The sequence below is a fragment of the Pseudomonas sp. Ost2 genome, assembly GCF_018326065.1.
Taxonomy (GTDB): domain Bacteria; phylum Pseudomonadota; class Gammaproteobacteria; order Pseudomonadales; family Pseudomonadaceae; genus Aquipseudomonas; species Aquipseudomonas gingeri.
Genome location: NZ_AP021904.1, coordinates 5063167 through 5120837 on the forward strand (window position 1 = coordinate 5063167; position 57671 = coordinate 5120837).

A 57671-nucleotide genomic window follows, 5' to 3' on the forward strand; every position below is an offset into this window, starting at 1 on the left:
CGTGGTGCTGGCGTTCTGTGACACGGTGCGGGAAAACCATGACCACAGCCCTTTCCCGCTCCCACCGGCAGCACGGGATCTGCTGCGTAAACCCCATCAACTCCAGGCCACCGCCACGGCGGCGGACCGGGTGCTGGTGGAATGCTACCAGGCAGGTCAGCCGGCCCCCCGTGGCGTGTTGCAGTTTCGCGTCGAGGGCGAACAGATCGTCGCCGTGACGCTCTTCACCCCCGACTAGCGCACCAGGCACGGACGCTTGTTGTCGAACGACCAGCCCGGGATCAGGAACTGCATCGCCACGCTGTCATCCCGGGCGCCAAGGCCCATGTTCCGGTAGCACTCATGGGCCCTGGCTACCGCGTCCAGATCCAGCTCGATGCCCAGGCCCGGCTTTTGCGGGACCTGGATAAAACCGTCGACGATCTGCAACGGCTCGCGGGTCAGGCCCTGGCCGTCCTGCCAGATCCAATGGGTGTCGATGGCGGTGATCTCACCCGGTGCCGCGGCCGCGACATGGGTAAACATCGCCAGGGAGATGTCGAAGTGATTGTTGGAGTGCGAACCCCAGGTCAGGCCCCATTCATGGCACATCTGGGCAACCCGGACCGAGCCCTGCATCGTCCAGAAATGCGGATCGGCCAGGGGGATATCGACCGCGTGCAACTGGATCGCATGGCCCATTTCCCGCCAGTCGGTGGCGATCATGTTGGTCGCCGTCGGCAGCCCCGTGGCGCGGCGGAACTCGGCCATCACCTCGCGCCCCGAGTAACCGTGTTCCGCACCGCAGGGATCCTCGGCATAGGCCAGCACATCATGCTTGTCGCGGCACAGGGCAATCGCTTCCTTGAGCGACCAGGCACCGTTGGGGTCGAGGGTGATCCGCGCCTGGGGGAAACGTTCGGCCAGGGCCGTCACCGCCTCCATCTCCCGGGCACCGTCGAGCACGCCGCCCTTGAGCTTGAAATCATTGAAACCGTAACGTGCCTGGGCAGCCTCGGCCAGACGGACAATGGCTTCGGGGGTCATCGCCTGCTCATGCCGCAGGCGCAACCAGGCGTCGTCGGCCTCGGCTTCATTGCGATAGGCCAGGTCGGTCCGGGCCCGGTCGCCGATATAGAACAGGTAACCGAGAACCTTGACCGCCTCCCGCTGCTGGCCCTCTCCGAGCAACGCCGCCACCGGCACGCCGAGGAACTGGCCGAGCAGATCGAGCAACGCCGCCTCCAGCGCCGTCACCGCATGAATGGTGATACGCAGGTCGAAGGTCTGTTGCCCGCGCCCGCCCGAGTCCCGTTCGGCGAAAGTCTGGCGGACCTGGTTGAGCAGCTTCTGGTAATTGCCGATGGACTGGCCCAGCAGCAGCGAGCGGGCATCCTCCAGGGTGGCGCGAATCCGCTCGCCGCCGGGGACTTCGCCGACGCCCGTGCGCCCGCTGCTATCGGTAATGATCACGATATTGCGGGTGAAGAAGGGGCCGTGGGCACCGCTGAGGTTCAGCAACATGCTGTCGTGGCCGGCCACCGGGATAACCTGGAAACCGCTGATCACCGGCGTCTGGCCGGCGGCATTGAGGGGCTGTGTAGTCATGGTTCGTACCTGTCGGCAAAAGCGTCGTTCAATGGGGTTTGTTCAGGGCCGGGCTGACGATCCCCGGCAGCGCGTGGGAAGTCTTGGGCCGGGTGCGGGCATAGAACACCAGGATCGCCGCCAGCACCGAGGTCGCGGCCAGGCCGTAGAGGCCGCCCTGGATCGAACCGGTGCGCTCCTCCAGCAAGCCGAAGGTGGCCGGCGCGACAAATCCGCCAAGGTTGCCGGTGGAGTTGATCAGGGCAATGACCCCGGCTGCGATCCGCGCATCCAGGTAGGCCTGGGGAATCGGCCAGAACAGCGACGAGGCGGACTTGAAGCCGATGGCGGCGAAACACACGGCGACAAAGGCGAACACCGGACCGCCGGTGGTGGACATGAACATCCCCGCCGCCGCCACCAGCAGCGCCGTGGCGACCCAGGCCTGCTGGTGCTTCCACTTGCCCGAGGCCGCCGCGAAGGCGTACATGGCAATGATCGAGATCAGCCAGGGAATGGAGTTGAAGAAGCCCACCTGCAGGTCGCTCAGATCGCCCATTTTCTTGATGATGCTGGGTAGCCAGAAGGTCGCGGCATAGATGGTCAGTTGAATGCAGAAATACAACAGGCAGAACAGCACGATCTGGCGGTCCTTGAGCAGGGTCCAGATCGACGGCTTGACCGGCATCGCCGCCTCGCGGGCACGCTGTTCATCCTCGATCACCTGCACCAGCACGTCCTGCTCGGCGGCGCTCAGCCACTTGGCGTCGCGGGGCGTGGAGTCGAGCCAGAACCAGGTGAAACCGCAGAGCACCACCGAGGCCAGGCCTTCGATGATGAACATCCATTGCCAGCCGTGCCAGCCGAAACCCTCGATCTGTAGCAAGGCCCCCGACAACGGGCCGGAGATCAGTGACGCCACGGCCGAACCGCTGAGGAAGATGGCAATCGCCTTGCCCCGCTCCACACCGGGCAACCAGCGGGTGAAGTAGTAGATCACTCCGGGAAAGAACCCGGCCTCGGCCACACCGAGCAGGAAACGCAGGATATAGAAGTGGGTTTCGTTCTGGACAAAGGCCATCGCCGTGGCGACCAGGCCCCAGGTGAACATGATGCGGGTCAGCCAGAGCCGCGCCCCGACCTTCTGCAGGAACATGTTGGAAGGCACTTCGAACAAGGCATAACCGATGAAGAACAGTCCGGCGCCAAAGCCGTAGGCCGCGGCGCCGATGCCCAGGTCATGCTCCAGGTGCGTGCGCACGAAGCCGATATTCACCCGGTCGATGTAGTTGACGATAAACATGATGACGAACAGCGGCAGTACATGGCGCTTGACCTTCGCCACGGCGACGGCCAGCAGTGAATCACGCTCCGGTATTCCGGACGGATCGAGGGTGTTGTTCACGACGGTCTCCCACGGGTTATTTTTGTGTGCGGGGTGCTGGTTCAGCCGAACCAGTCGACAGTCATCATACGAGTAGAAAAATCTGCTAACAAGTCCCTTCGGATTGCCTGGTGCTTGGCGATTTTTCAAAGCGATGACAGAATAACAATCAACCTATTGTTTTTATTATAAATTTATCAAATAAACCGATTAGATCATGGCACCATGCAACTTATCATCGTTTGAAAATCATCAGAAAATCATCAGAAAATCACCAGGAAACGGCTGCGAAAACCAAGCTTGTCATACATGTTTAACGGCCCTGTGCACAGCTTGTCTGACGAGTGTTAAGCTCATGCTTCACTCCTGCGCGACACGACCATGAGCCTTGATACCGACCTCCCTGCACCACGCCGCAAGCGCACGCCCAACCTGGCTACCGACCTGGTCAATCACCTGACCCAGCAGATCCGCCTGGGCCAGTTGAAACCGGGGGAAAAGCTGCCTTCGGAAAGCACCATCGTGCGTGAACACAAGGTCAGCCGCACGGTGGTCCGCGAGGCGATCTCCAAGCTGCAGGCCTCGGGCTGGGTGGAAACCCATCACGGGGTCGGCAGTTTCGTGCTGGAACGCGAGGAAGCCCATGGCCTGCGCCTGAGCGCCGACACCGCGCTGAGCGTGCGCGACATCCTCGAACTGCGCCTGGGCCTGGAGACCCAGGCCGTCGCCCTGGCGGCACGGCGGCGCGGCGCCGAACACCTGCGGCAGATGCGCGAAGCCCTCGACGAATACCAGAGCCTGCTGGCCAACAACGACAGTTGCGTGGCCGCCGACCAACGCTTCCACCTGTTGATCGCCGAGGCCACCGGCAATCCGTATTTCGCCGAGATCCTGTTGCACCTGGGGCAGTCGATGATCCCGCGGACCCGGGTGCAGGGGGCCGAGCGCGGCGACGCCGACCTTGCGCAACTGGGGCAGTTGGCCAATCAGGAGCATGAAGCGATTCTGAACGCGATCCAGCGCCAGGATGCCGATGCGGCACGGGCGGCGATGTGGACCCACCTGAGCAACAGTCGGGAACGGTTCTCCCGGGAATAACACGCCGATCGTTCCCACGCCCTGCATGGGAATGCCTCACTGGACACGCTGCGTCCGCTTTTGTGATGCAAAACGCTCAGACCGGAATCCGTCGACAGTCCTCCGGCCCCAGCAGTCGCCCGTCTGCAGCCCGCAGCTCCAGCGGCCTGAGGGGCAAGCCCTGTTCGCGGTCGACCATCCGCGAATGCTGTTCCTGTGGGCCGTAGAAATAGGTCTCGCCCCACTGGCGCAAGCCGATGATCAGATTGAACAACCCCCTGCCCTTTTCCGTCAGCACATATTCCTGGTAGGCACTGCCATCCGAGGCCGGAACGACCGTCAACACGCCGTGCCCCACCAGGTTTTTCAAACGGGCGGCAAGGATGTTCTTGGCCAGACCGAGGTTGCGCTGAAACTCGCCAAAACGCCGGATGCCGTCGAAGGCGTCGCGGATGATCAGCAGCGACCAACCGTCGCCTATGGCATCCAGTGAACGGGCTACCGGGCATTCGGCGGCTTCCAGGCTGGAACGCTTGACCATGGCTCGGGCTCCTGCGGAAAAATGTGGTTGCAATATAAAACCACTCCCTCTAGGGTACAACTGGTTTTAAAAAGCAACCAGATCACCAGGAGTCTATCATGGCATTGGAAGTCCCGCTCACCACCGATACACAAGCCCCGGCCACGGGGCTTGGCACGGCAGTCGTGCTGCTGTTCGCCGTCGCCTGCGGGCTCTCGGTGGGCAATGTCTATTTCGCCCAGCCGCTGCTGGACGCCATGGCCGAGACCTTTGCCATGGACCACGCCCTCGTGGGCGGCGTGATAACCCTGACCCAGGTCGGCTACGGCCTGGGACTGCTGTTGCTGGTGCCCCTCGGCGACCTGCTCGACCGCCGGCGGCTGATCGTCGGGCAGATGCTGGTGTCGGTGCTGGCGTTGCTGCTCAGCGCCCTGGCTCCCGACAGCTTCTGGCTGCTGCTGGGCATGGGCCTGGTCGGACTGCTGGCGGTGGTGACCCAGACCCTGGTGGCCTATGCCGCCCAACTGGCAGCGGCGGGTGAACGGGGCAAGGTGGTCGGCACGGTGACCAGCGGCATCGTGGTCGGCCTGTTGCTGGCGCGCAGCGTTTCCGGCGGCATGGCCGACCTGGCCGGCTGGCGTTCGGTCTATCTGCTCTCGTCGGGACTGACGCTGGTCATGGCGCTGGCGCTCTGGCGGGTGTTGCCCAGGCACGAACCGGCCAAGGCGCGGCAGGCGTACGGAGCGCTGATCCTGTCGGTGTTCAGTCTGTTCCGGGAGGAAAAGATCCTGCGTGACCGGGCCGTGCTGGCGATGCTGATCTTCGCCGCCGGGACGGTGCTGTGGACACCGCTGGTCCTGCCCCTGAGCGCCCCGCCGCTGTCGCTGTCGCATACCGAGATCGGCCTGTTCGGCCTCGCCGGGGCAGCCAGCGCCCTGGCCGCCGCCCGCGCCGGACACTGGGCGGATCGCGGCCGGGCGCAATGGACCAGCGGCCTGTCGCTGCTGCTGATGCTGTTGTCATGGCTGCCGATCGCCTTTACCCAATCGTCGCTCTGGGCCTTGCTGCTGGGGTGATCACCCTCGACCTGGGCTTGCAGGCGGTGCACGTCACCAGCCAGGCCCTGATCTACAGCGTCAGGCCACAGGCGCAAAGCCGGTTGGCGGCGGGCTACATGCTGTTCTATTCGATCGGCAGCGCAGCCGGGGCCCTCGGGGCCACGGCGATGTACGCGTGGGCGGGCTGGCTGGGCGTGTGCCTGCTGGGGGCGGGAATCAATGCCGTGGCGCTGGGGTACTGGGGGTGGTCACTGCAGGTGGTGAAAAATCCTTGAATAAGGGCCGCCTGGACTGGCCTCTTCGCGGGCCAGCCCACTCCCACAAGGGGTCGGGCCAACCACAAATGCCGCACACCCCGCCGTCCCTGTGGGAGCGAGCTGGCCCGCGAAGGCGCCAGCCCTGGCGCCCAAGGGTTTCAATCCTTGCCGCGCACCATGCTTTCCAGCACGCCATCCCGACGAATCCAGCCATGGAACAAGGCTGCCGCCAGGTGCATCAGCACCGTCAGGAACAACAGGTACGCCAGGTAGCCGTGGGCCTTGCGCAGGAAGGCAAAGGTCGTGGCATTGGCCGAGAGCAGTGGCGGCAGTTCAATCGAACTGCTGAGCATCACCGGATCACCGGCCGCCGAAATCATCGCCCAGCCCAGCAGCGGCAATACCAGCATCAAGGCGTACAGCAACACGTGGGACAGCTTTGCCGCCAGCACCTGCCAGCCCGGTAGATCCTCTGGCAAGGGCGGTTGCCGGGTGCTGAAGCGTACGACCAGACGCACGATCACCAACGCCAGGATCGCGATGCCCAGCGGCTTGTGCAGATGGATCAGCCACTCATGCCGGGCCGACACCGACGCCACCATCCCGGCACCGATAAACAGCATCGCCAGGATCATCAGCGCCATCAGCCAGTGCAGCAGGCGCGCCAGGGGGGCGAAATGCTTCGAAGGGGCGCTCATGGGCGGGACTCCTGTTTGGCGTGACCGGCAGGCAGTTGGCCGACTTCACTGGTACGACGCAGATAGGAACTGGCATAGGCCGCCGAGCGCGCCGCCAGCAACGGATCGGCCGAGGCCTCGATGCCACTGGGCAGTACCAGCGGGTCGTAGTTGATGTCGCGGCAATCGCCGCTGTCTTGCGGTTGCGTGCTCTCCAGCACCAGGGTCCCGGCGTTGAGTACCTTGTGCTCGCCGCTCCAGGCCTTGCTCGCGTCATCGGTCGGATCGCCGGGATTGGCCAGGGTAATGCGCAATTGCCATTTCAACGGGCCGGCCGCCAGCCGCTGTTCCAGGTCCTGGTTCAGGAAATCGGCACCTGCCGGGGCCACGGCACCCGGGGCATCCTGGCTCAACGGTACATACCCCCAACGGACCGCCTGGCGCTGGCCGGCGGCGTTCACCAGGTAGAAGGCGTTCAGCCCGTTGTAGCTTTCGGTGGCATAGCTGGCCGATGGCCTGGCGGTCTTGACCCACTGCAGGAACGGCGCGGTTTCCGGGTGACCGGCAAAAAACGCCGCCATTGCCGCCGGGTTCGGCTTGCCGGTAGTCGGGTCCGGCGCGGAAGCCTTGAGCTGCTCGAAGAAGGCTTCCGGCGTGCCCACCGGGAATACCGGCATGCTGTTCATCCCGGTGCGCCATTGCTGGCCGTTGGCGAGGATGAAACGCAGGCCCAGGCTGCGGATCGGCACACTGCTGTCCGGCGCGTAGGGGTTGCCGCTGGGCAGGGCAAAACGTCCTTCCACCGGCACGCTGCCCGCGGCGAACACCTTGGCAATCGAATACGGCCGCGCTTCATCGCTGCTTTCGAAATAACCGGCGACGCACACACCCTTGGCATGGTTGCGCCGGAACCCCGGATGCAGGCCATTGTTTTTCTCGAAGGTATCGACAATACGCGTCGGTGTCAGGCGCTGCGGGTCGAGCCGGCCGCTGACGTAGGCAAAGGCCCCGGCCAGGGCCGCGACCACCACGGCGATAGCGGCCAGGCGCAGGGCCTTGCTCGAACCGCTGAGGGGCGGCGGGGTGTGATCTACCATGAAAAAACTCCAGGGCCTCAGGCGGCCACACGGTGAAGGAGCTATAAGACGAAGGTCGCGATGGTTTATTCCAGGCGCCCAGATTTATTTTTCGAATATTTATTTTCCGGCCATTGGAATAACCTTCGAGTCCAGACGTCTTGCTAGTCCAAGATGACAGGTGAAGAACCTGCAGGATTCCATGAACGATCTCGACGAACAGCTACGTGAACTGATTCCCCGCATGCGGCGCTTCGCCGTGTCGCTGACCCGTAATCCTAGCAGCGCCGACGATCTGGTCCAGGCCAGCCTGGAGCGGGCGCTGTCCAGTTGGGGCGAAAAACGTCCCGAGGGCGATCTGCGGGCCTGGCTGTTCTCGATCCTCTACCGGCAATTCCTCGACGCCCACCGCCGCAACCGGCGGTATGCGCGGATGCTCGAGTTCTTCACCGGGCGCGACGATGCCCAGCCGTCGGTGGAGCGCACGGTAGTGGCGCAATCGACCCTGGAAGCCTTCGAGCAACTGCCCACCGAGCAACGGGCCCTGCTGCTCTGGGTTTCGGTGGAAGGCTTGAGCTACAAGGAGGTCGCCGAGATCCTCGACGTCCCCACCGGCACCGTGATGTCCCGCCTGTCCCGCGCCCGCCAGGCCTTGCGCCAGATCAGCGACGGCGAAATCACCAGCCCTTCCCTGCGGATACTGAAATGATCACGATTCCTCCCAGCGAACGCGATTTGCACGCCTATGTCGACCATCAGCTCAGCGATGCCGACCGGCAAATGATGGACACCTACCTGGCCACCCACCCGGAACTGGCCCGGCAGGTCCGCGACTGGCAGCGCGATGCCCAGCACCTGCGTGCCGCCCTCGGCGGGGCGCTGCAGATGCCGGCCAATCCGCAATTGGACCCGGCGATGATCCGCCAACGCCTGCGCGGCCAGTCGCGCCGTCACCTGGCGAGCGCGGCCGTGCTGCTGATCGCCGTGAGCGTCGGTGGCCTCGGCGGCTGGCAGGCGCGGCAGATGAGCTACCCGACCCCGGCACCGATGGCCGACGCGGTGCAGGCCTACCGCATGTTCGCCACCCAGGACATCCTGCCGGCGGACTTCAAGGTCGAACAGAACGGCGACCTGCAAGGCTGGCTCGACCGCTACTTCACCCGCGCCAACCGCCTGCCGAACCTGCAGGGCGCCGGATTCAAGCCGGTCAGCGCGCGCTTGCTGAGCACCGAGCAGGGCGCGGCGGCGATGGTCCTCTACGAAGACCCACAGGGGCGGCGGATCACCTACTACATGCGTCCGCCAGGACCGCAGAACCACCTGCTGGAGCGTGGCCGGCGGCGTGACGGCGAACTCCAGGCCGAGTACTGGTCCGGCGGCGGCTACAACTACGCGATGGTCACCCCGGCCGACACACCGGCGGCACAGGTGCTGCAACAGACCACGCAGTTCTGAGCGCACTGATCGCTCCCGCGCAGAGCGTGGCAACGCTCCTCGAATCCGGCGCGCCCGACTACTCGGGCGCGCCGAAGATCTGCGAAGGCCGGCGCAGCAGCGGATCGAAAGGATTGATCCGCGGCCCGATCACCGCCGCTTCACGCTTGAGCAATTCCACCACCGTCGGCAGGCGGTCCGGCCCGAGGCGGTCACTGATGGTCGCCACGCTCAAGGCGGCGACCGCCCGGCCCTCGCGATCGAGGATCGGCACCGCCACCCCCGCCATTCCCTGCAACACGCCGGTATTGCGCCCGGCGTACCCCAGCTTGCGTACGTTCTCCACTTCCGAACGCAGGAAGACCTCGTCGTACAGGTGAAAATCCCGCAGTCGCGGCAGGTTGTAGCGAATCACCGTCTCCCGCTCATCCTCCGGCAGGAAGGCCAGGATCGCCAGGCTGCCCTGGCCGACGCCCAGCGCCACGCGACCGCCGATATCACCGGTAAAGGTGCGGATCGGAAACGGCCCTTCGCTGCGGTCCAGGCAGATCGCATCGAAACCGCTGCGCGCCAGCAGGAACAGCGAGTCACCGAGGGAGGCCGACAAACGCAGCAATGCCGGACGCACCAGTTCGCGCAGATTGCCGCTCTGCCCGGCCCGGGCCGCCAGGGCGAAGAACTCCAGGCTCAGGCGATAACGCTTGCTGCGCCCGTCCTGCTCGACCATCCCTTCCTCCACCAGGCTGCGCAGCAGGCGGTGGGTGGTTGGCTGGGACAAGCCGATGTTCTCCGCCAGCTGGGTCACCCGCTCGCCGTTTTCCGGTGTCTGTCCCAGGCTGCGCAGTACCGCGAACAGCCGGGACACCGCACCGACACCGACTTCATTTTTATTTTCATTCCGCTCAGTGGAATTCATCAGCGTATTTCCAATGTTTAAATTTGCTGAATGAATGAAAGTGAAAATAGTCATTCCTTCAGTGAAATTCAGGCTTTCGCACATCCTAGGCTTCGTCCTACTCTGCGTCCACAAGGGGCGATTCGAACAACACCGGTAGCCGACACACGTCGAGCACCACGCACCCCCGCAACGTCCTTTCGTCTCTGCCCATGACAAAAAAGCGCGCCCCGGCGTGCACAACAAATACAGGTGGAACGCAGTTATGGCCTTTCTACGACTTGAAGGCGTGTGCAAGCGCTATGGCGCCATCGAAGCGGTGGTCGCCACCCAGCTTTGCGTGGACAAGGGCGAGTTCGTCTCGCTGCTCGGTCCCTCCGGTTGCGGCAAGACCACGACCCTGCAGATGATCGCCGGCTTCGTCGAAGTCAGCGCCGGCCGGATCCTGCTCGACAACCGCGACATCACCCACGCCAAGCCCAGCAGCCGCGGCCTCGGCGTGGTGTTCCAGAGCTACGCGCTGTTTCCCCATATGACGGTGCACGACAACGTTGCCTTCGGCCTGCGCATGCGCAAGGTGCCGACGGCCGAAGTCCAGCAGCGGGTGGCGAAGGTCCTGCAGTTGGTACGCCTGGACCGCCACGCCGAGCGTTATCCCCGCGAGCTGTCCGGCGGCCAGCGCCAGCGCGTCGCCCTCGCCCGGGCCCTGGTGATCGAGCCGCCGGTGCTGCTGCTCGACGAGCCGCTGTCCAACCTCGACGCCAATCTGCGTGAAGAGATGCAGTTCGAGATTCGCCGCATCCAGCGCGAAGTCGGCATCACCACGCTGATGGTCACCCACGACCAGGCCGAGGCGCTGTCCATCAGCGATCGCGTGGTGGTGATGGAGGCCGGGCGTATCACCCAGATCGACGAGCCCTACAAACTCTACGAACACCCGCGCACCCGGTTCATTTCCGGTTTTGTCGGCAAGGCCAACCTGCTGCCCGGGGACCGCGACGCCAGCGGCTGTCCGCAAGTGCGCCAGTTGCCGGGCGACGGGGCGTTGACCCTGAGCCTGCGCCCGGAAAAGATCGACCTGCTGGAAGCCGGCCGCGGACGTCTGCAAGGCCGCATCCTCAGTCGTTTTTTCCTCGGCAGCCAGTGGCTGTACCGCGTCGACAGCATGATCGGCGAAGTCACCGTGGTCCGTCGCAATGACGGTTCGGCGCCCCTGGACGAAGGCGTCGCGGTCGGCCTGGACTGGCCGAGCGAACTGCTGCGGGTCCTGGAAAGCGGCGAGGTGCCGGCATGAGCCTGCTGGCCCGCATGCGCGAGGGACGCCACGGCTACCTGCTGTCGGCACCGGCCCTGGCCCTGTATATCGGCCTGCTGGTGCTGCCGCTGGGACTGACCGCCGTCCTCTCGTTCAACGTCTTCGACTACCAGACCGGCATCAAGGGCGATGCCTACACCCTGGAACACTACGGCGTGCTGCTCAGCGACCCGTACTTCTACGAAATATTCCTGCGCACCTTCTGGATCAGCGGCCTGACCACCCTGCTCTGCGTGGTGATCGGCGTGCCCGAGGCCTACATCCTCAGCCGCATGGGCACGCCGTGGCGCTCGATCTTCCTGATCCTGATCCTCACGCCGCTGCTGATTTCGGTGGTGGTCCGGGCCTTTGGCTGGAGCCTCCTGCTGGGTGCCGACGGCCTGGTCAACCAGAGCCTGCAAGCCATCGGCCTGGCGCCGATGAAACTGCTCTACACGCCGTTCGCGGTGGTGATCGCCCTGGTCCACGTGATGCTGCCGTTCATGATCATCCCGGTCTGGACTTCGTTGCAGAAGCTCGACCCCGCCGCCGAACAGGCCGCGCTGTCCCTCGGCGCCAGCCACGCCAAGGTGATGCGCCTGGTGGTACTGCCACAGGTCATGCCCGGGGTGTTGTCCGGCACGCTGATCGTGTTCGGCCTGTCCGCCAGTTCCTTCGCGATTCCCGGCCTGCTCGGCGGGCGACGGCTGAAGATGGTCGCGACGCTGGTCTACGACCAGTACCTGTCGGAACTCAACTGGCCGATGGGCGCGGCGATCGCCGTGGCGCTGCTGCTGCTCAACCTGCTGATCATGCTGTCGTGGAACCGGATGATCGAGCGTCGCTACAAGAAATCCCTGGGGGCCGCGTAAATGTCCAGAAACGGCCCGTTGGCCCTGTTGTTCCACAGCCTGATCGTGGTGTTCATGATGGCCCCGCTGGTGGTGGTGTGCCTGGTGGCCTTCACTCCGGAAAACACCCTGAGCCTGCCGACCACGGATTTCTCGTTGCGCTGGTTCCGCGCGGTGTTCGAACGCGCAGACTTCGTCCAGGCGTTCTACAACAGCCTGATCCTGGCCTTCAGCGCCGCCACCCTGGCAACCCTGATCGCCGTCCCGGCCGCCCTGGCGATGACCCGCCATCAGTTCCCCGGGCGGGACTTTCTCAATGGCCTGTTCCTCTCGCCGATCATCATCCCGCACCTGGTCCTCGGGGTGGCGCTGTTGCGGCTGTTCGCCCTGATGGGGGTCAACGGCAGCTTCAGCTGGCTGATCTTCGCCCATGTGCTGGTGATCACGCCCTATGTGCTGCGCCTGGTCCTGGCCGCCGCCATCGGCCTGGACCGCAGCGCCGAGCAGGCCGCCGAATCCCTCGGCGCCGGACGCTTCACGCTGTTCCGCCAGATCACCTTGCCGATGATCCTGCCCGGCGTGGCCGGCGGCTGGCTGCTGGCCTTTATCAACAGTTTCGACGAGGTGACGCTGTCGATCTTCGTCACCTCCCCCGCGACCCAGACGCTGCCGGTACGCATGTACGTGTACGCCACCGAATCCATCGACCCGATGATGGCGGCCGTTTCGGCCCTGGTGATCGCGCTGACCGCCTTGACGATGATTCTGCTCGACCGGGTCTATGGCCTGGATCGGGTACTGGTAGGAAAACAATGAGGGCGATATGGCGCTGCTGAAACGACTGGCCGAAGGCGACCGCCCGGCCCTGGACTTCACCCTCGACGGCGAGCCGGCCAGCGGCCTGCTGGGCGATACCCTGCTGACCGCGCTGCTCACCCGTGGTGAATACCTGCGCCACAGCGACTTCAGCGGCGAGCCCCGCGCAGGCTTCTGCCTGATGGGCGCCTGCCAGGACTGCTGGGTTCGACTGGCCGACGGGCGTCGGGTGCGGGCCTGTTCGACCCTGCTCGAAGCCGGGCAACAGGTCAGTCGTGAAGGAGGCGTACGCTCATGAGCGCTGTGGTGATCGTCGGTGCCGGACCGGCCGGGATTCGTGCCGCCCAGACCCTGGTCGAGCATGGCCTGCGCCCGGTATTGCTGGATGAGTCCGCCCGCGGTGGCGGCCAGATCTATCGGCGCCAGCCGGAGAACTTCCGTCGCTCGTCGCAACAACTGTATGGTTTCGAAGCCCGCAAGGCCGACGCGATTCACCAGAGCCTCGATAACCTGCGCGGGCAACTCGACTACCGTCCCGATACGCTGGTGTGGAACGCCGAGGACAACGCCCTCGATACCCTGCAACAAGGTCGGGCCGGACGCCTCGACTACGCTGCCGTGATCGTTGCCACCGGGGCCACCGACCGCGTGCTGCCGGTGTCCGGCTGGACCCTGCCGGGAGTGTTCAGCCTCGGCGCGGCGCAGATCGCCCTGAAATACCAGGGGTGCGCCATCGGCCAGCAGGTGGTGTTCGCCGGCAGCGGTCCCCTGCTCTACCTGGTGGCCTATCAGTATGCCAAGGCCGGGGCCAGGGTCGTCGCGGTCCTCGACAGCTCGCCCTTCGCCGCACAGTGCAAGGCCCTGCCGCGATTGCTCGGGCAGCCGCTGACCCTCGCCAAGGGCCTGTACTACCGGGGCTGGTTGAGCGCGCATGGCATCCCCGTGCACCAGGGCGTGCAACTGGAACGGATCGCAGGCGAGCAACGTGTCCGTGCGCTGCACTGGCGCCAGGCCGGTCGCCTGCAGTCGCTCGAGTGCGATGCCGTGGCCTTCGCCCATGGCCTGCGCAGCGAGACCCAACTGGCGGACCTGCTGGGTTGCCATTTCAGCTGGAACCCGTTGAACCGCAGTTGGCTGCCGGACCGCGATCGCGCCGGTCGCAGTAGCGTGACCGGGATTTACCTGGCGGGCGATGGCGCCGGCATCATGGGCGCCGACGCGGCGGAAATGGCCGGTGAACGTGCGGCCCTGGCGCTGCTGGAAGACCTGGGGCACAGCGTCGACCCGGCACGCGGCAGCCGCCTGGAACAACGCCTGGCCCGCATCGAGGGTTTTCGCCAGGGCCTGGAAAGCGCCTTCCCGTTTCCCTCGCAATGGGCACAGGACGCCCCGGACGAACTGATGCTCTGTCGTTGCGAGGAGGTGCGGGTCGCCGACGTCCGGGCGGTGGTCCGCGAGGGCCACTGGGAGATCAATCGGGTCAAGGCCCATTGCCGGGTCGGCATGGGCCGCTGCCAGGGGCGGATCTGCGGCGCGGCGGCGGCGGAAATCATCGCCAGCGAAAGCGGCCTGGCCCTCGACACCATCGGCCGCCTGCGTGCCCAGGCGCCGATCAAGCCATTGCCGTTCGGCGTGGAGATCGCGCCATGATCGACGTCGAAGTAGCGATTCTCGGCGGCGGCATCGTCGGCGCATCGGCGGCCCTGGCCCTGAGCCGCCAGGGCCGCGGCGTGGTGCTGCTGGAGCGGGATTTCTGCGGTTCCCATTCCAGCGGTGTCAACTACGGTGGCGTCCGTCGCCAGGGCCGGCCGCTGTCGCAGTTGCCGCTGTCCCAGCGTGCCCACGGGATCTGGAGCCGCCTGCCGGAACTGATCGGCATCGACGGCGAATACCAGCGCTCCGGGCATCTCAAGCTGGCCCGCAGCCTCGACGATCTGGCCGCCCTGCAGGCCTATGCCGACAGCAGCCAGGGCTTCGGCCTCGACCTGCAGATACTCGATCGCGCACAGTTGCACCGGCGTTTCCCCTGGGTCGGGCAGATCGCCGAGGGTGCGTCGTTCTGCCCCGATGACGGTCACGCCAACCCGCGACTGGTGTCCCCGGCGTTTGCCCGTGCGGCCCGCCAGCTCGGGGCAAACGTACTGGAACAGAGCGAGGTCAGCCAGGTCGAGCATGATGGCCGGCACTTTCGCCTGCGCACGCGCAACGGCCACGAGATCCGTGCCGCCTGGCTGCTCAATTGCGCCGGCGCCTGGGCCGGCAGCCTCGCCGCGCAATTCGGTGAAACCGTGCCCCTGCACTCCGGTCACCCGGCGATGCTGGTGACCGAACCGTTGCCTCTGGTGATGGACGCCAGCACCGGTGTCGAGGGCGGCGGCATCTATGCGCGCCAGGTCGCTCGCGGCAACTGCGTGCTGGGCGGCGGCCAGGGTTTTGCCCTTGATGATGCCCGGGCCCGCCCGGGGCAGACCGCCGTACTGGAGATTCTGCGCCAGGCCGTCGAACTCTATCCGTTTCTCGAAGGTGCCCAGGCGATTCGCACCTGGAGCGGCACCGAAGGTTACCTGCCCGACCGCCAGCCGGTGATCGGCCCGAGCGCAACCCAACCCGGCCTGCTGCACGCCTTCGGCTTTGCCGGGGCCGGTTTCCAGATCGGCCCGGCGGTGGGCGAAGTCCTCGCCGAGCTGGTGTGCCAGGGCCGCTCGTCAACGCCGATCGAGGCGTTTTCCATTACCCGTTTCCACGCCACTCCCGCCGTCTGAGCGGGCCGTCAGAACCCAGAGGAAGATCGCGCCATGAAGAATGCCCCACGCAACGCCCTGATCGGTTTGTCCTGCCTGCCTCTCACTGCCCTGCTGCTCGCCGCGCCGGCCCGGGCCGAGCCCACGCTGTACCTGGGCATGAACGGCGGGACCATGGAACGCCTGTACAGCGACAAGGTGCTGCCGCCCTTCGAAAAGGCCAACAACGTCAAGGTGGTCATCGTCCCCGGCACTTCCGCGGACATCCTGGCCAAGGTCCAGGCAAGCAAGGACAACCCGCAGATGCACGTGATCTTCCTCGATGACGGGATCATGTACCGGGCGATCTCCATGGGCCTGTGCAGCAAGCTCGCCGACAACCCGACCCTGGCGCAGATCCCGGCCAAGGGACGGATCAAGGACGAAGCGGTGGCGGTCAGCCTGGGCGTGACCGGACTTGCCTACAACACACGCCTGTTCAAGGAAAAAGGCTGGGCCGCGCCGACCTCGTGGATGGACATGGCGGACAGCAAGTACAAGGACAAGCTGGTGTTCCAGTCGATGTCGTCCTCGACCTTCGGCCTGCACGGGTTCCTGATGTTCAACCGGCTCCAGGGCGGCAGCGAAACCAATGTCGACCCGGGCTTCAAGGCCTGGCCGAACAGTGTCGGGCGTAACGTGCTGGAGTACATCCCGAGTTCGGCCAAGCTCTCGGAGATGGTCCAGACCGACGAGGCAGCGCTGTTCCCGCTGACCCCGACCCAGGTCACCGCGCTCAAGCTCAAGGGGATCCCGGTGGAATACGCCCAGCCCAAGGAGGGCGCGGTGGTGCTGAACGTGGCCGAATGCGCGATTGCCAACAACACCCAGCCCGAACTGGCGCAGAAACTCGCCGAGTTCCTGTTGACGCCCGAGGCCCAGGCGGCGGCGCTGGAGGATGGCGACCAGATTCCGTCCAACCCCAACACGCCGACCACCGACCGTACCCGCGGCCAGGTCGAGGCCATGAAAAAATACCTAGATACCGCGGTGGCCATAGACTGGGACCAGGTCAACCTGCTGCGCCCGGAATGGAACGCCCGCTGGAACCGCAGCATCGAGCGCTAGCCAGCACGACCGGGCCTGTCAGAACCCCACGTCGAGAATCACGTTGTCGGTGTAGGTGCCGGCCGGCGGCGTGTTCTGGTCGGGGTAGACCTTGGCGTTGTAGTTGAACACCTGGCTGCCCAGGCCCAGGCCGTTGCCCGGATTGACCTCGGCGTCGCTGCTCGAGCGACGGGCCGGCCCGACGCTGCCCCAGACCGTGGTGCCGGCGCTCTTGAAGATGTCGTAGGACAGGAAGTTGCCCCCCGAGACCATCCGCCGCCGGCCGCCGCTGGCGTTCTGGCCGGGGTCCAGGCCGACCGTGTAGGGACTGCCCTTGGTGCACGACACATTGATGGTCTGGTTGATCGTCCCGAAGGCGCTGATCACCGGGGCGCCACCAAAACTGATATTCGGCGCGCTCACCGTGCAGTCGTTGCTGACGGTCATGTTCACGGTCAGGCTGGCCGTGCCGGTGCTGACGTCACGCCCCAGGCAGATACCCAGCGCACCGATGCCGGCGCAATAATTCCAATCCCAGTAGATGCTCAGGGTCTCGGTGTAGATCCCCGCCGCGACGTTGCTGCCGATTATTGTCCCGAAGTAGATCGGCACGGTCTTGGGCGTCGAGCCGCCGAGCAGACCCAGCAGGTCGATGATGCCATTGCGGGCAAAATCATAGGGCGTGTTCCGGGTGATCAGGTAGGCCGCGCCGGTATTGTTGCTGGCGTAGATGTTGTAGCTGATGACATCGCCGGTGGGACCGACCATGCCAGCAGTGCTGGAACTGATGGTGGCATAGAAGTGATCGTTGGTGGTCAGCAGGGTCAGCAGCGAACCGGTACACCTCAGCCCGGCATTGGTGGTCGACGTCGATTGCACCGTGGTCCGTGTCAGGATCGAACTCACCGGACCGAAACCCGCCGCTGTCGTGGCAACCACCGAACACAACGCCTGGGCCTGGGACGCCAACCCGCTCAACAGCAGAACCGAGACCAGACTACGCACCTTCATTCGACACCTCCTGTGTCTATCGACAGACCAGCGGACCGACCAGGGGCACCTGCTCGGCAGACTCCTGCATGGCGAACTGCACCCGGCAGGTGCCGCCATCGGCCAGGGTCACCTTGAGGCTGTTCTGCTTCGCCAGGTTTTCCAGGTAGACCAGGCCATCCCAGCCCACCACGGCTGCCGCCCCGGTCTGCTCATGGATGACGTTGGCCCCCAGGGGCAACGGCTGGTTGTGGCTATCCACCAGTTCGACGCTGGCGGCAACGATCCGGCTCAACGGGAATTTCAGCAGGTAGCCGCTGCCGCGACGGACCGCAACGCGCTGCTCGACCGTCGGGCTCTGGACGTTGGCCGGCAGGTTCAGCGGATCGATTTCGTATTTGCCGCGATAGTAGCCGCTGCTCCAGGGCACCAGCAGCCGCCCGGACTTGTCGGTCTCGCCCACCAGCTGGTTTTCGTAGCGCACCGGCACCTTCGGGTAACCGTCGGTGCTGACCACCACGAATGCGTCGTTGATGCGGTTGGCGGCGAAGACCTGCTTGTCCATCCACACCAGCGAACCGCTGGCATCGGCCCAGCGGGTCTCGGCCTCGCTGCTGCCGTAGACGCCGGCCTGCAACTGCACCGACTGCAGGCGCCAGGTCAGGTCGGCCTGGCGGTAATCCGGGCCCCGACCATGACCATAGCCGAGGTTGTAGCCCACACCGCCCTGGCTGGGTACGGCGCGACTGTAATTGACCCGCTCGAGGCTCGCGCCGCTCTTGTCACGCTCGACACTCATGCTCAGGCTGCCGTTGAGGTCGAAGGGAATCACGACCTGGGCCTGCACCGCCCAGTTGCTGTCGCCGATTTCACGGTTGGCCGACAGGTAGAAACTGCTGTTGCCCCACAGCGGACGGTTCCAGGTCAGGTTGAGCAGGCGGGTGCGAGAGTCGTCGGCGGCACGGATATCGAAATAACCGGCGCCCAGGCTGCCCCAGCTGTCAAGGTTGAGGCTGGCCGTGACCTGCTCGCTGCGTTTGCTCAGGCTGATCGACGGCGTGTCGATGACCGTCAGGTCGGCGTATTGATCGTGACGCTTCAGGCGCTGGTAGGACAGGCTGTAGCGCTGGCTGCTGTACTGGTAGCCGAGGCTGACCTGCTGGCCCTGGCGACCGTCGAAACGGCTCTGGCTGACAGCGCTGTTGAGCACGCCGAAGTTGCCCAGGCGCAGGTTGCCGCCGACACCGCCCAGGGTCAGGTCGCTGGACGCCTCGACGTGGCTTTCCAGGGTGAAGCTGTCGCTCAGGCCATAGCGCAGGCTGCCGGAGGTCACGCCCGGACCGTAGCCGAAATCCCGCTGCGCATAATCGCGGCGCAGGTTACCGGCGGCCACCGAGAAATCCGCCAGGCCCTTTTGCAGCAAGGTGCTGGTGACATAGAACGGCACGGTGGTGGACACCTGTCGCCCGAGGGCATCGGTGGTCACCACCACCGCCTCGCCCGCACCGTTGATGAAGGGGATATTGGTCAGGGTGTAGGGACCGGGCTGCACATTGTCGCTGGACGACTTGAAGCCGTTGATGAACAGATCCACCGAGGACGGCACCGCCGCTTCACCGGCGAACTGCGGCAGCGGATAGGTCACCAGGTCGGGGCGCACACCGAAATCCCGAGACAGTTGCACACCGCCCAGGCGCACCGAGTTGCTCCAGGGCAAGGCGCCGCTGACCACGTCGCCGGCCTCGTAGGTCAGCAGGCGCTCATCGTCGGAATAACGCCAGGTGGTGTCATAGCGCAGGTAACCGTTGTCCAGCCCGCCGCCCGTATTCGTGCCGAAACTGCGGCGGTACTGCCCGGTGTTGGACAGGGTGCCCCAGGTGTCGAACACCCGCACTTCGTTCCAGGCCGCCAGGTAGGTGCCGGCGTCGTCGGTGTCATTGAGGTACAGGTCATAATTGAGCATCGCGCCAAAGCTGGTCAGCGCCTGGGTCCGCGGATAGGCCTGGCGGTTGCCGAGGAACTGCGCCGGCAGCCAGTCCGCCGGTACCGTCAATAGCAGGCGCTGGCCATGGCTGTCGTATTCGCTGTGCAGGCCCGGCAACTGGTCGAGGGCGACTTCGGCGGAGACCGACGGCGGCAGTTTCATGCCGATCGCCTGCAGGTCCGAGGCCGACAGGAACAACTGGCCGGCCCGCTGCTCGACGACAATGACCTTGCCGGTGTCCATCTGGTTGACCAGCAGCTCAAGGTACAGTTGCGCATCGGGGATGGCCTCCAGGCTGGTGGGTGGCGGCGGCAGTTCACCGGCCCCGACCCGCGGGAGGAACACCAGCCAGCAACAGCCCATGGCCAGCCATGGCAGATAGTGGATATGACGAGCCCACACTCAGCTCACTCCCTGTTCTTCACTGATCCGCCTTGACGCTCTGGACCTGTGGTGCACCATTGACCCGCAACAGCAGTTCCTGGCCGCCGGCCAGGGGTTCCGGCACCGGCCAGCGCATGGTTGCCCCGGCAGGACATACCCCATCAGGCCCTCGACCACCGGCCGGGGCTGGCCGCCCTGCCTGAGCGCCACATCGGTCAGTCGCGCATGCACCGCGCCGCGATTGCGGATCTCGATATAGGAACGCCCGCCCTGCGCCACCTTGCGCCAGCTCAGGTCAGGGACCCCGGCACTTTTCGGGTCGCGCTGGCGCGTCAGGTCTTCCTTGCTCCAGAGCCCCGCGCCATAGGTGAACAAGGGCACCGAGTAACGCATCTGGAACTGGATCGCCGCCGCCGTCTTGCCTTCCGAGGCGGCGGTATCCGGCGATTTCGCCGATGGGATCTCATCGATGATGATGCGGTAGGCCTGTTCCCGTCCCGGTGGTACGTCGCGGGTCCGGGTCAGGCGCACCAACTGCTTCTGGCCCGGCTCGATGCGCGCCACCGGCGGACTGCCGATCACCTCGCGCTGGTTCTGGTACTGGTCGTCGAACCCGTTCTGGCTCCAGGCGAAGACCCGGATCTGCAGGTTGGTGGTTTCATTGCCGCGATTCTCCAGCCACAACGCGCTGGCCTGCTGGTCGGCCTCCAGGACCGGGTCGATCGGCCAGATCAATACCGAGCTTGCCGCCCAGGCCTGGCCCGCGCCCAGCAAGACCATGGCCAGCACTCCGTCACGCACGGCCCGCAAGTGCCGGGAGGGTGAATACATACGCAAACTCCTTGTCGCTTCAATTGAACCGCCCCCTACCAGGACAGCTGTACCTGCAGCACATCGCTGTAGGTTCCCGCCGGCTGATTCCCCGGTAATACCACCCTGCCGTAGATCGGCAGGCTGATGTTGTTCGCATTGCCGTAGGCCACGTTCACGCTCTGGCTGATCCCCAGCGCCTGACTCAGGCCGGCGTCGCTGAACAGCTGGTACGCCACCTGGGCGGTGCCGCTGTTGAGCTTCAGGTGACGGCCACTGTTGTTGTTCTGCCCACCATCGACGCTCATGCTCAGGGTCACCCCCGGCGTGCATTGCAATTGCACTCCGCTGGTCAGCGAGGTCGACACCGTACTGGTCGACAACGCCGAGTAGCTGCCGTAGTTCAGGTTGCCGTAGTTGGAGCCCCCGCCCACCACCAGGCAACCGGCGATAATGCTGGCACTGACCTGGAAACTCGCACTGGTAACCGCCGCCAGCGGCAACGGCAGGCTGCTCGCGCAGGCCAGCAGCACGACGGCGCATCCATGGCCGGCCATCGCACTCAGAAGCTCAATTGCACGGAGATGGTGTCGCTGTAGGTCCCGGCCGGCAGCCCGGGTTTACCCACCGCCTTGCCCCAGAGATTGATGGTCTGGGCCGCGCCGGTACTGGCCGCGAGGTTGATCACCCCATTGCTCGCCAGAATGTTGTTGTACCCGGAGTCGGTGTAGAGGTCATAAGGCACGAAGTGCGACACCCCGTCGTACAGGGCCCGGGTCCCACCGGTGGACTGCCCGTCGTGCAGGCCGCCCTGGATGGTCACGGTGGGCGTGGTGCCGGCCGAGCACTGGATCGACACCGCGCCACCGCCGGCGGCCACCAGTTGGGTGCCGGTCTGGGTGAACAGGCTATCGGTGGTACCGAAATTCAGCGTACCGAAGTTCAGGTTGGTGGCACCGGCCCCGCCGTTGACCAGGCAACTGCTGGTCAGGATCAGGGTCGAACTGATCTGCCCGGTGACGGTGGTCGCAGCCTGGGCAGCGGTGGCCAGTGCCAGGCCGAGCACTGATAAAACAAGACGCGAAGCAAGTTGCTGCATGATGCTCATCCTCTGTTGAGTTACCAGTCCAACGTGACCGTCAGCGTGTCGCGGTAAGTACCTGCCGGCAGTGCGTTGGTATTCGCCACCACGGCGCCATAGACCGGAATCGGCCTCTGGGCTCCGGTACTGACGGCGAAATTGCGTTGTTGCCCGATGCTGTAGCTGTCGGTGCCGGCGGCATCGACGGTGAGTCGGTAGGGAATGGTCTGGCGGCCGTTGCTCAGGCGCCGGGTGGTGCCGTCACCGTTGACACCACCATCGATGGTCACGGTGAAGCCACTGACCGAGGTATTGCAGGTGACTTGCAGGGCCCCACCGCTGCCGGTGATCGCTGCGTTCAGCGGACGGGTCCAGGTCGGCCCCGAACTGCCGAAATCCAGTCGCCCGAGATTCCCGGGCATGGGCGCCACCCCGGCATTCACCTCGCAGGCCGGTGAAATGACCAGCCGGGCCTGGATGGTCCCGGTCATTACCGCCTCGGCACCGCCCGCCAGCAAAAGCAGGGGCGCGAGGGCGAGCACGACGCGGTTGCGGTATTTCATATGCCGATCCTACTTCCATCAGGATAAAACCGATTGGCCGCCCGCTCGCGGGCGACATTCCTTTTCCTGCCGGGTCCACCCGGCAGAGGTTGCTGCAAACGCCTACCAGGTGACGGTCACCTTCACGATATCGGTGTAACGGCTGACGCGCGGCACCTGGGCCAGGGGTTCGATCCGCGCATACAACGGCAGCTCCACCGAACCGCTGTCGGGCACGGTGCCGCTCAAGGCTTCGTTGACCGGCAGCGCAGTACGCCGCGCGGCATCGCGGTAGAGTCGATAGGGAATCGGGCTGCTGCGGGAATCGCCCGCCAGGTAACGCACTTCACCGATGCCGCCGTGCAGGCCACCGTCGATGCGCACTTGATAAGGGGTGTCGGGATTGCATTCCAGGCGCGGCAGGCGGGCACTGGTCAGCGCGGCGCTCAAGGGCCCCGCCGGATCATTGAGACGGGCGGTGTTGCCAAAGTCGAGCACGCCCAACTGGTCGATGCCCGCCTCGCGGGTCACGCCGACCAGCTGGCAGCCACGCATCACATTGACCCGCACCTCCACCTGGAGCTGCGCGGCCAACGCCTGGGCGCTGCACAATGCGCTCACGACTGCCAAAACCATAGGTCCTTTCACGGCCTCAATCCTATTTGAGGGATGGCTTGCTAACATCAGGTTAGCAGTGAAGGACAAAGCTGCCAGCTGAGTCAGAAATTCAGCCACATATTTGCAGTACTTTTCCTAGGTCTTTTCACTCAAGACCCTGTAGTTCTTCTCGGAAAAAGCTGTATTCACAGTAAAATTTCGTTCAGAGGTGCCGGGATTCAACGGAACGGCCTGGAACATTTTGTTTCGATTAGGCAAGCGACTCGGCTACCAACCCAGCGTCACGACGACCGTATCGCGGTAGGGTCCGGCAGTCCGCGTGCGAGCGCTATCAAGATCATGGACCCGGGTGTCGACCTTGACGGTGAACTGGGTCGGACTGTTGGGCGAAGAACCACAGCTCACCGCCAGGTGGTCCCGGATCCCGGGCAATCGGGGGTCGAGCGGTTTGCTTCGATCCAGGCCCGCCCCGGCGGCGTGGCTGACTTCACAACCGGCAGTGATCACCAGGCGGGCCTCGATCTGCCCGCCAACAGCCGCCCGGGCACTGTCGGGCAGCAGGCAGAACGCGCCCAGCGCGAGCAACAGTCGATGGATGGAGTGCATGGGTCGGTCCCGTTCTTCAGGCATTCGCACGGGCTCCGCTCAATGGCTCAATCCATTTGAGCGGCGGGGACCTTGACGAAAAAAGCCGAGCGATGAAAAGCGCCTCAGAATAAACGGTATGGCCATATGCCTGCATTGGTTTTATGTGCAAGCCGACATATGGCAGCGCAAAACATCGCCACGCGCCCTTCAGGAATTGCTGACTGCCACATTTTGTATGGTTAAATTAGCGCGACTGTCGCCAAGATAGCCTTGCGCCATCTGCGCGACGACGCTTGCCAGGACACCATGACCGGGACGATCAGGATTTTCACCTAAGGGGACCTTCTCCGTTGGCCGCTCTACCTCCTCATCGCCCCGGCGTGCAATCCCGCTGGCCGGCCCTGCGCCGGTTATTCGGCAAGGCCCTCTCCGGCAAGGCCGGCGTGGTAGCGCCGCACCATGACGTGCACGAGTATTTCCGGCACAAGGCCAGCCATCAGGGTTATACCCTGAGCCACAGCCAGCAGCGGGCCATCGAACGCATGGCCCAGCAGGCCACCGCGCTGTTGCAGGCCTCGCCCCAGCAGCGCCAGCGTAGCCTGTACCTATATGGTGCCGTCGGTCGCGGCAAGAGCTGGTTGCTGGACGGTTTTTTCCAGGCCGTGCCGATTGCCGAGAAACAGCGCCTGCATTTCCACGATTTCTTCGCCCGCCTGCACCAGGGCATGTTTATCCATCGCGAAGAACCGGATGCCCTTGGCCGCACACTCGACGAACTGCTGGAAGGATGCCGGCTGCTGTGCTTCGACGAGTTCCATGTCCATGACATCGGCGATGCCATGCTGATCACCCGGCTGTTCAAGGCGCTGTTCCAGCGCGGCGTGCTGTTGGTGGTGACGTCCAATTACCCGCCCCAGGGCCTGCTGCCAAACCCGCTCTATCATGCGCGGTTCAAACCGGTGATCGATCTGATCCACGCGCGGATGGATGTCATGGAAGTCGGCGGCCCCCATGACTACCGCAGCCAGCCGCGCAGTCATGCCCAGCAGCAATTCACCCACGGCCAGTACATCTGGCCCGGCAGCCTCGAACAACGCCAGGCCCTGCAACTGCCGGAGCGCGGGGCCGCGGCCTCCCCGCTGGTGGTCGGTGCGCGTCAACTGAGGGTGCGCCAGAACCAGGATCGCCACGTGCGCTTCGAGTTCGCCGACCTGTGCGAAGAACCCACCGCGGTGATGGACTACCTGGAGCTGTGCCGGCGTTTCGATACCTGGATCATCGACGAACTGCCCAGCCTCGAGAACTGCTCGATCGCCGCCCAGCAGCGTTTCATCAACCTGATCGACGTCCTCTACGACCAGGACAAGCGCCTGCTGCTGATCGGCGCACAGCCGCTGCGCGACAGTCTCGGCGGCAATGCCATCGACCTGGCGCGCACCCGTAGCCGCCTGGGCCAGCTGGTGGAAGTCGGTCCCCGAACGCAACCATGAGCAAGGTCGCCTCCACACCGTTATGATGGCGGCCTTTTTCGCTGATCGTGACCCGTACGGACCTCCGCTTATGGATACCCTTGCCCAACTGCGCGCCGGCCAATTGACCGGCATCAAGCGACTCGACCTGTCCTGCGGGCTCACCGAGTTTCCCCGGGAAATCTTCCAGCTGGCCGACTCCCTGGAAATCCTCAACCTGAGCGGCAACCAGTTGAGCAGCCTGCCGGATGACCTGCATCGCCTGCCACACCTGCGCATCCTGTTCTGTTCCGACAACCTGTTCACCGAGCTGCCCGCCTGCCTGGGCCAGTGCGCCCGGCTGAGCATGGTCGCCTTCAAGGCCAATCGCATCGAACACGTGCCGCCGGCGGCATTGCCGCCACTGTTGCGCTGGTTGATCCTGACCGACAACCGGATCGGCGAACTGCCCGATGAACTGGGCCGCCGCCCCCTGCTGCAAAAGCTCATGCTGGCGGGCAATCGCCTGCGACACCTGCCGGCGACCCTGGCCGATTGCCACAAGCTCGAACTGATCCGCATCGCCGCCAACCAGTTGAGCGAACTGCCGCAGTGGCTGCTGACCCTGCCCAGCCTGGCCTGGATCGCCTATGCCGGTAATCCGCAACTCGATCACACCGGCGAGGTCCTGGCCGGTGACAGCACGCCGAATATCGGCTGGGCCCGGTTGCAGCTCGGGCAACGGCTGGGCGAAGGTGCTTCCGGCGTCATCAGCCAGGCCCTGTGGACCCGGCCTTCGGCACCGGACCAGGCCGTGGCGGTCAAGCTGTACAAGGGCAGCATGACCAGCGACGGTTCGCCCCAGAATGAAATGAATGCCTGCATCGCCGCCGGCCTGCACCCGAACCTGATCCGGGTCGAGGGTCGTATCGTCGATCATCCCGATGGCCAGGCCGGCCTGGTGATGGAACTGATCGATCCGCAATTCGCCAATCTCGCGGCGCTGCCCAGCCTCGACTCGTGCAGCCGCGATGTGTACCGGGACGAGACCCGCTTCAGCGCCGATCAGGCCTTGCGCATGGCGCGGGGAATCGCCTCGGTGGGTGCGCACCTGCATCGCCTGGGGCTGTGCCACGGCGACCTGTACGCCCACAATATTCTCTACAACGAAGCCGGGGATTGTCTGCTCGGGGATTTTGGCGCCGCATCGTTCCATGCCCCGACCGACAGCCTGGAAACCCGCGCCCTGCAACGTATCGAGGTGCGTGCGTTCGGCATTTTCCTGGGGGAGTTGCTGGAGCGGATCGACGGGGAAATGGACCGGCCCGCGCTTGAGTCGCTGCAGGCCTTGCAGTTGCGCTGCGTCCAGCCGGATGTACTGGCCCGGCCGGGGTTCGAGGCGATCTGCGCGGATTTGCTGTAGCAGCAGCGGGAGGCCTGCTGAGACTGGCCTTGCCGGTCAGGCCGCTATCGCCAGCAACCGGCTCCTACAAGTTCGTCGCACCACAAGATATCAGTGTGCCCAGGCCCTGCAGGAGCCGGCTTGCTGGCGATAAGGCCACTAAGAACGGCTCCTGCAGCAAGCCGTACATAGCCTGAAATCAGCCCGCCAGGCCGACGAACATGTCCTGCACGTCATCATGGTTGTCCAGGCCTTCGAGGAAGGCTTCGACTTCCGCCATCTGCTCGTCGCTCAAGCCGCTGACCGGGTTCTTCGGCTGGTAGCCCAGCTTGGCCGACAAGACGGTGAACCCCTGCTCGGGCAAGGCTTTCTGCACGGCGTCGAGATCGGTCGGTTCGGTGATGAACAGGGTCGCGCCCTCTTCGCCCGCCTCGAAATCCTGCGCGCCGGCTTCGATGGCCGCCACTTCCGGGTCTGCATCCGGGGTATCCGGCGCGGCTTCGATCAGGCCGACATGGTTGAAGTCCCAGGCCACCGAACCCGAGGCACCCAGCTGGCCCTTGCGGAAGGCCACGCGGATTTCCGCCACGGTACGGTTGATGTTGTCGGTGACACATTCGACGATCAGCGGCACCTGATGGGGGGCGAAGCCTTCGTAGGTCACACGGTGGTACTGCACGGTCTCGCCCAGTTGGCCGGAACCTTTCTTGATCGCACGTTCCAGGGTCTCACGGGGCATCGAGGCCTTTTTCGCCTGCTCCACCACCAGGCGCAGGTGCGCGTTGGTGGTGATGTCCGCGCCATTGCGCGCGGCGATGGTGATTTCCTTGACCAGTTTGCCGAACAGCTTGCCCTTGGCGTTGGCTGCCGCCTCTTTGTGTTTAACCTTCCACTGTGCGCCCATTACTCACTCTCTCGATCAGTGGCGTCGTGACATCTATTGGCCGACGCTTTGCGCGCAGTTTATACGGCAAAAAGTCGCTGATCGACCAAAACCTGACAATCGCTACGACTCTACCCAGATCATCGTAGGCAAATTCCCAAAAGCCGTTTTGCTATGTCCAGGCGTCCGCGGCATTTCGTACCCTCTGCCGCAAAATCCCCTATAAGAAGAGATGCAATGGCTCAGGACAAGGAACGACTGATCTCACTGGCGATCCTCCCTTTCGCGACGCCCTTCCAGGTCATTCACTTCAGCGGGCGCGAGGCCCTGAACCGGCCCTATCGTTTTGAAATCGAACTGCTGGGCGATGATCCCGAGCTGGACCTGAACCTGCTGCTGCAACAGCCGGCATTCCTCAGTTTCGGCCGGGCCCGGGAAGGTGCCCACGGCCTGATCCATGAAGTCAGTCGTCGCCATCTCAACCCGGAGCTGTGCCACTACCGGATGGTCCTGGGCCCGCGCCTCCAGCTTCTCGAACGCAATGCCAGGCGCCGGGTGTTCTACGACCTGAGCGTCCCCGAGATTCTTCGCCAGTTGCTCGAGAGCCACGGCCTGACCGCCGCCGACTATCGCTTCGAACTCCACCAGGGCATCTACCCACCGCGTCCGCAATGCCAGCAACACGACCAGGACGACCTGCAGTGGCTGAACCGGCTATGCGAGGAGGAAGGCATTCACTATCACTTCGAACACAGTCCCCGACAGCATGTCGTGGTATTCGCCGAAGATCCCCAGGCCTTTCCCGAGCGCGCCGGTACCGTACCCTACCGTGAAACCCCGCCTGACGACGGGCAGCCGGTGATCAGCCGACTTCACGAACGCCACGCGATGCTTTCCCACGCCGACCCTCAGCGGCCGGCCGGGGTCGTTTGTCCGCACTGGTCGGCACAGGCCTGGAACCCTGCACCCGAGCCTGACGGTGCGGCCAATCAGGCAGGGGCCTATGGCCCGCCCCCGGCGATTGCCGATCCGCAGCAACGGCATGCCCTGCAACGCAGCCGGCGAACCCTGGAGCGGTTGCGCTGCGAAGGCCGGCAGGTCCTGGGCAACAGCAACCTGGGGGAACTGCACAGCGGCGATGTACACCGGCTGAGCGGCCACCCCCGTGCGACACTCAACGACCAGTGGCTGATCATCGAAGTCCAGCACTGGGGCGAGCAACGACTGAATGGCGAGGCACTCGGGCCGCTCGGTGACGAATACGGGCAGACACCCTTGTCGGATGAGCACTTCGAGGCCGGGGGCTACGGCAATCACTTCCGGGCGATCCCCTGGGCCACACCGTTTCGCCCGGCCCTGCGCCAGAAACGACCGCGGCAACAGGGTTATCAACTGGGCACCGTGCTCGGCCCGCCAGGACAGTCGGCGCAGGCGGATGCCCAGGGACGCCTGCCTGTCCGGTTGCAGGGTGCCCTGCACTCGGCGGACCACCTTCCCGGCTGCTGGATTCCCCTGGGGATGGCCGAAGGAAAAGCTCCGCCGGTAGGCAGCCAGGTGCTGATCGACTGTGTCGACCATGACCCGGACCAACTGGTGATCTGCGGTTTCCTGGCCGGGCGGGAGAGCGATATGCCCCCGCTGCCATGCCTGCCGAGCAACCGCCGATACGCCAGCAGGACCCCTGCCATCCCGTCACGGCGTCGGGCGCAGCCGATGCACCGGGAGAGATCCACCTCTACGAACAGCCGCAGAACCCTGGCCGCTGCCTGTGCGACAGCATCTGGTACATCGTGCGCATGCCTCGCCCGGGCCTCAAGGAACTGGCACGCCTGGGCCGTGACGACATCCTGCTCGAAGGCCGCAGCGATGCCCGCGGCGTTGCCATGCTCAGTGCGTACCAGAAACACCGGCTGGCGCTGGAGCTGGGTAATACCCCGGAACAGCTCTGGCTGCTCTACCCCGGGCAATGCGTGGCCCTGCACGACTACCTGACGCGACACTGGAGCCCCGCTCAACGCCAGGCCCTGCTCCAGGGCAGCCCGCACGACAGTTGCACGCCCTGTCGTGACGAGTTGAACAGCATCTATGAATGGTTGATCAAGCCTGCCGGACCAGACTGAGCCGGGCTGGACCGAATTGAACGGTCCCTCAGGGCGCCAGCCCGAGGAACGCCTGGATCAGGCGCAGTTCGGTACGCCGCTCCAGACAACCGATCATGTGCCGGTTGCGCAAGCCATCACCGATGATCGGCACGGCGCGGATGCGCGGGTCATGGCTGACCTCCAGGGACGAGACGATCCCCAGTCCCAGGTCGGCCGCCACTGCCTCGGTCACCGCCTCGCGGCTGTCCAGCTCCAGCAACACCCGCGGGATGACCCCGGCCAGCCCACAGGCCTGGTCGAAGGTCCGGCGGGTAATCGACGAAGGCTCGCGCAACACCATGATCACCTGATCCAGGCGCTGCAGGGCGATACCTTCGCGCTCGGCCGCCCAGGGATGCCCGGCGGGCACCAGGACACAGATCCGCGACTCGCTCAAGGCTTGCAGGTGCAGCCCCTTGCGTGGCTCGACCTCGGTCAGCACCGCGACATCGGCATGCTCCGCGAGCAGCGCCGCCAATGTCTCCTGGGCATTGCCGAGCCGCAGGTTGACGGTGATTCCCGGATAACGCGCACGCAGGCTGGCCAGCATCGGCATGACCATGTGCGGCCCATCCGCCGCCACTTCCAGGCGCCCGGTGAGCAACTGGCGATTGGCTTCGAGCATGACCCGCGCCTCCTCGGCGAGCCCGAACATCGCCCGGGTGATGGCTGCCAGGCGGGTGCCCTGCTCCGTCAGTTCCACGCGCCGTGCCGTACGACGCAACAGGGTGATCTGGTAGTGCTCTTCCAAGGCCTTGATATGCCCGGTGACCGCCGGCTGGCTGATAAACAGCCGGGCGGCGGCACGGGTAAAGCTGCCCTCGCGGGCCACGGCATCGAATGCGCGGAGTTGGAACAGGTTCATTGCTATCGGCCTCACTTATAGCTCGCATAACAACAAACAATTTGATTGATGACAAGGCAAACTGCAATTTATGCCCTGTATCCCGTCAATGATCAGCGCTGCAAGGAAACCCCATGAGTACCGCCGCTCCCGTCATGTCCGGCCCTGTTCTTCTCACACCCGGCCCGCTCACCACCTCGGCCCGCACCCGCCAGGCGCTGCTGCAGGACTGGGGTTCCTGGGACGAGCGCTTCAACCGGCTGACCGCCAGTGTCTGCGAACAGTTGCTGGACATCGTCAACGGCACCGGGACCCACCATTGCATCCCGTTGCAAGGCAGCGGGACTTTTGCCGTCGAGGCGGCCATCGGCACCCTGGTGCCCCGTGACGGCAAGGTCCTGGTGCTGATCAACGGCGCCTATGGCAAGCGCCTGGCGACGATCTGCAAGGTGCTGGGCCGGGCCTTCTGCACCCTGGAAACCGCCGAGGACCAGCCGAGCGATGCCGCCGAGATCGAACGCCTGCTGCTCGCCGATCCGACCATCAGCCATGTCGCGCTGATCCATTGCGAAACCAGCACCGGCATTCTCAACCCGCTGCAGGAGATCGCCGAGGTGGTGGCCCGTTGCGCCCGACGCCTGATCATCGATGCCATGAGTTCCTTCGCCGCCTTGCCCATCGACGCCCGGCAGGTGCCGTTCGACGCGCTGATCGCCGCCTCCGGCAAATGCCTGGAAGGCGTGCCGGGCATGGGTTTTGTCCTCGCCCGCCAATCCACGCTGGCCATGGCGGCCGGCAACTCCCATTCATTGGCGATGGACCTGCATGACCAGCAGGACTACCTGGCGCGGACCGGCCAGTGGCGCTTCACGCCGCCGACCCACGTGGTCGCGGCCCTGCACGAGGCCCTGTTGCAGTATCGCGAAGAAGGCGGCCAGCCGGCGCGCCATCGACGCTATGCGGACAACTGCCGGGTATTGCTCGAGGAACTCGGCAAACTGGGCTTGCGCAGTTTCCTGCCGAGCGCGATCCAGGCGCCGATCATCGTTACCGTGCATGCGCCGCAGGACCCGCGCTATCAGTTCAAGGCGTTCTACGAACGGGTCAAGGCCAAGGGTTTCATTCTCTATCCGGGCAAGCTGACCGAAGTCGAGACCTTCCGCGTGGGCTGCATCGGCCACATCGACAGCCGTGACATGCGGGCCGCCGTCCAGGCGATCGGCGACGTGCTGCGGGAAATGGAAGTCCTGGCTGTCTCAATTCGATCACGCCCAGCCGATCATTACTTTTCGTCCTTGAGGTAACCACCATGAACTACACCCAACCGACCCGATTGCAGGCAGCCATCCTCGACTGGGCCGGCACCGTCGTCGACTTCGGCTCCTTCGCACCGACCCAGATCTTCGTCGAAGCCTTCGCCGAGTTCGACGTGCAGGTGTCCATCGAGCAAGCCCGGGGCCCGATGGGCATGGGCAAGTGGGATCATATCCGCACCCTGTGCGACCAGCCGCAGATCGCCGAGCGCTATCGCCAGGTATTCGGGCGCGTGCCGAACGACGCTGATGTCACGGCCATCTACCAGCGCTTCATGCCCTTGCAGATCGAAAAGATCGCCGAGCACTCGGCCCTGATCCCCGGTGCCCTCGACACCATTGCCCAGTTGCGCCAGCAGGGCCTGAAGATCGGCTCGTGCTCCGGGTATCCGGCCCAGGTCATGGCCAAGGTCGTCGAACTGGCGGCCGGCAACGGCTATGTGGCCGACCATGTGGTCGCCACCGACGAAGTGCCGAACGGCCGCCCGTGGCCGGCCCAGGCCCTGGCCAATGTGATCGCCCTGGGCATCGACGATGTCGCGGCCTGCGTGAAGGTCGACGACACGGTTCCGGGAATCCTCGAAGGACGTCGCGCCGGCATGTGGACCGTCGCCCTGGTGTGCTCCGGCAATGCCCTCGGCCTGACCCACGAGGCCTATCGCGCGCTGGACAGCGCCAGCCTTGCCGCCGAGCGCCAGCGTATCCACGGCCTCTTCGCAGGCTCGCGTCCGCACTACCTGATCGACACCATCAACGAGCTGCCCCAGGTGATCGCGGCGATCAACCAGCGCCTGGCAAACGGGGAAATGCCCCAGGCCAGCTGACCGGAACGGCCCGCCAGCGATATCAGAGCTTGATGACATGTCCACGGTCAGGCGGCACCTGGCCGTGACAGAGCTGCGAGATCACTTGCCGTGCCGCCGGATAACCTTCATCCACCTGAACCTCCAGCAGCGGTTGCGGCCCCTGGGTGACAAACCGGTAGAACCGCTGCAGGCCCTCGCCGATATGTGCACTGACACGTCCCGGGCCCCAGTCCGCATTGCGCTTGCGAATCTGGATCGGCGCAAAGAAGAACACCGGCGTGGGCCCTTCCATGGCAGTCAACCGGGCCTCGCCGGTGGTCTGCGCGGAGCCGGCGAAACAGCTGTAGACCAGCCGTCCGCCCAACTGCCGATGGACCCGGTCACGCAGTTGCAGGTCACCGGAAAAGTCCACATAAAGCGTCGGCTGCTCTTGCGTCAGCTCACTCAGTTCGTCATAGCCCAGGGTCTGCTCGTAACAGCCCAGGCCCACGACAAACGCCTTGTTGCCCGTCGATGTCAACGCGATGCGCTGCACTCCCGACTGCCCTTCCAGGCAGACGGCGGTGCCGAACGCGGTCTTGCTCGAGGCACTGGAAAACACCAGGCGCGTGGCACCGAAGAACTGGTTGTCCGCCAGGAAGTCCGCCAGCATCGAGGAGGTGAGGAACAACGGCTTGAGCAGGATCTGCAGGTTCTCGGTCGCCGGGCTGTAGTACGGGTCCCAACTGCAACGGGTGTACTGGTTATAGGCCGAGGTCAGTTCCTGGCGGTGCGCCGCACCATCGTAGAATCCGCGCTCGGTCACCCGCTCCGGCTTCATCCACAGGTGACTGGCAATCGGGAAGTAACCGTAGAAACGTTCACCGACCGTCACCCCTTCGACATTCGACGCCAGCACATCGGCGAAACCCCACACCGGCATATGACCCCAGTCGTCCTCGCCGGTAGGAAAAAATCCCCAGTAGTTCATCGAATCGCCATAGGCCGCGTAGGTGATGTTATTGGTGGTCAGCGCACAGCGCTCGACCTTCAGGATGGCCTCACCCGGCCCGGGTACCAGGCTGCGCTGCACCTGATCGAGCAGGCTGCGGTCGAGGGCATTTTTGCGGGTGAGCAGCCGTGTTACCGTGCTGGTACTTGGCATGGTCAAACTCCTTTGGCTTGGATAATGGCGAATGCACTCAGAGTAATGGCAGACCATGAAAAACGGGTTCGGAAACGCCGGCAGGCCCACTGCCAGCAGCCTCAAGCCCCGGGCCAAACCGCTCAAGCGGCCCAGCCAGGCCCGGGCGATCTTTACCGTCGAGGCGATCTACCAGGCCTTTGTTCGGATTTGGCGGCGCGACGGCTGGAAGGCCCTGACCACCCGCGCGGTTTCCCTGGAAGCCGGGGTGGCCGTCGGCACCCTGTACGACTACTTCCCGAGCAAGGAAGCCCTGCTCTCGGGGTATGTGCGCCATAGTGTCGAGCGCCTGCTGCAACAGCTCGACGCACAGGTGATCCAGCCCACGGACCTTGACTGGCGGACCCGGGTAGAACGCCTGATACGCCTGAGCGGCCATCCCGCCGCGCCGGACCAGCCCTTGTTCGACTACGAGTTGTTGATGCTCGAACACCAGATCGCCGAGCCCAAGCACCACCAGCGGGTCTTCGAGGAATTGTCCAGGGCCTGGCACCAGGCCTTCGCGGCCTGCACCGACCTCGCACAGCCACCGACCGCCGGGCAGGTCGACGCCTGGCTGGTACTGGTCTGGGGCGGACGACGTTATTGCCGTCTCGCGCAGCTGTCAGCGGCGGCCATGGACAACTGGCTGGCGCAGACCCAGGCGCTGGTCACCCGGCACCTGGAGCCTGCGACCTGAAGGTCAGGCCTTCTTGTGCTGCTCGACCCACTGCGCGTAGGCATCGATAAAGCCCTGCAGGAACGGCTTGCTCTGTTCCGCCAGCCTGCCTGACTCATCGAAGGCGCTGCCCGCGCCGCCGAAATAGGCTTCCGGCTGCTGCATGCACGGCACATTGAGGAACACCAGCGACTGGCGCAGGTGATGGTTGGCACCAAAGCCCCCGATGGCTCCCGGCGATACGCTGATCACCGCGCCGGGCTTGCCGCTCCAGGCGCTCTTGCCATAGGGCCGGGAACCGACGTCGATGGCGTTCTTCAGCACGCCGGGCACCGAGCGGTTGTATTCCGGGGTCACGAACAGCACCGCATCGGCACTGGCGACCTGCTGGCGGAACGTCGTATAGGCCGCCGGCGGCGCGCCATCAATATCTTCGTTGTAGAGCGGCAGGTCGCCGATCTCGACGATCTTCAACGTAAGGTTGGCTGGCGCGAGAGCGGCCAGGGCCAGCGCGACCTTGCGGTTGAGCGATTCTTTTCTCAGGCTGCCGACCAGGACAGCGACGGTATGGACAGTACTCATGGACATTCCTGATAGTCGGGATAAGGGAGCTTTAGTTATAGATGATCAGGCGCCATGGCTCGCGCTATTTTCTTCCCGCCAGTCCGGCATTACCCCGCGCGAAACCGGAAGTCTGTAGGATAAGCGGACTATTTTTTCCACAGTGCAAAACTTCCCCCGCCAAATCACGGTCTACTGAGCCGCTAATCGGGTGTTCATTTCCAGAGGTTCTAAACAGATGGCCGCAGTACTCGTCGGACAATTTCATGCCAGGGACGCGGAAGGTCGCGTCTATTCCGTGCATGAGTTCCAGGAATCCACGCCTTCAGCCGAAGGCCTGGCCGGCACGGAGCCAGTCACCACCTACAAGCTCGCCATTGGCGACCGCGTCAATAAACTCGACGACAACGAGTTCCTGCTGGTGCAATCGGGGATAACCATCATCCGCGAGCCAGAGAGCAACGTTGTCGCTTCATAACTCATCGTTATCAGCTGTCACCCTGAGCTGCAGTCTTGCGCGCCAACTTGAGTTAGGATCAGTCCACTGACCTCCTCTGTGCTGGACATGGACTTCACGCATGCGTTTACGCCATATCGAAGCAATCCAGGCCATCCTGCAGACCGGCAACCTCGGCGCCGCCGCCGAGTTGCTGCAGCTGCCGGCGTCCACGCTCAGCACCACCTTGCAGGATGCCGAACAGCAACTGGGCTTCCTGTTGTTCGCCACCGTGCGCGGACGGATGCAGGCGACGCGTGAAACCCGCGAACTGCAACCGCTGATCAACCGCCTGTATCGGGAGCTGGAGCCACTGCGCCGCCTGGCCGGTGAGCTGCGCCAGCATCAGGAGCCGCCCTTGCGGGTGATCTGTACCCCGACCCTCGCCCAGCACCTGCTTCCGCAAAGTATCGCGGCCCTGCGTCGACGCTTTCGCGAAACGCCCTGCACACTGTCCAGCCAGCACACCCGCGACATCGTCCGCAGCCTGCTGTTGCACGAGATCGATCTGGGCCTGAGCCTGCACAACCCCGAACACCCGCAGATCCAGTGCGAAGCGTTGACCCAGGGCAAACTGCAACTGCTCGCTCCCCACGGCTGGCTGCAGCCCAGGCAGAAATACATTTCCCTGCAGGACCTGGCGGGACAATCGATGGTTGGCCTGGAGGAACAGGACACCCTCAGCCTGCTGCTCGATGGCAAGCTGCAGGCCCTGCGTCCGCAGCCGCTGGTGCAGACGCGGGTCCAGACCTACCAGATGATGCGCAGCATGGTCGAAGCCGGCGAAGGCCTGGCGATTGTCGACCCGTTCACCGCCGTGGGTGCCCGGGACGGCGGGCTGGATGCCTGTCCGCTGTCGCCGGCCATTCCCATCACCCTGTACGCCCTGACCCTGAAGGAACACGAGCCTTCGGCGGCACACAAGGCCCTGCTGGAAATCATCGGCGAAAAAGCCACAGCGATGCTGGCAGCGTCCTGATCCGCGGATCGACGGCCAGGCAGGGCCGTGGCTAGAACAGCAGATACCAGAACAGTGCCACCTCGGAAGTCTGGGCATCGATTCCGCGATAACGCAGGTGATCCATTCCGCCCAGCACATAACCGCAGCGTTCATAGAGCCGGCATGCCCCCAGGTTGTTGTTCTGGGTTTCCAGCATGATCCCCGGCAGGTTTTTCTTGTGGCTCCAGAACCGCACCACATCCAGCAGCGACTTGGCCACGCCATGGCGGCGCGCGCGGGCATCCACCGCCAGTTCGTCGACATGGGCGAAACCGTTCCAGTTGGTGCTGACCACCACATGCCCGACCGCCCGCCCATCGAGATAGGCCATGAAGATCGCACTGTCCGCCGCGCCCCGATAGCTGGCGAACTCCTCGGGGTCGATGCCATAGCACTTGCGATACGGTGCCACCGCGACCAGTGGCCACTGGTCGACCTTGCGGTTCATCTCGGCGCGGCCATAGGCCTTGACTTCGAAACTGAAATCGCTGCCCCAGATGTACTCGGAGAAGCCCTCGTCGGCCACCCGGACCGAGACGTCGGGGTCTTTCGGGTTCATGACTAAATGCATAGGGCGAACTGTCCTCAATCCTTGATGCAATCGACGGTATAGCAGCGGCCATGACCGTCGTCTTCATGTTGCAGGCCGTGCACGTCCGCGACAAAGCCGGGAAAACCGCTGTCGAAGGCGCGGGCGAAGGCCAGGTAGTCAATGATCGAACGGGTCGCTTCGGTAAAACGCTCACCGGGCATGATCAACGGGATGCCGGGTGGGTAAGGTACCAGCATTACGGCCGCGACCCGACCTTGCAGTGCGTCGATCGACACGGCCTCGACCTCGCCACGGACCAGGCGGTCATAGGCATCAGCGGGCTTCATGGCGATTTCCGGCAGCACCGTGTACATGCGCTTGAGGTGCCTGGCCGTGGCATTGCTGCGATAACAGCCGTGCAGTTGATCACACAGGTCGCGCAAACCCATCCCCTGATAACGCTGCGGCCCTTGTTTCGCGACGGACGGCAGGCAACTGGCCAGGCCGACATTGGCGTCGTAGTTGCGCTTGAACTCCAGCAACTCGGTCAGCAGGGTGCTCCATTTGCCCTTGGTGATGCCCATGGAGAACAGCACCAGGAACGAATAGAGACCGGTCTTCTCCACCACTAGGCCGCGTTCCCAGAGAAACTTGCTGACCACCGCCGCCGGAATCCCGCGTTCGCTCAGCGCACCGCCGGCGGTCAGGCCCGGCATCACCAGGGTGACCTTGATCGGATCCAGCAGCACGTAGTCCTCGGCGACATCGCCAAAGCCATGCCAGTCAGCCTGCGGCTCCAGCAGCCAGTCGGCGGTCTCGACCCGGTCGATACCCTCCACCCGTGGCGCCTGCCAGATACTGAACCACCAGTCATCGGCGGCAATGTGCTGCCTCAGGTTGGCCAGGGCCCGGCGGAAGCTCAGCGCTTCATCGAACATTTCCTGCAACAGCGAGCGCCCCGCCGGGCCTTCCATCATCGCCGAGGCGACATCCAGGGAGGCAATGATGCTGTACTGCGGCGAGGTGGAGATATGCATCATGAAGGCTTCGTTGAAACGGTCGCGGTCCAGTTGGCGCGCGCCTCCGTCCTGCACATGGATCATCGAGGCCTGGCTGAAGGCCGCCAGCAGCTTGTGGGTCGAATGGGTGGTGAACACCAGCGGGCTGTCCGGGGTTCGCGAGGTGCCCATGCCATAGCGCCCGGCGAAGAACTCGTGAAAGGCGGCATAGGCATACCAGGCCTCGTCGAAATGCAGCACTTCGACACTGTTGCCCAGGCTCTGCTTGATCAGTTCGGCGTTGTAGCAGAGACCGTCATAGGTCGAGTTGGTAACCACCGCCAGCTTGACCTTCGGCACCCGGCCCCGGGTCAGCGGGCTGGCATCGATCTTCGCCTGGATCGACTCGCGGCTGAATTCGCCCAGGGGAATCGGGCCGATGATTCCCAGTTCGTTGCGCTCCGGACACAGGTACAGCGGGATGGCGCCGGTCATGATGATCGAATGCAGCACCGACTTGTGACAGTTGCGGTCCACCAGCACCAGGTCGTCGCGCCCGACCATCGAATGCCAGACGATCTTGTTCGCGGTCGAAGTGCCGTTGATCACGAAGAACGTGTGGTCGGCGCCGAAGTTGCGCGCCGCTCGCGCCTCGGCCTCGGCCAGCGGACCGGTGTGGTCGAGCAACGAACCCAGCTCCGGTACGGACACCGACAGGTCGGAACGCAGGGTGTTTTCCCCGAAGAACTGATGGAACGCCTGCCCCACCGGACTCTTGCGGTAGGCCACGCCACCACCGTGCCCCGGCGTGTGCCAGGAATAGTTGGAGTCAGCGGTGTGCTGCACCAGCGCCCGGAAAAATGGCGGCAACAGGCCATCCAGGTAATTGCGCGCGGCCCGGGCCACCTGGCGCGCCAGGAACGGCACGGTGTCTTCGAACAGGTAAAGGATGCCGCGCAACTGATTGAGCTCGCTCATGGCATCGGCCGGCGCGTTTTCCAGGGTGACCTGTTCACCGAGGGCGAAGATCGGCAGATCGGGGGCACGGACCCGTGCCAGGCGGATCAGCTCGACCATGTTCTGCAGCAGGTGGGTGTTTTCCCCGGCGCCCTCTGCTGCGATCAGCATGCAGGCCAGGCCGTGGTGGGTCGAGGCGACCAGGCGCCCCTCGGCATAATCGACGGCGCAGAAAACGCTGAAGCCTTCCTGCTCCAGCTCTTTGGCGATTCCCCGTACCCGATCCCCGGCGACAGTGTCCGCCTTGATATCGCGGTGCACGATCAGGATCGGAAACTTCAAATCCTTGTACATGGGCTTTTCAGTCCTGAAGCGGCGGAACCTTGTCCGCCTATTCCTTCAGGGTAGAAGCTGTTTGCCCTACCTGTGAACTGAAGCGAGATCTCTTGTAACAAAAGCCCGCTGAAAATCCCTAGTGCAACTGCGACTCGGCTTCGGCCAGTTGTGTCCACAGCGCCGGCGCTCCGGCGGACTTGGCGATGACTTCCAGGCGGGCCAGGTGCTCGGCCAGTTCGCTCTCGCTGGCACGGATGATCCGGCTCGGCTTGCGGTCCGCCGGCAGGCGACGGATCTCGGTGGCCTGGTTGCCCGAACCCTCGCCGGAACCATTGCCGTCGGTGGCGTTGCCGGCCAGGGACAGGCTGGTCTGGCCACCGGTCATGGTCAGGTAGACGTCGGCGAGGATCTCCGAGTCGAGCAAGGCGCCGTGCAGTTCGCGGCCGGAGTTGTCGACGCCGTAACGCTTGCACAGCGCATCGAGGTTGTTGCGCTGTCCCGGGTGCCGTTCCCGGGCCATCATCAGGGTATCGAGGATGCTGCAGTGCTGGCTGATATCGGCCCGGTCGTGCTGCCCCAGCAAGGCGAATTCGTTGTTGATGAAGCCAACGTCGAACGCCGCGTTGTGGATGATCAGCTGCGCGCCCTTGATGAACTCGAAGAACTCGTCGGCCACTTCGCCGAAACGTGGCTTGCCCACCAGGAACTGGTCGGTGATGCCGTGGACGCCGATCGCGCCCTCGTCGCTTTCGCGGTCCGGTTGCAGGTAGACGTGGAAATGCCGGCCCGTCAGGCGGCGGCCCATCAGTTCGACGCAACCGATCTCGATGATCCGGTGGCCGTCGGTGACCGGCATACCGGTGGTTTCGGTATCGAGTACCACACTACGCATGTTTGATTCCTCGCACTTCATCCACGCCGCGGTTGGCCAACTGGTCGGCGCGCTCGTTGCCATGATGGCCGATATGCCCGCGTACCCATTTCCATTTCACGGTGTGACGGTTGACCTGCTCGTCCAGCAGTTGCCACAGGTCGGCATTCTTCACCGGCTCCTTGGCCGCGGTCTTCCAGCCGCGCTTCTTCCAGTTGACCATCCACTCGGTGATGCCTTTCATCACGTACTGGGAGTCGGTCACCAGCAGCACCTCGCACGGCCGCTTGAGTTCTTCCAGGCCGCGGATCGCGCCCAGCAGTTCCATGCGGTTGTTGGTGGTGTTGAGCTCGCCGCCCCAGAGTTCTTTCTCGACACCCTTGCAGACCAGCAGTGCGCCCCAGCCGCCGGGGCCGGGATTGCCCTTGCAGGCACCATCAGTGAAGAGTTCAACGCTATCGCTCATTACAACCTTTCCATCGAAAATTGCCCTGTGGCCCGTCGGCAGCTGGCCGACGACGCCCGGACCGGAGAACCCGGTCCCTGGAAAAAACACCTAGGGTTCGCTGTGGCGGCGGTTGACCTTGGCCATGGGCAACGGCACCAGCTTGCCGACCGGTTCGCGTCGCACCTGGCGCACGGGCCGCAGGCCGACCACGATCTTGCGCGCCACCAACAGATAGAAGCCACCGCCCGACAACTGCCAGCCGCCGGCAACCCGTTCCCAGCCCGCCAGTCGTGCCTGCCAGGCCGGTGAAGCCAGCGGCGGACGATAGCATCCGAAGCGGCGTTTCTCCAGCGCAAAGCCCAGCAGGTTCAGCCAGTCGGCGACCCGTGACGGCGAAATGCATCGGGCCTGGCGCAACGCATCGTGGGCAAACACGTGCCGCAACCCCCAGGCACTCCAGGGATTGATCCCGATGATCAGCAGGTGCCCGCCGGGACGCACGCTGGCCGCTGCTTCGCGCAGCAGGCCGTGGGGCGACAGGCAGAAATCCAGGCCGTGTTGAAGCACCACGACATCGGCAGCGTGTTCACTCAACGGCCAGGCCCGTTCGTCGCAGACGATCTCCACCCCCGGCAGCGGCGCGCCGAGACGCACGTTGCGCCGCACCTGCTGTGCCTGTGGCGGGGTTTCGGCGGAGGGGCCGTAGTGCACCAGGTAACCGCCGAAATAACGCCCGAGTTCATCCTCGAGCATGCGCCGCTCTTCATCGAGCAGCAGTTGCCCCAACGGGCCGGACAACCAGTCACGGGCCGCGCTGATCAGTGCCAGCCAGTCAGGATCAGCCTGAGCGAACGCTTTATCGGTCATTGCTTGCTCCAACTCGCCATGAGTCCTTCCCAGGCTCTAAGATGCGCCATTGTTCTCCGCTTGGCGACTTCCAACATGATACAGATCGATGCACTGCCCGCCTTCACCGACAACTATATCTGGCTGCTGCAGGACAACGCCCGGCATCGCTGCGCGGTGGTCGATCCGGGCGACGCCGCGCCGGTACTGGCCTGGCTGGAACAGCACCCGGGCTGGCAGCTGGAAGATATCCTCGTCACCCATCACCATCACGATCACGTCGGCGGTGTCGAACGCCTGAAGCAGGCGACCGGTGCCCGCGTACTCGGTCCCGCCGCCGAGAACATCCCGGCCCGTGACCTCGCGCTGCACGACAACGACCGGGTCAAGGTGCTCGGCCTGGACTTCCAGGTGTTCGCCGTCCCCGGCCACACCCTCGGACATATCGCCTTCTATCATGAGACTGTCGGCACGCCGCTGTTGTTCTGCGGCGATACCCTGTTCGCCGCCGGCTGCGGTCGCCTGTTCGAGGGTACACCCGGACAGATGCATGCCTCCCTGAGCCGACTGGCGGCCCTGCCGGCCAGTACCGCCGTCTACTGCACCCACGAATACACTCTGAGCAACCTGCGCTTTGCCCAGGCCGTCGAGCCGCACAACCCGGACATCGCCGCGCGGGTGGCACAAGTCAGCCAGTGGCGCGCCGATGGTCGGATCAGCCTGCCCTCGAACATTGCCCTGGAACGGCTGACCAATCCGTTCCTGCGGGTCGGGGAAACATCTGTTAAAGAAAAAGCAGACGAACGGAATGGCCTCGATAATCAGTCGCCGAGCGAGGTGTTTGCTGCCCTGCGAGGCTGGAAAGATAAGTTCTAATCCGTGGGGCGGTTGGCACAAAAATTCTGAATGGTTGACCGCACCCTGAGCGCTTTCTAGAATCCCCCGACATTTTTGCCCGGAACTACCTTCCAGCCAATGTCGTCACCTAACCGAAAACCCATCAACAAAGACGCATTGACGCGATTGGCTCAAGCTATCGCCGTGGCTGTGTCCGCCACCCTGGCGGGCTGCCAAAGCTTTCATCATCCGGCGGATAACAGCACCGAACCGGCCCCGAACCTCAGCACCCGGATCAAGCAGAAACCGATCTGGCTCGGCGAAAAAGCCAACCCGACTCCGCCCCAGGATGTCTGGGAGCGCATGCGCCAGGGCTTCAAGCTGCAGGATGGCCTGGGGGTGAACCCGCGTATCGAGCAGCAGCGCCTGTGGTTCGCCAGCAACCCGTCGTTCCTGGAGAATGCCAGCGAGCGCGGCACCCTCTACATCCACTACATCGTCGAGCGCCTCGAAGAACGCAACATGCCGCTGGAACTGGCGCTGCTGCCGGTTATCGAAAGCGCCTACAACCCGATGGCCTATTCACGCGCCGATGCGGTCGGCCTGTGGCAGTTCATCCCGTCCACCGGGCGTTATTTCAACCTGCGCCAGGACCGCTTCTACGACGGTCGCCGCGACATCACCGCCTCGACCATCGCGGCGATGAACTACCTGACCCGCCTGCACGACATGTTCAACGGCGACTGGCTGCTGGCCCTGGCGGCCTACAATGCCGGGGAAGGCACGGTCAGCCGGGCCATCGAGCGCAACGAAAAACTCGGCCTGCCCACCGACTACTGGAACCTGCCGCTGCCCCAGGAAACCCGTGACTACGTGCCCAAGCTGCTGGCCCTGTCCCAGGTGGTCATGGCCCCCGAAGCCTATGGCGTGAACCTCAACCCGATCGCCAACGAACCGTATTTCGCCACCGTCGAAGTCAATCAGCCGATGGACCTTTCCCGCGTCGCGGCCCTGGCCGAGATCGACGAAGACGAGATGATCCAGCTGAATCCGGCCTACAAGCAGAAGGCGACCCTCGACGGTCCGCAACACCTGCTGGTGCCGAGTTCCAAGGCCCAATTGCTGACCGCCAGCCTGTCGAACCTCAAGCCCGAGGAACTGATCAGCCTGCGGCCGAAGAAACCGGTATTCGAAAACGTCGCCAGCAATGCTCCGGTCCGCCTGAACCGCCGCTACAAGGTCAAGAACGGCGACAACCTGACGTCGATCGCCAAGGCCAACAAGGTGGACGTCAAGGACCTGCAGCACTGGAACAAGCTGTCCGGTCAGAAGCTGAAGGTCGGCCAGACCCTGGTGATGCAGGATAATGTCCGGGCTCCGGCAAGCAAGACAGCCACGACGACCTACAAAGTGCAGAAAGGCGATTCGCTGTACATTGTTGCCAAGCGTTTCAATCTCGAGGTGCAACACCTCAAGCGCCTCAACCCGCGCACCGGCCAGGCCCTGAAACCAGGGCAGATCCTGACGGTGTCCAAACCGCGCTGATAACCCGCCGCCTCGAAAACACCACGTTACCTGATGCAGGAGCCGGGCGTGCCCCCTTGCGGCACGCCTTTTTCCTGTCGATACAAGCTGTTAAGGTACGATCCATATAGCCCAAGCCGCCTGGATCGGATCTCTGACTTGATGCGTCCCCTCCTCCTGATCTTCATCAGCCTGGCCTTGAGCTCTCCCGCAAGCGCTACGATCAGCGAAAGCCACGGTTATGCGCAGTTCGGCACGCTCAAGTACCCCGCCAGGTTCACCCATTTCGATTGGGTCAATGCCGATGCGCCCAAGGGTGGCACCTTGCGGGTCATGGCCTTCGGTACCTTCGACACGCTCAACCCCTACACCTTCAAGGGCACCAGTCCGGTCTCGACCGCGAACTTCCTGCAGTATGGCGTCAACGAGCTGAACGAAACCCTGATGGTCGGAACCGGCCAGTACGCCCCCTCGGGCGACGAGCCGACCTCCAGCTACGGCTTGATCGCACAATCGGTGGAGTACAGCGAAGATCGCAGCTGGGTAGTGTTCAACCTGCGTCCCGAAGCGCGATTTCACGACGGCACGCCGATCACCGCCTATGACGTGGCCTTTTCCTATCGCCTGCTGCTCAAGGAGGGTCACCCCCAGTACCGCACCAGCCTGCAGGAGGTTTCCCGGGTGGACGTGCTCGGGCCGCAGCGGATCCGCTTTGTCTTCAAGCGTTCGGGCAACCCGCTGCTGATCCTGCGCCTGGGCGAACTGCCGGTGCTGCCGCAGCACTACTGGCAAGGTCGCGACTTCAAGGCGACGACCTTCGAGCCACCGCTGGGCAGCGGCCCCTACCGCATCACCCGGGTCCAGCCCGGACGGCAACTGGTGTTCGAGCGGGTGAAGAACTGGTGGGGCGAGAACCTGCCGGTCAATCGCGGCAAGTACAACTTCGACCGTGTCGAAGTCGAGTTCTATCGTGACAGCGACGTCGCCTTCGAAGCCTTCAAGGCCGGCGAGTTCGATATCTACATCGAGCACCAGGCGAAGAACTGGAATACGGGCTACAACTTTCCCGCGGTCGCCCGCGGCGAGGTGATCAAGGCCCGGATTGCCCACCAGATCCCGACCCAGACCCAGGGCCTGTTCATGAACAGCCGCCGCAGCACCTTTGCCGCCGACAAGGTGCGCGAAGCCATGGGGCTGATGTTCGACTTCGAGTGGACCAACCGCACCCTGTTCAGCGGCGCCTACCAGCGCGCCATGAGCTACTACCCCAACAGCGAGTTTTCCGCCACCGGCCTGCCGGTCGGGCAGGAATGGCTGTTGCTCTCGCCGTACCGCGATCAACTGCCCGCCGGTCTGTTCAGCCAGCCATTCAGCCTGCCCCGGACCGACGGTCGCGGCATCCCCCGCGAGACCATGCGCCAGGCCCTGGCCCTGTTGAAGGAGGCCGGCTGGAAGCTCGACGGCCAGCGCCTGCTGAACAGCGCCGGGCAGCCGCTGCGCTTCGAGATCCTGCTGGTCAACCCGAACCTTGAGCGGATTCTCCAGCCCTATGTCGAAAACCTCGCCAGCATCGGTGTAGACGCCCACCTGAGAACAGTGGATCGTGCCCAGTACAAACAGCGTCTCGATCAGTTCGACTTCGACATGATCCTGATGACCCTCGACCAGACCCTCAGCCCGGGCCTTGAACAATGGCAGTACTTCCACTCCAGCCAGGCCGCCATCAAGGGCAGCAAGAATTACGCAGGCGTCGCCAACCCGGTGGTCGACCGCCTGCTCGAAGCCCTGCTGGCGGCCCGCTCGCGGGACGAACAGCTGGCCGCGGGGCGCGCCCTTGACCGGGTACTGCTGTGGCAGCACTACATGATTCCCAACTGGTACCTCAACTATCATCGCCTGGCCTACCGCAATCGGTTCGCCTTCGTCACCACGCCGCCGTACACCCTGGGCCTGAGCGCCTGGTGGATGAAAGCTTCGGAGAAAGCCCAATGATGCCTTTGCGTGCCCTGCTGCTGTCCGCCAGCGGCCTGTTGCTGACCGGGATGGTCGGCTTCGCCAGCGCCGCCCCGCAACACGCCCTGACGCTCTATGACGAGCCGCCGAAATACCCCGCCAACTTCAAGCATGTCGATTTCGTCAATCCGGATGCGCCCAAGGGCGGCACCTTCCGCCAGTCGGCCTCCGGTGGATTCGACAGCCTCAACCCCTTTATCAGCAAGGGCGTGCCGGCCGACGATATCGGCCTGATCTACGACACCCTGGCCCGCCAGGGCATGGACGAGCCCTTCACCGAATACGGACTGGTCGCCGAAAAGATCGAAAAGGCCCCGGACAACAGCTGGGTGCGCTTCTACCTGCGCCCCGAGGCCCGCTTCCATGACGGCCATCCGATGCGCGCCGACGACGTGGTGTTCAGTTTCCAGACCCTGATCAAGGATGGCGCCCCGCTCTACCGTGCCTACTACGCGGATGTCGACGAAGCGATCGCGGAAGACCCGCTGCGGGTGCTGTTCAAGTTCAAGCACACCAACAACCGCGAACTGCCGCTGATCCTTGGCCAGTTGCCGGTACTGCCCAAGCACTGGTGGGCCACCCGCGACTTCACCAAGGGCAATCTGGAATTCCCCCTCGGCAGCGGTCCGTACAAGGTCACCGAGGTCAAGGCCGGGCGCTCGGTACGGTACGAACGGGTGAAGGACTACTGGGCCAAGGACCTGCCGATCAATCGCGGGTTCTACAACTTCGACGTGATGACCACCGATTACTACCGCGACAACAGCGTCGCCCTCGAAGCCCTGAAGGCCGGGCAGTTCGACTACTGGCTGGAGATGAGTGCGAAGAACTGGGCCAATGCCTACAACACCCCCGCCGTGGCCCAGGGACGGCTGATCAAGGAGCAGATCCCCAACGGCAACCCGACCGGCATGCAGGGTTTTGTCTACAACCTGCGCAAACCGATGTTCCAGGATATCCGCGTACGTCATGCCCTGAGCTTGCTGTTCGACTTCGAGTGGAGCAACAAGCAGCTGTTCAATGGCGCCTATACCCGCACCCGCAGTTATTTCGAGAACTCGGAAATGGCGGCCACCGGTCTGCCGGACAAGGCCCAACTGGCGATTCTCGAGCCCCTGCGCGGCAAGATCCCCGCGCAGGTGTTCGACGAGGCTTTCCAACCGCCGCTGTGTGACGGCAGCGGGATGATCCGCAACCAGCAACGTCGCGCCTATCAACTGCTGCTGGAGGCCGGCTGGCATATCGTCGACGACAAGATGGTCGACACCAGCGGCAAGCCGGTGAGCATCGAGTTCCTGCTGGCCCAGACCGAGTTCGAGCGGGTCCTGCTGCCGTTCAAGCGCAACCTCGCCGACCTGGGCATCGACCTGGTGATTCGCCGGGTCGACGTGTCCCAGTACATCAACCGCCTGCGTTCGCGGGATTTCGACATGGTGGTCGGCAGCTTCCCGCAATCCAGCTCGCCGGGTAACGAACAGCGCGAGTTCTGGATGTCCGCCAGCGCCGACAAGCCCGGCAGCCGCAACACCATGGGCCTCAAGGACCCGGCGGTGGATACCCTGGTGGAACAACTGATCAACGCCGACTCCCGGCAGAGCCTGGTGGACCACGCCAGGGCACTGGACCGCGTGCTGCAATGGGGTTACTACGTGATCCCGAACTGGCACATCAAGACCTGGCGCGTGGCCTACTGGGATCATATCGGCCACCCGAAAGTCTCGCCGACCTACGATGTCGGTACGTCCACCTGGTGGATCAAGCCGGACGCCAAGCCGGCGGTATCGCTGGAAAAAACCAACAGCACAAGCGCGGAGCAATAAGATGCTGGCCTATATTTTTCGGCGACTGTTGCTGATCATCCCGACTCTGTTCGGCATCCTGCTGATCAACTTCGTGATCATCCAGGCGGCCCCCGGCGGTCCGGTGGAACAGATGATCGCCAAGCTCGAAGGCTTCGAGGGCGCCACCAGCCGGATCGCCGGCGGCGGCTCGGAGGTCTCGGTGGCCGGTTCCAGCTATCGCGGTGCCCAGGGCCTGGATCCGGCGCTGGTGAAGGAAATCGAACACATGTACGGCTTCGACAAGTCGGCGCCGGAACGCTTGTGGATCATGGTCAAGAACTACGCGACCCTGGACTTCGGCGACAGTTTCTTTCGCGACGCCAAGGTCATCGACCTGATCCGGGAAAAGATGCCGGTGTCGATCTCCCTGGGGTTGTGGAGCACCCTGATCATGTACCTGGTCTCGATCCCCCTGGGGATCGCCAAGGCCACCCGCCACGGCAGTCATTTCGATGTCTGGACCAGTTCGGCGATCATCGTCGGTTATGCCATCCCGGCGTTCCTGTTCGCCATCCTGCTGATCGTGGTGTTTGCCGGCGGCAGTTACCTGGACTGGTTTCCCCTGCGCGGGCTGACCTCGAACAACTTCGATCAACTGAGCATGGGCGGCAAGATCCTCGACTACTTCTGGCACCTGGCACTGCCTGTCACCGCGCTGGTGATCGGCAACTTCGCGACCATGACCCTGCTGACCAAGAACAGCTTCCTCGACGAGATCAACAAGCAGTACGTGGTCACCGCCAAGGCCAAGGGCCTGACGCAACGCCGGGTGCTCTACGGCCACGTGTTCCGCAACGCGATGCTGCTGGTGATCGCCGGTTTTCCCTCCGCCTTCATCGGCATCTTCTTCACCGGCTCGTTGCTGGTGGAGGTGATCTTTTCCCTCGACGGCCTCGGCCTGATGAGCTTCGAGGCGGCGATCAACCGCGATTACCCGGTGGTCTTCGGCACCCTGTTCATCTTCACCCTGCTGGGCCTGGTGGTGAAACTGATCGGCGACCTGACCTACACCCTGGTCGACCCACGCATCGACTTCGAACACCGGGAGCATTGAGATGAAGTTATCCCCCCTCAATCGCCGACGCTTCGAGCGTTTCAAGGCCAACAAGCGCGGCTGGTGGTCCTTGTGGCTCTTCCTGATCCTGTTCGGCGTGAGCCTCGGTGCCGAGTTGATCGCCAACGACAAGCCGCTGGTGGTGCACTACGACGGCGCCTGGTATTTCCCGGCCCTCAAGCGCTACCCGGAAACCACCTTCGGTGGCGAATTCCCGCTGGAGGCCAACTACAAGAGCCCGTATATCCGCGAACTGATGAAGGCCAAGGATGCCTGGGTGGTCTGGGCACCGATCCCGTTCAGCTACCAGAGCATCAACTACGACCTGAAGGTGCCGGCACCCGCCCCGCCCTCGGCGGACAACCTGCTGGGGACCGACGACCAGGGCCGTGACGTGCTGGCACGGGTGATCTACGGTTTCCGCATCTCGGTCCTGTTCGCCCTGACACTGACGATCCTCAGTTCGATCATCGGGGTGATCGCCGGCGCCCTGCAGGGTTTCTATGGCGGCTGGGTCGACCTCGCCGGCCAGCGCTTCCTGGAGATCTGGTCCGGCCTGCCGGTGCTCTACCTGCTGATCATCCTCGCCAGCTTCGTCCAGCCGAACTTCTGGTGGCTGCTGGGGATCATGCTGCTGTTTTCATGGATGAGCCTGGTGGACGTGGTCCGCGCCGAGTTCCTCCGCGGCCGCAACCTGGAATATGTGCGCGCGGCCCGGGCCCTGGGCATGCAGAACATCGCGATCATGTTCCGGCATATCCTGCCCAACGCCATGGTCTCGACCATGACCTTCATGCCGTTCATCCTCACCGGCGCCATCGGCACCCTGACCGCCCTGGACTTCCTCGGCTTCGGCCTGCCGCCGGGAGCCCCGTCGCTTGGCGAACTGGTGGCCCAGGGCAAGTCCAACCTGCAGGCGCCATGGCTGGGCATCAGTGCCTTTGCCGTCCTGGCGATCATGCTGAGCCTGCTGGTATTTATCGGCGAGTCCGCTCGCGATGCCTTCGACCCGAGGAAATAACATGAATCAGGACAATCTGATCGAAGTGCGCGACCTCGCGGTGGAATTTGTCGTCGGCGAACACCGCCAGCGCGTGGTCGAAGGCGTCAGCTTCGATATCCGCCGCGGCGAGACCCTGGCCCTGGTCGGCGAGAGCGGTTCGGGCAAATCGGTCACCGCCCACTCGATCCTGCGCCTGCTGCCCTATCCGCTGGCGCACCATCCGAGCGGGACCATCCAGTATTCGGGACAGAATCTGCTGGCCCTCAAGGAGAAAACCCTGCGGCATATTCGCGGCAACCGCATCGCGATGATCTTCCAGGAACCGATGACTTCGTTGAACCCGCTGCACTCCATCGAGAAGCAGATCAATGAAGTGCTCGGCATCCACAAGGGATTGACCGGCAAGGTGGCCACACGACGCACCCTGGAGCTGTTGGAGCTGGTGGGCATACCCGAGCCGCACAAACGCCTCAAGGCGCTGCCACACGAGCTCTCCGGCGGTCAGCGCCAGCGCGTGATGATCGCCATGGCGCTGGCCAATGAACCGGAACTGCTGATCGCCGACGAACCGACCACGGCGCTGGACGTCACCGTGCAACTGAAGATCCTCGATTTGCTCAAGGAACTGCAGGCGCGACTGGGCATGGCGCTGCTGCTGATCAGCCACGACCTCAACCTGGTGCGGCGGATCGCCCATCGGGTCTGTGTGATGCAGAACGGGCGTATCGTCGAACAGGCGGGCTGCGAGGAACTGTTCTGCAAGCCGCAACATCCCTACACCTGCGAATTGCTGAGCGCCGAGCCACGCGGCGAACCAGCGGCGAACGAGGCCGGCGCGCCCTTGCTGGAAGTCGAGGACCTGAAGGTCTGGTTCCCGATCAAGAAAGGCCTGCTGCGCAGCACCGTGGACCATGTCAAGGCGGTGGACGGCATCAACTTCAGCCTGCCCCAGGGCCAGACCCTCGGCATCGTCGGGGAAAGCGGCTCGGGCAAGTCGACCCTGGGCCTGGCGATTCTGCGGCTGATCGGCAGCAAAGGCGATATCCGCTTCGAAGGCCAGTCGTTGAGCTGCCTGTCCCAGCAGCAGGTGCGACCTCTGCGGCGGGAAATGCAGGTGGTGTTCCAGGACCCGTTCGGCAGCCTCAGCCCGCGCATGTGTGTCAGCGAGATCGTTGGCGAAGGCCTGCGTATCCATAAGATCGGCACACCGGCCGAGCAGGAACAGGCGATCATTGCCGCGCTGAAGGAAGTCGGCCTCGACCCGCAGACCCGGCACCGATATCCCCACGAGTTCTCCGGCGGACAACGGCAACGGATCGCCATCGCCCGGGCCCTGGTGCTCAAGCCGGCGCTGATCCTCCTGGATGAACCGACCTCGGCCCTCGACCGCACCGTACAGCGCCAGGTGGTCGAACTGCTGCGCTCGCTGCAGGTCAAGTACAACCTGACCTACCTGTTTATCAGCCACGACCTGGCGGTGGTCAAGGCGCTGAGCCATCAGTTGATGGTGGTCAAGCATGGCCAGGTGGTCGAGCAAGGGGCGGCGCAGGAGATCTTTGCCGCGCCGCAGCATCCCTATACGAAAAAGCTGCTGGAGGCGGCGTTCCTCGTCCCCGAGCCGGTCACCCCCTGATCACTGCGTACCCTGGAGCACGAAAACAAGAAGGCCGCTCGATTGAGCGGCCTTCTTTTTGTGGCTGAACGGTATCAGTGGCTTCAGAAGCGCTTGATGTCTGCCTGGCCTTCGAGTTGCTTGCGATACGCGGCGAAGTCCTGCTGACCGATACGCGAAGCGAGGAAGCGACGGTACGAGGCCTTCTCCTGATCGGTCGGCGCAGCACCTTCGTTCACGCCGTTCAGGCGCACGATCACCAGGCTGCCATCAGCCAGGGTCACGGTGTTGAAGGTCGGCTTGTCCTTGGCTTCAGGCTTCGGCATGCGGAACAGAGCCTGCAGCACGGCCGGATCGACACCCTCCTGACCACGGGTCGTCGCTTCCTGGACCTTCCAGGACAGCCCGGCCGGCAGGGCCTTGCCATCACGCAGGCTGGCAATCAGCTCGTCAGCCTTGACCTTGGCAGCCGCGGTGGCGTGCTCCTTGGTCAGTTGCTTGCGGATGCTCGCATCAACGCTTTCCAGCGGCAGTTGCTCAGGCTTGCGGTGCTCCTTGGCACGCAGGACGACGACCGTGTCCGGATCCAGGTCGATGGCGGTGCTGTTGGCACCCTCGTCGAGAACTTCCGGGCTGAACGCGGCAGTCACCACGGCACGATTGGCCGCCAGGCCTTCGCCGCCTTCACGACCGAACGGAGCGGAGGTCTGTACCTTCAGGTTCAGGTCCTGGGCCGGCTGGGCCAGATCGGAGGCTTCGAACGAAGAGTCTTCCAGTTGCTTGGTCGCCTCGACGAAACGCTGCTCGACCTGCTGGGCCTTCAGCTCGCGGGTCAACTTGTCCTTCAGGCTGGCGAAGGTCGGCACTTCAGGCGCCTCGACACCCAGCAGCTTGATCAGGTGATAACCGAACTCGCTGCGCACCGGAGTCGAAACCTGGTCCTTGTTCAACGCATACAGCGCTTTCTCGAAGGCTGGGTCGTAGACACCGGGACCGGCGAAACCGAGGTCACCGCCATTGCTGGCCGAACCCGGGTCCTGGGAGAACTCCTTCGCCAGGGCGGCAAAATTCTCACCCTTGGCCAGACGCTGCTGGATCTCTTCGATCTTGGCCTTGGCCTGGGCGTCGGTGACCTTGTCGTTCACTTCGATCAGGATATGCGCCGCCCGACGTTGCTCGGACAGGTTGGCCGTCTCTTTCTGATACAAGGCTTGCAGGTCTTCGTCCTTGACGCTGACCTGATCGAAGAAGGAAGACTTCTTCAGTTCCAGGTAATCCACCACCACCTGATCCGGGGTCATGAATTCCTTGGCGTGCTTGTCGTAGTAAACCTTGACCTCGTCATCGGTCAGTTTCACGGCGGACGGGTCGGACTTGATGCTCAAGGAAGAGAAGTCACGGGTCTGCTTCTCCAGGCGGGCAAAGGCCAGGACCTGGGCATCGGTCACGAAACCACTGCCGGCCAGACCGGCGCGCACCTGGCCGATCAGCATTTCCTGGGCCAGCATCTGGCGGAACTGCATACGGCTGTAGCCCAGCTGGCGAATCACCTGATCGAAACGATCGGCACTGAACTTGCCGTCCACCTGGAATTCAGGCGTCAGCAGAATGACCTGGTCCAGCGCGGCTTCGGAGAAAGCGAATTTCGATTTCTCGGCGCCTTGCAGCAGCAGCTTGCGATCGATCAGCCCCTTGAGGGCGGATTCGCGCAGCATCTTTTCATCCAGCAGCGACGCGTCGAAATCCTTGCCCAGCTGTTGCATCAGCTGGCGGCGTTGCATGTCGACCGCCTGGCTCAGCTCGTTCTGGGTGATTTCCTCACCATTGACCTTGGCCGCGTCCTGACTGGTGGAGGTAGCCCGGAAAATGGCATCGAAACCGGTCAGCGCCATCAATGCGACGATGACCCCGATAATGGTCTTGGCAATCCAGCCTTGTGAATTGTCCCTGATATTTTGCAGCATGCGTCCCCAGAAACGGTTGAACTTCAAAATAGGCAACCGTGGAGCGTGGGTAGAATCCGGATAGAAGAAAGGCGCATCCGAGGATGCGCCTTCTCGTAACTGGCGGAGCGGACGAAGATCGAACCTGCGACCCTCGGCATGACAGGACGGCGCTACCCTGAAAGGTCTGCCCGACCGCTTTACCGCTCCGCTGCCAAGTCAGGAGTGAACCCGACCCGGATAGGCAAAGGCTTGAAAGAAACTTAGTTGACCGCTTCTTTCAGTGCTTTACCGGCTTTGAAACCTGGTTTTTTAGCTGCAGCGATTTCCAGCGTCTTACCGGTCTGTGGGTTACGACCAATGCGAGCAGGACGATCGGTAACAGAGAAAGTACCGAAACCAACCAGTACAACGGAGTCGCCAGCCTTCAGAGCGCCAGTGACGGATTCGATTACTGCGTCCAGCGCACGGCCAGCAGCGGCTTTCGGGATATCAGCAGATGCAGCGATAGCATCAATCAGTTCCGACTTGTTCACTCTAAGTCCCCTTATATCTATTGAGTATGTTTCTAAGTTTTTTGGTGAAAGCTAAAACAGGTGCTGAATGGCCTAGACACTTAAGAGCCGCTTTATAACAAGGGCTCTAAAAAGCTGTCAAGGAAGCCCACCCAGGCAAGATCTCTACTAATGGGTACTGATTCTTTCCTTGGAATCCGAATCGCGTTTCTCATCCTTCGCGACGATCTCCGGAACCACATCTGGCAAGGGCTCCGGCGCGTATTGCAGCGCAATTTGCAGGACCTCGTCAATCCATTTAACTGGTTTAATCTGAAGATCCTGCTTGATATTGTCAGGAATTTCCTTCAGATCGCGCACATTCTCTTCCGGAATGATCACAATCTTGATCCCGCCACGGTGAGCCGCGAGCAGTTTTTCCTTCAAGCCACCAATCGCAAGCACCTGACCCCGCAGGGTGATTTCGCCGGTCATGGCAACATCCGCACGCACAGGGATCCCCGTCAAGGCTGACACCAGGGCCGTACACATTCCTACGCCCGCGCTAGGGCCGTCTTTCGGCGTGGCCCCTTCCGGCATATGGATATGGGTGTCGCGCTTCTCATGGAAGTCCAGCGGGATGCCCAGGCTCTTGGCCCGGCTGCGCACCACGGTGAGGGCCGCGGTGATCGACTCGACCATGACATCGCCCAGGGAACCGGTTTTGATCAACTGGCCCTTGCCCGGTACCACGGCCGCCTCGATGGTCAGCAGTTCGCCGCCCACCTGGGTCCAGGCCAGGCCGGTCACCTGACCGATCTGATCCTGCTGTTCGGCCAGGCCGTAGCGGAACTTGCGCACGCCCAGGAAGTGCTCCAGCAGGTCGGAAGTCACCGTCACCGCGAAGCGTTTTTCCAGCGCATGCTCCTTCACCGCCTTGCGGCAGACCTTGGCAATCTGCCGCTCCAGCCCACGTACACCGGCTTCGCGGGTGTAGTAACGGATGATGTCGCGGATCGCCTCGACCTCGAATTCCAGCTCGCCCTTCTTCAGGCCGTTGGCCTGAATCTGCTTGGGCGACAGGTACTTGGTGGCGATATTGATCTTCTCGTCCTCGGTGTAACCCGGCAGGCGGATCACTTCCATCCGGTCCAGCAGCGCCGGCGGAATATTCATCGAGTTGGAGGTGCAGAGGAACATCACGTCGGACAGGTCGTAGTCGACTTCCAGGTAATGATCGTTGAAATTGTGGTTCTGCTCGGGGTCCAGGACCTCCAGCAGGGCCGAGGCCGGATCGCCACGCATGTCGCTGCCCATCTTGTCGATTTCATCGAGCAGGAACAACGGGTTGCGCACACCCACCTTTGTCATCTTTTGTATCAATCTTCCTGGCATCGAACCGATATAAGTCCGGCGATGACCACGGATTTCCGCCTCGTCACGCACGCCACCGAGGGCCATGCGTACGAATTTACGGTTGGTTGCGTGGGCAATCGACTCCGCCAGGGAGGTTTTACCGACCCCGGGAGGACCGACCAGGCACAACACCGGGCCACGAATCTTCTTCACGCGCTTCTGCACGGCGAGGTATTCGAGAATCCGTTCCTTGACCTCATCCAGGCCGTAATGATCGGCATCGAGGATGTCCTCGGCCCGCTTGAGGTCCAGGCGCACCTTGCTCTGGGTCTTCCAGGGCACCTGCACCAGCCAGTCGAGGTAGGAACGCACAACGGTGGCTTCGGCCGACATCGGCGACATCTGCTTGAGCTTGTTCAGCTCGGCCTGGGCCTTGGTCAGGGCGTCTTTCGGCAGGCCGGCGGCATCGATACGCTTTTTCAGCTCTTCGATTTCGTTGTGGCCTTCGTCGCCATCGCCCAGCTCTTTCTGAATGGCCTTCATCTGCTCATTCAGGTAGTACTCGCGCTGGCTGCGCTCCATTTGCTTCTTGACGCGGCCACGGATGCGTTTTTCCACCTGCAGCAGGTCGATTTCAGCGTCCAGCAGTGCCAGGACGTGTTCGACACGGGCCGGCAGCTCGACGATTTCAAGAATTTCCTGTTTCTGCTCGATCTTCAGCGCCATGTGGGCGGCCATGGTATCGACCAGGCGGCTTGGCTCATCGATGCTGTTCAACGAGGACAGGACCTCGGCCGGCACCTTCTTGCCCAGTTGCACGTACTGCTCGAACTGCGACAACAGGCTGCGCACGAAGACTTCGGACTCGCGGTCCGGGGCTTCGGTCTCTTCGATCAGCGCCACTTCCGCACGGCAATGGCCATCGACTTCGCTGAAACGCTCGACGGTGCCGCGCTGCTCGCCTTCCACCAGGACCTTGACGGTACCGTCCGGCAGCTTGAGCAATTGCAGGACAGTGGCCACGGTACCGACTCGATACAGTGCATCTTCGCCCGGGTCATCATCGGCAGGATTACGTTGGGCCAGCAGCAGGATCTGCTTGTCGCCCGTCATCGCGGCCTCGAGGGCTTCGATAGACTTCTCGCGCCCCACGAACAGCGGGATAACCATGTGCGGATACACCACGACATCACGCAATGGCAGGAGAGGCAATTCGATGGTTGTCTTCATGATTTCGCCTCTACGGCGGCCATAAGGCCGTAAACAGATGGAAGTAAGCTTGAAACCAAGATGGGGGCTGCCTCGGAAAAAAACAAGCACCCTGTCAGGAAAAGCAAAAGGGCCTGGAAAAGCAAAGGGGGCCCGAAGGCCCCCTTTTTCCGGGTCACACGCTCGGACGCTTACGCGTCAGGTGCGGCCTTGGCCGTCGGCTCGCTGTTTTCATAGATATACAGCGGCTTGGACTTGCCTTCTATGACGCTTTCGTCGATCACCACTTTACTCACCTCGGACTGCGAGGGGATTTCGTACATGGTGTCGAGCAAGACGCCTTCGAGGATCGAACGCAGGCCACGGGCACCGGTCTTGCGCTCCAGGGCACGCTTGGCCACGGATTTCAGCGCATCGGTACGGAACTCGAGGTCAACGCCTTCCATTTCGAACAACTTGGCGTACTGCTTGGTCAACGCGTTCTTCGGCTCGGTGAGGATCTGCATCAATGCAGCTTCATCCAGCTCGTCCAGCGTCGCCAGGACCGGCAGGCGACCGACGAATTCCGGAATCAGACCGAACTTGACCAGATCGTCAGGTTCGACCTCACGCAGGGATTCACCGACCTTCTTGCCTTCTTCCTTGCTGCGAACTTCGGCGTTGAAGCCGATGCCGCCCTTGGTCGAACGGTTCTGGATGACCTTTTCCAGGCCGGAGAACGCACCACCACAGATAAACAGGATGTTACGGGTGTCGACCTGCAGGAACTCCTGCTGAGGGTGCTTGCGACCGCCTTGTGGCGGAACGGAAGCGACCGTGCCCTCGATCAACTTCAGCAAGGCCTGCTGCACGCCTTCGCCGGAAACGTCCCGGGTAATCGAAGGGTTGTCGGACTTGCGGGAAATCTTGTCGATTTCGTCGATGTAGACAATGCCCATCTGGGCCTTTTCCACGTCGTAATCGCACTTCTGCAGCAGTTTCTGAATGATGTTTTCCACGTCCTCGCCCACGTAACCCGCCTCGGTGAGGGTGGTTGCATCGGCGATGGTGAACGGCACATTCAGCAGACGCGCCAGGGTTTCAGCCAGCAGGGTCTTACCCGAGCCGGTCGGACCGATCAGCAGGATGTTGCTCTTGCCGAGCTCGACGTCGTCATTTTTCTTGTCACGCTGGTTCAGACGCTTGTAGTGGTTGTAGACCGCTACCGCGAGAACCTTTTTCGCACGCTCCTGACCAATCACATACTGATCAAGGATGCCGCTGATTTCTTTAGGCGAAGGCAATTTATGCGCGCTGCTTTCGGCCTGTGCTTCCTGCACCTCCTCACGGATGA

52 protein-coding genes and 2 pseudogenes (2 of these 54 only partly in view) are annotated in these 57671 nt (G+C 63.5%); 27 read left to right on the forward strand and 27 right to left on the reverse strand.

The genetic code is table 11. From position 1 onward, the window contains the following. Nucleotides 1-238: the final stretch of a carboxymuconolactone decarboxylase family protein gene (locus KI243_RS22115; RefSeq protein WP_177086629.1), read on the forward strand. The gene continues 416 nt to the left of window position 1, outside the view; only the last 238 of its 654 coding nucleotides appear in the window; the start codon falls outside the window, past its left edge; its stop codon occupies nt 236-238. Here KI243_RS22115 and gudD read toward each other — a convergent pair. Beyond that, nucleotides 235-1587: a glucarate dehydratase gene (gene gudD / locus KI243_RS22120; RefSeq protein ID WP_177119318.1), complete on the reverse strand. Its 1353-nt coding sequence runs from the start codon at nt 1585-1587 to the stop codon at nt 235-237. The two genes, KI243_RS22115 and gudD, sit on opposite strands and share 4 nt — an antisense overlap. A 28-nt stretch (nt 1588-1615) precedes the next feature. Next, nucleotides 1616-2971 carry an MFS transporter gene (locus KI243_RS22125; RefSeq protein ID WP_017129501.1) on the reverse strand — a complete coding sequence of 452 codons (1356 nt, stop codon included), beginning with the start codon at nt 2969-2971 and terminating at the stop codon, nt 1616-1618. A gap of 360 nt (nt 2972-3331) precedes the next feature. On the opposite strand from KI243_RS22125, the gene KI243_RS22130 reads away from it, so the two are divergent. Next, nucleotides 3332-4048, forward strand: coding sequence for a FadR/GntR family transcriptional regulator (locus tag KI243_RS22130; RefSeq protein ID WP_212809921.1), 717 nt, complete (start codon nt 3332-3334; stop codon nt 4046-4048). A gap of 76 nt (nt 4049-4124) precedes the next feature. Here the strand turns inward: KI243_RS22130 and KI243_RS22135 are convergent, their stop codons facing one another. After that, nucleotides 4125-4568, reverse strand: coding sequence for a helix-turn-helix domain-containing protein (locus KI243_RS22135; protein ID WP_103033061.1), 444 nt, complete (start codon nt 4566-4568; stop codon nt 4125-4127). Between the two features lie 98 nt (nt 4569-4666). Between KI243_RS22135 and KI243_RS22140 the strand changes: the two are divergent. After that, nucleotides 4667-5880 (forward strand): annotated as a pseudogene (locus KI243_RS22140) (MFS transporter). 140 nt (nt 5881-6020) lie between these two features. On the opposite strand, the gene KI243_RS22145 reads toward KI243_RS22140, so the two are convergent. Continuing rightward, nucleotides 6021-6560, reverse strand: coding sequence for a cytochrome b (locus tag KI243_RS22145; protein ID WP_178963875.1), 540 nt, complete (start codon nt 6558-6560; stop codon nt 6021-6023). Continuing rightward, nucleotides 6557-7636, reverse strand: coding sequence for a catalase family peroxidase (locus KI243_RS22150; RefSeq protein WP_017129506.1), 1080 nt, complete (start codon nt 7634-7636; stop codon nt 6557-6559). Before KI243_RS22150 ends, KI243_RS22145 begins: the two co-directional genes overlap by 4 nt. 181 nt (nt 7637-7817) lie before the next feature. Between KI243_RS22150 and KI243_RS22155 the strand changes: the two genes are divergently transcribed. Further along, a complete protein-coding gene (locus KI243_RS22155) occupies nt 7818-8324 on the forward strand; it encodes a sigma-70 family RNA polymerase sigma factor (RefSeq protein WP_042937213.1) in 507 nt (168 codons plus the stop codon). Further along, nucleotides 8321-9070 carry an anti-sigma factor gene (locus tag KI243_RS22160; protein ID WP_177086619.1) on the forward strand — a complete coding sequence of 250 codons (750 nt, stop codon included), beginning with the start codon at nt 8321-8323 and terminating at the stop codon, nt 9068-9070. Before KI243_RS22155 ends, KI243_RS22160 begins: the two co-directional genes overlap by 4 nt. Before the next feature lie 58 nt (nt 9071-9128). Here KI243_RS22160 and KI243_RS22165 read toward each other — a convergent pair whose 3' ends face one another. Continuing rightward, on the reverse strand, nt 9129-9968 hold the full coding sequence (locus tag KI243_RS22165) for an IclR family transcriptional regulator (RefSeq protein WP_177086884.1): 840 nt from the start codon (nt 9966-9968) through the stop codon (nt 9129-9131). A 241-nt stretch (nt 9969-10209) separates the two neighbouring features. On the opposite strand from KI243_RS22165, the gene KI243_RS22170 reads away from it, so the two are divergent. Genes KI243_RS22170 through KI243_RS22200 form a run of 7 tightly spaced genes read left to right on the forward strand, consistent with a single transcriptional unit; the run spans nt 10210 to nt 16753 of the window. Next, a complete protein-coding gene (locus KI243_RS22170) occupies nt 10210-11238 on the forward strand; it encodes an ABC transporter ATP-binding protein (RefSeq protein ID WP_177086617.1) in 1029 nt (342 codons plus the stop codon). Beyond that, a complete protein-coding gene (locus tag KI243_RS22175; protein ID WP_017129511.1) occupies nt 11235-12110 on the forward strand; it encodes an ABC transporter permease in 876 nt (291 codons plus the stop codon). The genes KI243_RS22170 and KI243_RS22175 overlap by 4 nt, the downstream gene beginning before the upstream one ends. After that, nucleotides 12111-12905 (forward strand): ABC transporter permease, encoded by a 795-nt coding sequence (locus KI243_RS22180; RefSeq protein ID WP_017129512.1) that lies wholly within the window; start codon nt 12111-12113, stop codon nt 12903-12905. Nucleotides 12906-12912: 7 nt separating this feature from the next. Continuing rightward, nucleotides 12913-13203 carry a (2Fe-2S)-binding protein gene (locus KI243_RS22185; RefSeq protein WP_017129513.1) on the forward strand — a complete coding sequence of 97 codons (291 nt, stop codon included), beginning with the start codon at nt 12913-12915 and terminating at the stop codon, nt 13201-13203. Beyond that, a complete protein-coding gene (locus KI243_RS22190; RefSeq protein WP_212809922.1) occupies nt 13200-14555 on the forward strand; it encodes an FAD/NAD(P)-binding oxidoreductase in 1356 nt (451 codons plus the stop codon). The genes KI243_RS22185 and KI243_RS22190 overlap by 4 nt, the downstream gene beginning before the upstream one ends. Beyond that, nucleotides 14552-15667 carry an FAD-dependent oxidoreductase gene (locus KI243_RS22195; RefSeq protein ID WP_177107615.1) on the forward strand — a complete coding sequence of 372 codons (1116 nt, stop codon included), beginning with the start codon at nt 14552-14554 and terminating at the stop codon, nt 15665-15667. Before KI243_RS22190 ends, KI243_RS22195 begins: the two co-directional genes overlap by 4 nt. A gap of 33 nt (nt 15668-15700) precedes the next feature. Continuing rightward, nucleotides 15701-16753: an ABC transporter substrate-binding protein gene (locus tag KI243_RS22200; protein ID WP_017129516.1), complete on the forward strand. Its 1053-nt coding sequence runs from the start codon at nt 15701-15703 to the stop codon at nt 16751-16753. 18 nt (nt 16754-16771) lie between these two features. Here KI243_RS22200 and KI243_RS22205 read toward each other — a convergent pair whose 3' ends face one another. The 8 genes and pseudogenes from KI243_RS22205 to KI243_RS22240 form a co-directional block, all read right to left on the reverse strand. Further along, complete coding sequence (locus tag KI243_RS22205) at nt 16772-17743, reverse strand: spore coat U domain-containing protein (RefSeq protein ID WP_017129517.1); 972 nt, start codon at nt 17741-17743, stop codon at nt 16772-16774. Between the two features lie 16 nt (nt 17744-17759). After that, entirely contained in the window at nt 17760-20069 is a 2310-nt protein-coding gene (locus tag KI243_RS22210; RefSeq protein WP_212811242.1) for a fimbria/pilus outer membrane usher protein, read from the reverse strand. Between the two features lie 58 nt (nt 20070-20127). After that, a pseudogene (locus tag KI243_RS22215) lies at nt 20128-20921 on the reverse strand (molecular chaperone). Nucleotides 20922-20956: 35 nt separating this feature from the next. Beyond that, nucleotides 20957-21457: a spore coat U domain-containing protein gene (locus KI243_RS22220; protein ID WP_017129520.1), complete on the reverse strand. Its 501-nt coding sequence runs from the start codon at nt 21455-21457 to the stop codon at nt 20957-20959. Nucleotides 21458-21462: 5 nt separating this feature from the next. Next, nucleotides 21463-21999, reverse strand: coding sequence for a spore coat protein U domain-containing protein (locus KI243_RS22225; protein ID WP_042937119.1), 537 nt, complete (start codon nt 21997-21999; stop codon nt 21463-21465). A gap of 20 nt (nt 22000-22019) precedes the next feature. Then, complete coding sequence (locus KI243_RS22230) at nt 22020-22544, reverse strand: spore coat U domain-containing protein (protein WP_017129522.1); 525 nt, start codon at nt 22542-22544, stop codon at nt 22020-22022. 102 nt (nt 22545-22646) lie between these two features. Next, nucleotides 22647-23159 carry a spore coat U domain-containing protein gene (locus tag KI243_RS22235; RefSeq protein ID WP_017129523.1) on the reverse strand — a complete coding sequence of 171 codons (513 nt, stop codon included), beginning with the start codon at nt 23157-23159 and terminating at the stop codon, nt 22647-22649. A 249-nt stretch (nt 23160-23408) separates the two neighbouring features. Further along, nucleotides 23409-23747: a hypothetical protein gene (locus tag KI243_RS22240; protein WP_212809923.1), complete on the reverse strand. Its 339-nt coding sequence runs from the start codon at nt 23745-23747 to the stop codon at nt 23409-23411. A 332-nt stretch (nt 23748-24079) separates the two neighbouring features. Between KI243_RS22240 and zapE the strand changes: the two genes are divergently transcribed. Both zapE and KI243_RS22250 read left to right on the forward strand, forming a co-directional pair. Then, nucleotides 24080-25219 carry a cell division protein ZapE gene (gene zapE / locus KI243_RS22245; RefSeq protein WP_212809924.1) on the forward strand — a complete coding sequence of 380 codons (1140 nt, stop codon included), beginning with the start codon at nt 24080-24082 and terminating at the stop codon, nt 25217-25219. Nucleotides 25220-25289: 70 nt separating this feature from the next. After that, a complete protein-coding gene (locus tag KI243_RS22250; RefSeq protein WP_017129526.1) occupies nt 25290-26600 on the forward strand; it encodes a leucine-rich repeat-containing protein kinase family protein in 1311 nt (436 codons plus the stop codon). A 178-nt stretch (nt 26601-26778) separates the two neighbouring features. On the opposite strand, the gene KI243_RS22255 is transcribed toward KI243_RS22250, so the two are convergent. Further along, nucleotides 26779-27483 carry a YebC/PmpR family DNA-binding transcriptional regulator gene (locus tag KI243_RS22255; protein ID WP_017129527.1) on the reverse strand — a complete coding sequence of 235 codons (705 nt, stop codon included), beginning with the start codon at nt 27481-27483 and terminating at the stop codon, nt 26779-26781. A gap of 216 nt (nt 27484-27699) precedes the next feature. On the opposite strand from KI243_RS22255, the gene tssI reads away from it, so the two are divergent. After that, nucleotides 27700-29454 carry a type VI secretion system tip protein TssI/VgrG gene (tssI, locus tag KI243_RS22260; protein ID WP_244861766.1) on the forward strand — a complete coding sequence of 585 codons (1755 nt, stop codon included), beginning with the start codon at nt 27700-27702 and terminating at the stop codon, nt 29452-29454. 156 nt (nt 29455-29610) lie between these two features. Here tssI and KI243_RS22265 read toward each other — a convergent pair whose 3' ends face one another. Further along, the gene (locus KI243_RS22265; protein ID WP_177086598.1) at nt 29611-30468 is read right to left on the reverse strand and encodes a LysR substrate-binding domain-containing protein; all 858 of its coding nucleotides are present in this window, start codon (nt 30466-30468) and stop codon (nt 29611-29613) included. A 113-nt stretch (nt 30469-30581) separates the two neighbouring features. Here KI243_RS22265 and KI243_RS22270 point away from each other — a divergent pair, with 113 nt between their 5' ends. Further along, nucleotides 30582-31751 carry a 2-aminoethylphosphonate--pyruvate transaminase gene (locus KI243_RS22270; RefSeq protein WP_177086596.1) on the forward strand — a complete coding sequence of 390 codons (1170 nt, stop codon included), beginning with the start codon at nt 30582-30584 and terminating at the stop codon, nt 31749-31751. A 5-nt stretch (nt 31752-31756) separates the two neighbouring features. Next, nucleotides 31757-32584 (forward strand): phosphonoacetaldehyde hydrolase, encoded by an 828-nt coding sequence (gene phnX / locus KI243_RS22275; protein ID WP_177129431.1) that lies wholly within the window; start codon nt 31757-31759, stop codon nt 32582-32584. A gap of 22 nt (nt 32585-32606) precedes the next feature. On the opposite strand, the gene KI243_RS22280 is transcribed toward phnX, so the two are convergent. Beyond that, complete coding sequence (locus KI243_RS22280; RefSeq protein WP_017129531.1) at nt 32607-33710, reverse strand: DUF2855 family protein; 1104 nt, start codon at nt 33708-33710, stop codon at nt 32607-32609. Between the two features lie 55 nt (nt 33711-33765). Here KI243_RS22280 and KI243_RS22285 point away from each other — a divergent pair, with 55 nt between their 5' ends. Then, entirely contained in the window at nt 33766-34428 is a 663-nt protein-coding gene (locus tag KI243_RS22285) for a TetR/AcrR family transcriptional regulator (RefSeq protein WP_017129532.1), read from the forward strand. 3 nt (nt 34429-34431) lie between these two features. On the opposite strand, the gene KI243_RS22290 is transcribed toward KI243_RS22285, so the two are convergent. Continuing rightward, nucleotides 34432-34989 (reverse strand): NAD(P)H-dependent oxidoreductase, encoded by a 558-nt coding sequence (locus KI243_RS22290; RefSeq protein ID WP_017129533.1) that lies wholly within the window; start codon nt 34987-34989, stop codon nt 34432-34434. 217 nt (nt 34990-35206) lie between these two features. On the opposite strand from KI243_RS22290, the gene KI243_RS22295 reads away from it, so the two are divergent. Continuing rightward, the gene (locus KI243_RS22295) at nt 35207-35446 is read left to right on the forward strand and encodes a hypothetical protein (RefSeq protein WP_017129534.1); all 240 of its coding nucleotides are present in this window, start codon (nt 35207-35209) and stop codon (nt 35444-35446) included. Nucleotides 35447-35546: 100 nt separating this feature from the next. Beyond that, entirely contained in the window at nt 35547-36443 is an 897-nt protein-coding gene (locus KI243_RS22300; RefSeq protein WP_212809925.1) for a LysR substrate-binding domain-containing protein, read from the forward strand. 31 nt (nt 36444-36474) lie between these two features. On the opposite strand, the gene KI243_RS22305 is transcribed toward KI243_RS22300, so the two are convergent. The 5 genes from KI243_RS22305 to KI243_RS22325 form a co-directional block, all read right to left on the reverse strand. Beyond that, nucleotides 36475-37035: a GNAT family N-acetyltransferase gene (locus tag KI243_RS22305; protein ID WP_042937128.1), complete on the reverse strand. Its 561-nt coding sequence runs from the start codon at nt 37033-37035 to the stop codon at nt 36475-36477. Nucleotides 37036-37049: 14 nt separating this feature from the next. Continuing rightward, a complete protein-coding gene (locus KI243_RS22310; RefSeq protein WP_177107607.1) occupies nt 37050-39305 on the reverse strand; it encodes an Orn/Lys/Arg decarboxylase N-terminal domain-containing protein in 2256 nt (751 codons plus the stop codon). Nucleotides 39306-39423: 118 nt separating this feature from the next. Then, the gene (gene dnaQ, locus KI243_RS22315; RefSeq protein WP_017129538.1) at nt 39424-40179 is read right to left on the reverse strand and encodes a DNA polymerase III subunit epsilon; all 756 of its coding nucleotides are present in this window, start codon (nt 40177-40179) and stop codon (nt 39424-39426) included. Then, complete coding sequence (gene rnhA / locus KI243_RS22320; protein ID WP_017129539.1) at nt 40172-40624, reverse strand: ribonuclease HI; 453 nt, start codon at nt 40622-40624, stop codon at nt 40172-40174. The genes dnaQ and rnhA overlap by 8 nt, the downstream gene beginning before the upstream one ends. A gap of 90 nt (nt 40625-40714) precedes the next feature. Then, entirely contained in the window at nt 40715-41473 is a 759-nt protein-coding gene (locus KI243_RS22325) for a methyltransferase domain-containing protein (RefSeq protein ID WP_017129540.1), read from the reverse strand. A 75-nt stretch (nt 41474-41548) separates the two neighbouring features. Here KI243_RS22325 and gloB point away from each other — a divergent pair, with 75 nt between their 5' ends. From gloB to KI243_RS22360, 7 genes are all read left to right on the forward strand, one after another. Beyond that, nucleotides 41549-42328: a hydroxyacylglutathione hydrolase gene (gloB, locus tag KI243_RS22330; RefSeq protein ID WP_017129541.1), complete on the forward strand. Its 780-nt coding sequence runs from the start codon at nt 41549-41551 to the stop codon at nt 42326-42328. A gap of 99 nt (nt 42329-42427) precedes the next feature. Continuing rightward, nucleotides 42428-43834: a transglycosylase SLT domain-containing protein gene (locus tag KI243_RS22335; RefSeq protein WP_042937130.1), complete on the forward strand. Its 1407-nt coding sequence runs from the start codon at nt 42428-42430 to the stop codon at nt 43832-43834. 141 nt (nt 43835-43975) lie between these two features. Then, nucleotides 43976-45805, forward strand: a complete 1830-nt coding sequence (locus KI243_RS22340) for an extracellular solute-binding protein (protein WP_177129439.1) — start codon at nt 43976-43978, stop codon at nt 45803-45805. Then, a complete protein-coding gene (locus KI243_RS22345; protein WP_212809926.1) occupies nt 45802-47646 on the forward strand; it encodes an extracellular solute-binding protein in 1845 nt (614 codons plus the stop codon). Before KI243_RS22340 ends, KI243_RS22345 begins: the two co-directional genes overlap by 4 nt. A gap of 1 nt (nt 47647) precedes the next feature. Then, nucleotides 47648-48721: a microcin C ABC transporter permease YejB gene (locus KI243_RS22350; RefSeq protein ID WP_017129545.1), complete on the forward strand. Its 1074-nt coding sequence runs from the start codon at nt 47648-47650 to the stop codon at nt 48719-48721. A gap of 1 nt (nt 48722) precedes the next feature. Then, complete coding sequence (locus KI243_RS22355) at nt 48723-49742, forward strand: ABC transporter permease (protein WP_017129546.1); 1020 nt, start codon at nt 48723-48725, stop codon at nt 49740-49742. A 1-nt stretch (nt 49743) separates the two neighbouring features. Next, nucleotides 49744-51357 (forward strand): ABC transporter ATP-binding protein, encoded by a 1614-nt coding sequence (locus KI243_RS22360; protein ID WP_017129547.1) that lies wholly within the window; start codon nt 49744-49746, stop codon nt 51355-51357. Nucleotides 51358-51440: 83 nt separating this feature from the next. Here KI243_RS22360 and KI243_RS22365 read toward each other — a convergent pair whose 3' ends face one another. The 4 genes from KI243_RS22365 to clpX all read right to left on the reverse strand — a co-directional run. Then, a complete protein-coding gene (locus KI243_RS22365; protein ID WP_212811244.1) occupies nt 51441-53300 on the reverse strand; it encodes a SurA N-terminal domain-containing protein in 1860 nt (619 codons plus the stop codon). A 242-nt stretch (nt 53301-53542) separates the two neighbouring features. Continuing rightward, entirely contained in the window at nt 53543-53815 is a 273-nt protein-coding gene (locus KI243_RS22370; RefSeq protein WP_002552737.1) for an HU family DNA-binding protein, read from the reverse strand. 147 nt (nt 53816-53962) lie between these two features. After that, nucleotides 53963-56359, reverse strand: a complete 2397-nt coding sequence (gene lon, locus KI243_RS22375) for an endopeptidase La (protein WP_017129549.1) — start codon at nt 56357-56359, stop codon at nt 53963-53965. Nucleotides 56360-56529: 170 nt separating this feature from the next. After that, nucleotides 56530-57671 carry the 3' portion of an ATP-dependent Clp protease ATP-binding subunit ClpX gene (gene clpX, locus KI243_RS22380; RefSeq protein WP_008048848.1) on the reverse strand. It continues 142 nt past the right edge of the window, so the window shows 1142 of its 1284 coding nt (coding positions 143-1284); its start codon lies off the right edge, out of view; the stop codon is at nt 56530-56532.

Coding starts and splice junctions, on each gene's coding strand:
- gudD (WP_177119318.1), bottom strand. CDS start 1,587: ATGACTACACAGCCCCTCAATGCCGCCGGCCAGACGCCGGTGATCAGC.
- KI243_RS22130 (WP_212809921.1), top strand. CDS start 3,332: ATGAGCCTTGATACCGACCTCCCTGCACCACGCCGCAAGCGCACGCCC.
- KI243_RS22135 (WP_103033061.1), bottom strand. CDS start 4,568: ATGGTCAAGCGTTCCAGCCTGGAAGCCGCCGAATGCCCGGTAGCCCGT.
- KI243_RS22145 (WP_178963875.1), bottom strand. CDS start 6,560: ATGAGCGCCCCTTCGAAGCATTTCGCCCCCCTGGCGCGCCTGCTGCAC.
- KI243_RS22150 (WP_017129506.1), bottom strand. CDS start 7,636: ATGGTAGATCACACCCCGCCGCCCCTCAGCGGTTCGAGCAAGGCCCTG.
- KI243_RS22155 (WP_042937213.1), top strand. CDS start 7,818: ATGAACGATCTCGACGAACAGCTACGTGAACTGATTCCCCGCATGCGG.
- KI243_RS22160 (WP_177086619.1), top strand. CDS start 8,321: ATGATCACGATTCCTCCCAGCGAACGCGATTTGCACGCCTATGTCGAC.
- KI243_RS22170 (WP_177086617.1), top strand. CDS start 10,210: ATGGCCTTTCTACGACTTGAAGGCGTGTGCAAGCGCTATGGCGCCATC.
- KI243_RS22175 (WP_017129511.1), top strand. CDS start 11,235: ATGAGCCTGCTGGCCCGCATGCGCGAGGGACGCCACGGCTACCTGCTG.
- KI243_RS22180 (WP_017129512.1), top strand. CDS start 12,111: ATGTCCAGAAACGGCCCGTTGGCCCTGTTGTTCCACAGCCTGATCGTG.
- KI243_RS22185 (WP_017129513.1), top strand. CDS start 12,913: ATGGCGCTGCTGAAACGACTGGCCGAAGGCGACCGCCCGGCCCTGGAC.
- KI243_RS22190 (WP_212809922.1), top strand. CDS start 13,200: ATGAGCGCTGTGGTGATCGTCGGTGCCGGACCGGCCGGGATTCGTGCC.
- KI243_RS22195 (WP_177107615.1), top strand. CDS start 14,552: ATGATCGACGTCGAAGTAGCGATTCTCGGCGGCGGCATCGTCGGCGCA.
- KI243_RS22200 (WP_017129516.1), top strand. CDS start 15,701: ATGAAGAATGCCCCACGCAACGCCCTGATCGGTTTGTCCTGCCTGCCT.
- KI243_RS22205 (WP_017129517.1), bottom strand. CDS start 17,743: ATGAAGGTGCGTAGTCTGGTCTCGGTTCTGCTGTTGAGCGGGTTGGCG.
- KI243_RS22210 (WP_212811242.1), bottom strand. CDS start 20,069: ATGGGCTGTTGCTGGCTGGTGTTCCTCCCGCGGGTCGGGGCCGGTGAA.
- KI243_RS22220 (WP_017129520.1), bottom strand. CDS start 21,457: ATGGCCGGCCATGGATGCGCCGTCGTGCTGCTGGCCTGCGCGAGCAGC.
- KI243_RS22225 (WP_042937119.1), bottom strand. CDS start 21,999: ATGCAGCAACTTGCTTCGCGTCTTGTTTTATCAGTGCTCGGCCTGGCA.
- KI243_RS22230 (WP_017129522.1), bottom strand. CDS start 22,544: ATGAAATACCGCAACCGCGTCGTGCTCGCCCTCGCGCCCCTGCTTTTG.
- KI243_RS22235 (WP_017129523.1), bottom strand. CDS start 23,159: ATGGTTTTGGCAGTCGTGAGCGCATTGTGCAGCGCCCAGGCGTTGGCC.
- KI243_RS22240 (WP_212809923.1), bottom strand. CDS start 23,747: ATGCACTCCATCCATCGACTGTTGCTCGCGCTGGGCGCGTTCTGCCTG.
- KI243_RS22250 (WP_017129526.1), top strand. CDS start 25,290: ATGGATACCCTTGCCCAACTGCGCGCCGGCCAATTGACCGGCATCAAG.
- KI243_RS22255 (WP_017129527.1), bottom strand. CDS start 27,483: ATGGGCGCACAGTGGAAGGTTAAACACAAAGAGGCGGCAGCCAACGCC.
- tssI (WP_244861766.1), top strand. CDS start 27,700: ATGGCTCAGGACAAGGAACGACTGATCTCACTGGCGATCCTCCCTTTC.
- KI243_RS22265 (WP_177086598.1), bottom strand. CDS start 30,468: ATGAACCTGTTCCAACTCCGCGCATTCGATGCCGTGGCCCGCGAGGGC.
- KI243_RS22270 (WP_177086596.1), top strand. CDS start 30,582: ATGAGTACCGCCGCTCCCGTCATGTCCGGCCCTGTTCTTCTCACACCC.
- phnX (WP_177129431.1), top strand. CDS start 31,757: ATGAACTACACCCAACCGACCCGATTGCAGGCAGCCATCCTCGACTGG.
- KI243_RS22280 (WP_017129531.1), bottom strand. CDS start 33,710: ATGCCAAGTACCAGCACGGTAACACGGCTGCTCACCCGCAAAAATGCC.
- KI243_RS22285 (WP_017129532.1), top strand. CDS start 33,766: ATGAAAAACGGGTTCGGAAACGCCGGCAGGCCCACTGCCAGCAGCCTC.
- KI243_RS22290 (WP_017129533.1), bottom strand. CDS start 34,989: ATGAGTACTGTCCATACCGTCGCTGTCCTGGTCGGCAGCCTGAGAAAA.
- KI243_RS22295 (WP_017129534.1), top strand. CDS start 35,207: ATGGCCGCAGTACTCGTCGGACAATTTCATGCCAGGGACGCGGAAGGT.
- KI243_RS22300 (WP_212809925.1), top strand. CDS start 35,547: ATGCGTTTACGCCATATCGAAGCAATCCAGGCCATCCTGCAGACCGGC.
- KI243_RS22305 (WP_042937128.1), bottom strand. CDS start 37,035: ATGCATTTAGTCATGAACCCGAAAGACCCCGACGTCTCGGTCCGGGTG.
- KI243_RS22310 (WP_177107607.1), bottom strand. CDS start 39,305: ATGTACAAGGATTTGAAGTTTCCGATCCTGATCGTGCACCGCGATATC.
- dnaQ (WP_017129538.1), bottom strand. CDS start 40,179: ATGCGTAGTGTGGTACTCGATACCGAAACCACCGGTATGCCGGTCACC.
- rnhA (WP_017129539.1), bottom strand. CDS start 40,624: ATGAGCGATAGCGTTGAACTCTTCACTGATGGTGCCTGCAAGGGCAAT.
- KI243_RS22325 (WP_017129540.1), bottom strand. CDS start 41,473: ATGACCGATAAAGCGTTCGCTCAGGCTGATCCTGACTGGCTGGCACTG.
- gloB (WP_017129541.1), top strand. CDS start 41,549: ATGATACAGATCGATGCACTGCCCGCCTTCACCGACAACTATATCTGG.
- KI243_RS22335 (WP_042937130.1), top strand. CDS start 42,428: ATGTCGTCACCTAACCGAAAACCCATCAACAAAGACGCATTGACGCGA.
- KI243_RS22340 (WP_177129439.1), top strand. CDS start 43,976: ATGCGTCCCCTCCTCCTGATCTTCATCAGCCTGGCCTTGAGCTCTCCC.
- KI243_RS22345 (WP_212809926.1), top strand. CDS start 45,802: ATGATGCCTTTGCGTGCCCTGCTGCTGTCCGCCAGCGGCCTGTTGCTG.
- KI243_RS22350 (WP_017129545.1), top strand. CDS start 47,648: ATGCTGGCCTATATTTTTCGGCGACTGTTGCTGATCATCCCGACTCTG.
- KI243_RS22355 (WP_017129546.1), top strand. CDS start 48,723: ATGAAGTTATCCCCCCTCAATCGCCGACGCTTCGAGCGTTTCAAGGCC.
- KI243_RS22360 (WP_017129547.1), top strand. CDS start 49,744: ATGAATCAGGACAATCTGATCGAAGTGCGCGACCTCGCGGTGGAATTT.
- KI243_RS22365 (WP_212811244.1), bottom strand. CDS start 53,300: ATGCTGCAAAATATCAGGGACAATTCACAAGGCTGGATTGCCAAGACC.
- lon (WP_017129549.1), bottom strand. CDS start 56,359: ATGAAGACAACCATCGAATTGCCTCTCCTGCCATTGCGTGATGTCGTG.